This window comes from Campylobacter concisus, assembly GCF_003048875.2.
In the GTDB taxonomy this organism is placed as follows: domain Bacteria; phylum Campylobacterota; class Campylobacteria; order Campylobacterales; family Campylobacteraceae; genus Campylobacter_A; species Campylobacter_A concisus_AU.
This window is the reverse complement of the sequence record NZ_CP049264.1, coordinates 285,582-343,252: the sequence shown is the minus strand read 5'-3', so window position 1 is coordinate 343,252 and position 57,671 is coordinate 285,582. Positions and strand designations below refer to the sequence as shown.

Genomic DNA, 57,671 nt, shown 5'->3' with positions numbered 1-57,671 from the left:
CGATGGCGAAATAAAGATGCCAAAAGATGGTGTGATGTTTGTGCCTCAAAAAAGTTATTTAACAAAATCAAGCCTCAAAGAGCTTATCTCGTACCCAAATGAAAACGCTTTAGCTGATAGTGAAATTTACAAAATTTTAGACAGAGTTGGACTAGGCAAATTTAAAAATTTAGACGAAGTGTTAGACTACGCAAAGATAATGAGTGGTGGTGAAAAAGAGAGACTAAATTTTGCTAGAGTTTATCTTTTAAAGCCAAAATTTTTATTTTTAGACGAAGCAACATCGGCGCTTGACATTGCTTCAGCGACTGAAATTTTGACAAATTTAAGAAGTGATTTTAAAGAGCTTAGCGTGATGATGATCACACACCAAAGTGAGCTTTTTGACCTTTTTGATGAGGTGATAAAAATCAAGAATGAGTAAATTTGACTGCAAAAGCAGCCAAATTTAGTTAAGCTTTTTTAGTGAAAAATCCAACGTAGATGGTGTAAATATTTGCAGTGTCTTTGCTATTTTTTGGGCGTGAGATCATCTTAAAATACGGCAAATTTGTAGGTATAACTCACGAAAAGATAGGTAAATTTAAGACATCTTTTAATAAACAAGGCGAAATTTCAACCCTCAGCTCGCGCCTAATCCCAGAAATTCGTAGTATATCAGCCTGCCAGCTGGACTTGCCAGGATGAATATTTTTAGATTTTGCCTACATACCCCGCTTAGTGCTGGGGTTTGACGTGCTGTTTTGCTTGGAGTTGGCTACTTTCTAGACTCAAATCCTGACAAACAGACGCTTCTAATAATAACGATCACCATTTTAGCGGTGGTTGAGGTAATAAGCGCGGTCTATATAATGGAGCAGTTTCGGTTTCAGGTAAAAGGTAGCCATTTTTCTTAAAAACTTGTCCTACAAAGACACCAGCGATGGCGTTTAAATTTAACTATTTAATAACAAATGAGATTAGTAAAAATTTTCTATCAGGTCTTTAAAAACTTCATAAAGTTTATTTATTTCATCAATGCTAACTCGTTCGTTTTTGGCGTGTATGCGGTCGTTTATGACGCCAAATTCTATCGCATCTACGCCAAATTCAGCAAAGTGCCTAGCATCGCTCGTGCCACCTTTTGTGTTTAAAAGTGGCGTAACGCCGGTGATCTTTGTAACAGATGCCATTAAATTTCTTACGATCTTGCTATCTTTGTTCGTTAAAAATCTCTTCGAGCTTTGCTTTATACTAAGCTCGTAACTAAGCCCATCTAAAACGCTTCTAAGATAGCTCTCAACGTCATTTACATCGGTTAAATTTGAGTTTCTAACGTTAAACATTATGCTAAGCTCGCTTGGCGTGACGTTGCAAACCTGCATGCCACCACGAATGTCCGTCACCACGATCTTGCTTGGGCTAAAAAACTCGCTCCCTCCGTCCATATCGTGATCAGCTATCTTGCTTAAAAGTGGAGCTATTAAATTTACTGGATTTATGCATTTTTCTGGGTATGCCACGTGTCCTTGAACGCCCTTTATCACGATCTTACCATTTATCGAGCCACGTCTGCCGACCTTTATGCTATCACCAAATTTCTTATCACAAGTTGGCTCAGCCACGACGCAAAATTTTGGCAAATCCCCTATCTCACGCAGATACTCAAGTGCCAAAGGCGTGCCAAAAGTGCCATCGCCCTCTTCGTCACTTGTTAAGATAAGGCTTAGCTTGCCATCAAATTTAGCCTCTTTGCACGCACAAACAAAGGCAGCCACGCCACTTTTCATATCCTGCGCGCCCCTTGCGTAGATGTAGCCATCTTTTTCTAGCGGGGTAAATGGCTCGCTCTCCCAGCCATCGCCTGGTGGCACGACATCAACGTGTCCTGCAAAAGCTAGATGCTCGCCATCTCCATAAATTTTAGAAAGTATGAGATTTTTTGTGCCATTTTTTTCTATAAATTTAGCCTCAAAATCAGGCAAAAATTTAGCGATAAACTCTAAGCTGCCTGCATCATCTGGCGTGATAGAACGAAATTTTAAAAGCTCTTTTAAAAAGCTAACTACCACTAAAACGCCTTTTTAGAAGGAATTCCCAAGTAAAATCCCTGGAATTCGTCGATGCCTATCTCCTTACAGACGTTAAAGATTTCTTTAGAATGAACATACTCTGCGATCGTTTTTATGCCAAGATCCTTTGCAAATGCCACGATCGCGCTTGCGATAGCGTATGAGTCTTTATTGATATCGATGTCTTTGATGATAGAGCCATCGATCTTCACGTAGTCTGGCTTGATCTTTATGATGTAAGAAAAGTTCGAGTAACCAGAGCCAAAGTCGTCTATCGCGATCATAGCGCCCATGCTCTTTGCACGCTCAACAAAGACTGAGACGCGCTCAGCACTCTTTAGCTCCTCGTCTTCGACTATCTCAAAAACTATCCTGCCAGCGACATTGTGCTTGTTTAGCAAATTTAAAACAAGTGCGCTAACGTCGCCATCTATCATATCTCGGCTGCTTAAATTTATAGAAAGAACCAAATTTGGATCTTCAGTGAGGTGCTCAAAGCACTTTTTAATGAGCTGTTTTTCAAGGTCTGCATAACGCTTGATACGCTTTGAGATATCCAAAAATACGCTTGGCGAGATGACGTCGTCGCGGTCTAAAATTCTTATCAAGCATTCATATTTTATAGGGATCTTTTTCTCGTCAAATATCGGTTGAAAATACGGCACGATGTTGTCGTTTATCGTAGCGTTTTGGATAAGCTTTGAGCGCTCGATCTGATTTGCGTACTCATCTTTTTGACTTAGCCCTTTAAAGTAGCAAACATAGTCTTTATCGAGTGATTTGGCTGATTTTAACGCGATGGTTGCCTTTCTTAAAGTCTGATCGCTATCAAGCGCAAAGCCTATGGTGTTGTGAATTTCTATATCATCGACCTCTACGCCATTTTCATCTTTTATGCTAAGCATCCTGCCTTTAAAGATATCTAGTAAATTTTCAGCTAGCTCCTCGTATCTGTCGATAAAGTCGTTATTATCTTCAACCAAAGCAAATCTGTCCGCCTCGATACAATAAGCCTTCATATTCTCATTTTTGGCAAATTCTTTGATGAGATTTGCCATTTGTTTTAAGATCTGATCGCACACGTATTTGCCGTAGTAGTCGTTCATCTTGCCAAAATCATCGATATCCATAAGTATCACTTTTGGATATTTATACTCGCTCACATCTTTTATGAGCGCTGCCTTGTTAAAAAGCCCGGTCATCGGATCGATATATAGCTTCTCTTGTAGCTGGGCGATCTTAGTAGTGCTCTCTTCTTTTACTTTTAGATAGTCAAATTTGATGTTTAGATACTTAAATACAAACCAAAGACAGACCGCAAGCCCTAAAAATAGACCAATCGAGCTTAAGATCAAAGTGACAGCCATGTTTTTCATCAGCCACTGAAAATAAAATGGGTCGCTAGTGCCAGTTATCCTTTGATCGATATGCGCTTTAAAGCCTAAAATATAGTCGTTCACGGCGACAAACATACATACTTTGGCGCTGTTTTCTGGCAAAATTTCAGCCCAGAAATAATCCTTTTGAAAATCATGCGAGTAGATATCGCCACAGCTCTTGTCTTCGTAGTCTTTATTTACGAGGCTTTTGTTTGAAGAGGCCTCTATCTTAAAGCCGTTTTTGCCATTTTCTTTTAGCAAAAAGATATCGCCAACAGCGTTATCGGTTATATAATTTTGAAAATCTATAATATTAAATTTACTTATATTTTTAAGATAATTTACATATTGATGTGTTAGATACTGGGTCTTTTTTTTGAGATCAAAGTTGTTTGTAGAAAGTGCGTTGTTGTATTTATACGAGTAGATCGTTAAATTTTCAGTTACAAAGAAAGCAAGAAGCAAAACCACGACCAAAGTGACGGTTTTAACCATACTAAAGTGCTTTTTTTGCGATTCGTCGCCTGGCATAAAGTTTAAACTTCCTTTCTTAAATTTAAATTTTTCTACTGGATTATATCCAAGCTAAATAAAAATTTTCTTTCATTTTTTAATTAAAAATTTAGCTCAAAGCTTAACGATCTTTGCACCGTATCCGCCTTGATTTGCCGGTGCATCGTGAAATTCTTTCACGCTTGGATGCTCTTTTAAGAAATTTTTAACAGCAAAGGCGAGCTTGCCAGTGCCGATGCCGTGAAATACGCTAACCTCATCAAATCCCATAACAAGACTATCTGAGATAAATTTATCAAGCTTTGCTATCGCCTCGTCAGCTCTCATGCCGTGCAGATCAAGCGATAACGACGCCGTTTTTGGCTTATCGACATTTAGGCTAACGCTACTTTTTTTAGGCGTGACCACTTCGTTGCCATTTTTTCTTAAAAGCTCGAGTGGCACGCGTAAATTTATGCCATTTGACTCGATCATCGCGTCATTTTTAGAGATACTTAAAACCGTGCCTTTTATATTTTCATATTTCACTCTATCGCCTACTTTTAGGCTCTCACGCTCAGTTTTTTTAGGCTTAACGATGGCAGCTTTTTTCTCATTTGCCACGTTTAGCGCCCTTTGCTTGTCTTTAATATCCTTGAAATTTATAACAGCTTTTGCCGCATTTATCGCTTCAAAATACTCTTTTTCAAGGCGCGAAATAGTCGCATTTAGCTTGATCTCATTTCTCTCTTTTAGCTCTTTTTGCTCCTCAAGCAAGTGTTCCAGCCGCTCCTCTTTTGCCGTGACCTCTTTTATCCCCTCATCAAGCTTGGTTTGTAAATTTAGCGTCTTTGTTATGATCTCGTTTAAATTCTCTTTATCTTCGCCATAAATTTTCTTTGCCTGAGCCACTAAATTTTGAGATATGCCGTATCTTGCCGCCGTTTCAAAGGCGTAAGACTTGCCGATCGTGCCTTTTAAAAACTCAAATTTAGGCCTTTGGGCCGCCTCGTCGTAAAGTGCCGCCACCAGCTCAACCTCGGGGTTTTTAGCTAGCAACATCGCAAGGCGCTTGTGGTGGGTCGTGATGATCATTTTGATATCTTGAGTGATGAGGCGCTCTATCATGACGCCATACAAGCTCGCAGCCTCCTCAAAATCGGTGCCAAGCTCGATCTCGTCGATACCGATGATGATCGATTTTTTAGTAAAAAGCTTTGCAAAATGCACCATCCTACCAGCAAAGGTCGAGATGTCGTTTTTCACACTTTGCGGATCTTCTATGATCGCGTCAAATTCTTTAAAAGAGCCGATGCTTGAGCGGTTTGCGTCGATACGCATAGGCAGCAGATACTTGGCAAGTAGCGTGGCTGAGATGATCGATTTTAAAAGCATCGACTTACCGCCAGCATTTACGCCAGTAATGAGAAGCACCTTTTTGCTAAAATCCACACTCACGCTTTTTGGGTTTTTTAGCGCTGGGTGGGCAAACTTTTCAAGCTTGATAACATGCGAGCTATTTGGCAAAACAAACTCATAGTCACGTGATCTAGCTAAATTTACACGAGCTTGATATGCGTCAAACTGATCAAAAGCGTTATTTATAAATTTCAAAAAGAGCAGGCTCTTGCCCATCTGCAGGCTAAATTTCTTGCAGTGCTCAAAAATGATCTCCTCTTTTCTATCAAGCAGCTCGCTTTGCTCCTTTTTTAGGCGCTCGGTGCTTGCAGGTGCGACGTAGAAGTAGCCGCCTGAGCTTCTAGCGATCACGGTGCCTTTTAGGGCGTGATTAAAGCCGCCACGCACCAAAAGTGCCTCTTGCGAGTTGATGTAGTGCGTCTGGGTATCGACTAGATAGGGCGTGATGTGCTTTGAGTAGATGAGCTTTTTAAGCTCAGCGTCGATCTGGCGCTTTTTCTCGCTAAAAGCTTGCTTTATCGCAGCAAATCTCTCATCCACGCTGTCGCTAAACTCGCCGTTTTCATCAAAGCTGTTTGCCATCTGGCTCATCGCTTCAGGGATTTCGACTTTAGCGATCCACTCGCCAAGCCTGCCTTCAAATTTTTGCTTTTTTAGATATGAAAAATACTTAATGATCTTTGCAAACTCGTAAATTTCGCTGATGTGAAGCACTGCTTGCTTACTAAGTCTCATAAGTGCGTCATCAAGCTCTTTTATCTCGTCAGGCGCCTTAAAATCATACTTTGAAAGCTCGCTAATGTTTTCAAAGTGGATTTTGCTATCGCCTTGTAAAAATAGCGGTTTTTGCCTTGCTAAAAATGAGTTAAATTTATCCAGATACTCGCCTAGATCGAGCTTTGCAAATATATCGTTCATTGCTCGCAGCTCGTTATAGGCACGATGACGCCTGAGAGATCACTAAATTCTCGCTTTGGTAAAAATGACGCCGTGCCAAATTCATAGTTAAATTTTTCAGCGCTCACGTTGTATTCGCCACATTTTAGTGTTTTGCCTTGTTTAAAATCGCTAACTAGCTTTGAGATGGCGTCCTCATTTTTCGATAAATTCTCTTCGTAAAAATAGACGCAAATAAGGATCGATACAAGCACTGCGCTAACAAGCGCTTTAACGCCTTTGCTGATCTTTTCATCTTTTATCGCCCAGATCGCTCCAAAAAGCAGCATCACGCCGGCGATTATTATCAAATTTCTTACCATTTTACGCCCTTATACTTTGCGATGAGCTCCTTGTAAAGCTCAGGATGAGGCTTGATCTTTTCTAAAATTTCAGCCCTAACCTCGCTGATATCTTGCTTTTCAACCAGCAGGCAAACGGCTAGATATGGGGCATTTGGCAGCATATCTTTTATCTGGGCGCTATTTAGTTTTTGCGACCTTGCAAGGGCTATCAAGATATCTTTTTTGCCTAAATTTATAAGGCTAGAAATTTCATCCTCGCTTAGCTCTTTTTCTTTTATCTCTTTTAAAATTTCATTTTCATCTTGGGGCTTAAAAGTGCTTAGATCCATTAATATCCGCCTCTTAGCTGCACGCTGATATCGCCCGCTCCAAAGCCAACTACGATGCCATCACTTAGGCGATTTTTCACGCCAAATTCATCTGTAAATTCTATCCCCTCTTCAACCCTCTCGACCTTGTCGGTAAAGATCGGGTTATACTCGCTAAATTCGCTCTTCATATCAACTTCGATAGGATTTTCTCCAGCTGCATAAACTGGCAAGATGACAAGCTCATCAACGCCCTTAAAGCACTCTTTAAAGCCAGGTAAATTTGTGCTAAGTCTTGTGTAGCGGTGTGGCTGAAATATCGCTGTGACGCTGTTTATACCTAAAATTTTGGCGTATTCAAAGACTGATTTTAGTGTCGCTTTTATCTCGGTTGGATGGTGCGCGTAGTCGTCTATTAGGACGAAATTTTTGTTTGCGCTAAGGATGTCAAAACGCTTTTTGATGCCTTTAAAATTTAGTAAATTTTCTCTTATATCTTTAAGCGGCGTCTCGTGCATAGCAGCAAGGATAGCCAAAGATGCGTCTATGGCGATGTGCTCGCCCATGCCAAAGGCTTCAAATTTGCCTAAATTTTTAAGGTTGAAGCTAGTGTATGGCTGATAGTCTCTTACCACCATCGTAAGCTCAGTGATATCGGTGCTTGGATAAAGTCTGATCGCATCAAGCTTAAGCGTGCTTAAAAACTCGTCCTCAGCGTTTATCACCCTAACCTTTGCACGCTCCAAAAAGCCCTTGTAGGCTGCGTAAAATTTAGCTAGATCGTAGTCGTAGTGCTCCATGTGCTCTGGCTCTGCGTTTGTGACGATGGCTAGATATGGGTTTGAGTTTAGAAAGCTAGAATCGCTCTCGTCTGCCTCAAATACGACGTTGTCGCTTTTGGCGTAGCGCATATTTGAGCCAAACTGCTTTGAGATGGCGCCGATGATGACTGAGCCTTCAATGAGGCTTGCTAACATCGCAGAGGTCGTACTTTTGCCGTGTGCGCCAGCAACTGCAAAAACGCACTTATCTTCAAGCACATAAGGCAAAATTTCTTTTCTTGAAAAGCACTTTATGCCCTTTCTTCTAGCCTCGACTAGCTCGATGTTGTCCTCTTTTATCGCGGCCGAGTAGACCACGAAGTCTTGGTCTTTTATCGCCTCTTTGCAGTGCGGTGTGATGACCTCGATGCCTTCATCTTTTAGCTCTAGCGTCGTTTTGCTCTCTTTGATGTCGCTGCCGCTTATCTTGTGGCCTTTTTCGTGTAAAAATCTAGCGATGGCTGAGATGCCGATGCCGCCGATGCCTATGAAATGGACTTTTTTGATCTCGTTGTTTAGCTCTTGCAAATTTTATCCTTAAGTTTTTCGTGATTTTAACAAAAACTACTAAATTTAAGGCTGAAAATGGCTTTTATTTGCTTAAGTTAAAGCTTTCATCTATCAGGTCAAAAACGGTTTTTTGTGAGATTTTGGAGTTTAAATTTACGCTTATCCAGTGCTTTTTATTCATGTGATATGCTTTAAAAATTTGCCGCTCATCAACTAGCACCATGGCTAGATCTGGACTGCATTTTAGATTTAAAACCTCGATCATCTCGTCACTTTCAAGACCAAGCTTGCTAGCGCTTATCTGCATAATCAGCGCAAACCACTTCTTGTTATTCTTGTGACGAAAGACGCTAAATTTTGGATATTTTGGGAAAATTTGCTCACCCAAAATGTCAAATTTCTCTTTTATATATTTTTCAATCTCACTTCGTTTCAAATTTCTCTCCGAAATAAAATTATCATTTTTTTTAAATCCCCCGTCTGCTTGCAGTTGCGAGGCGAAGCACGAGTAAAAACCCTCGCACGTTAGATGTTGCTGTGCTTCGCGCAGGTTTAGTGATTTGTAAATTTTAAAATTTCATGAGCGAGCAATTTCGGCTCTAAATTTTGAGCTAAGCTGTAAGCGAAGCCAAAATTTAGTAGTCAATTCTTGTGAGCGAATGAAAGTTTTTAAATTTACTAATAAAAACAAAATTTTAATCTCTGCACCGATAAATTTGGAGGCTAGCATTGTCTGCCTAAGCCAAGAGCAAGACAAACTACCTCCAAATTTAGCGCGAGTAAATTTAGATGTTCTCCCCAGCTATCATGCCAAATGTCAAGCAGTCAAGTATCGCGCAGCTACCAAGTCTGCTAGCTCCGTGTGTGCCGCCAGTGACCTCGCCAGCAGCGTAAAGTCCCTTGATCGGCTCATCGTCTATGTTTAGCACCTGAGTCTTGTTGTTTATCTTCACGCCGCCCATTGTGTGGTGAAGCTTTGGAGCGCCGCGCATAGCGTAAAATGGGGCTTGCGAGATGGTGATGCCATCAGTTAGTTTAATCGGCTTATCAAAATCCTCATCCTTGCCTTTTTTAACAAATTCGTTATATCTCTCAACTGTTTTTTCTAGCTCGCCAGCTGGCATTTTATAGTGTTTAGCAAGGTCCGCTAGCGTGTCAAATTTCATTATGACGCCGTTTTTCATAGGGTTTGCAAGGTCGCTCTCGACTAGCTTTGCAGCAGCTACAGAGTCGCATAAATTTATAGGATAGCTGTCGTTTTTAGCGTCAATTATCCTAAACATAGCATCAGCCCTTATCTTGCGATCAGCAAGCTCGTTCATATAGCGTTTGCCAGTCTTTGGATCGACTGAGATGCCGTATCTAAAGGCAGCTTGTGAGGCAAATTTACTTGTGATGCCGTTGCCTTTTTCGTCAGGGCATTTATATGGGATATATTGTATCCAGCCGATTTGTACAGGTAAAGCGCCTATTTTTAGGGCTGAGATCAAAGCACTTGCAGTTGCGCCTGGGTGGTTTGTGGTGTCAAATTCAGGCACAGCGCGTGGGTCTTGAAGCTTTCTAAAAAATTTATCACTGCAAAAGCCGCCACTTGCTAGCACGACGCCCTTTTTAGCCTTTATAAATTTACGCTCGCCGCTTTTGTTCTCTTTGTCATCGCTAAATAGATTTTTATCAAATTTATAGTCATTTCGCACCGCAACGCCTACTATTGCGCCATTTTCATCAGTCACAAACTCATCAAATTTGCACCTTGTTCTAAGCTCGCATCCTTGTAAATTTTTAAATGTCTCAGCTAGAGGCTGAACTATGCCAGAGCCGCTTGTGTTTTCGGTGTAGTAAGTCCTTGGCACGCTGTGTCCGCCCTCAAGAAGTAGCTTATCTAGGTATTTTGCGCCGTGTTTTACGGTGAAGTTAAAAGTATCGACCGCTCTATCAGCAAGGATGCCAAGAAGCTCCACGTGGTTTAGCCCAAGGCCAGCTTTGACGCAGTCTGAGATGAAAAGCTCTTTTGAGTCTTTGACTCCGTTTTTCTTTTGAAGCTCGCTGTTTGGCACGGCAAAAATTCCGCCATTTATTACAGAGTTGCCGCCAACTCGCCCCATTTTCTCTAAGATAAGGACCTTGTTGCCTCGCTCATTTGCCTTGATACCAGCTGCAAGACCAGCAAAACCGCTACCGATGATAACGACATCCCACTCTTCGTCAAATTTGACATCTTTATCTCTAAAGACTGGCATATCGCTCGCATAAACTCCGCTTGCAGCAAGAGCCGAAACAGCACCAAATTTTATGAAATCACGTCTAGAAACTTTACTCATAGCGTCTCCTTTTTAGTATTACGCCAAAGCCTGTAAATTTTAAATTTACACCTTAGTTTAAACCCTTTGTGATTACTAAAATTATAGGATTATTTATGGTAAAGATTACTTAAAATTATTTATTTTACATTAAGATTACAGTAGTTGCGAGCTTAAATTTTACCCTTGCAAAAGCACTCATTTTCGTGATCATCGATGACGCCAACGCCTTGTAAAAACGAGTAGATGATCACAGCACCTACAAATTTAAAGCCACGCTTTTTCATATCTTTTGAGATGCGCTTAGAGAGCTCACTGCTTGCTGGCATGTCCTTGGCGCTTTTTATGTCGTTTATCACGCGCTTGCCATTTGTAAATTTATAGATGTAGTTATAAAACGAGCCAAACTCGGCGCAAAGCTCTAAAAAAGCCTTGGCATTTTTTGGCAGAGAGTAAATTTTAAGGCGGTTTTTGATCGCTCGATCGTCGCTTAAGAGGCTTTGAAGCTTTGCCTCGTCATAGCTAGCGATCTTTTTTGCATCAAAGCCATCTAAAATTTGAGCAAGCCCAGCTCTTTTTTGTAGCACGTAGTCCCAGCTAAGGCCTGCTTGAAAGCCCTCTAAAATGAGCATTTCAAAAAATTTCTTATCATCCTTGACCGCCCTGCCCCATTCACAGTCGTGATAGCTCTTGCTAAATTCGCTCTTCTCCGCCCAGACGCAGCGCTTCATCTTTTAAATTTAGCCTCTATCTGCATAAAGCCCCAAGTGCTTCTAGCCTCGCTAAGTTCCTTTTTGCTAAGCTCATCGATCATCATCTCTTCATTTTTGCCAAGCCTGTTCTTAACCTCGCCAAATGGGCTAATAAGCATCGAGTCGCCGTAAAAACTCCACTGCTCATCCTCACTTTTGTGGCTTCCCACGCGATTTACGCGAAGCACATAGATGTTGTTTGTAAAGGCTCTAACCTTTAAAAGCTCCTCCCAGCGTGCCTGCGAGAAGAATGTGCAAGCCGTTGGCACAAGCACGATATCGACCTTTTTAGCGCTCATATATGCCCAGCACACGTCAAAGTGCGCCTCGAAGCCAAACATGACGCCAACCTTAAATTTATCGTAGGTAAAGATAGGTAAATTTAGCTCCTCGCTTGCATTGCTAAAAAACTTCGCCTCGTTCCAGTGCGCGTAAGGCATGAGAATTTGCTGGTCGTATAGCTTTACTTGCGTTTGGCTAAATTTAGCTAGGCTCTTAAAGATCTCCTTGCTTTTTAAATTTATGATAGGTGCGATGATGTTTAGATCATACTTTTTTGCCATCGCAAATAGCGCCTCTTTTTTGCGCTCGCTCTGCTCTTTTATGAGGCTTTTTGGCATGGTGGCAAGCTCTTTAAAGAAGCTATTTAGCACGTATTCGCCAAGCACAACCAGCCTTGCGTTTTCATCCGCGCAAATTTTAAGGTAATAATCAAGCCTTGCCTCGCTCAAAGGCTGCGTTGGTAGCTGAAGGGCACAAATTTTACTCATCATCCACCTGCTTTATGCTAAGTTTTGCGTTTTCTAAAATTTCTCTTGCCTCGTTTAAGAGCTTTTTGCCCTGCTCGTGTAGCTTTATGCTGTTTTCTAAGCTCACATCATCTTTGTTTAGATCGTTTAAAATTTTATCAGCTAGGGCTAATTTCTCTTCAAAACTTTGCTCTTTTTGCTCCATTTTCTATCCTTTTAATATATTTTTTATATATCCATCAAATTTTTCTATCTCGACCAAAAAGGCGTCGTGGCCGTAGTTGCTATCTATCTCTACAAAATTTGTCTTTGCGCCTCTGCCCATCTCGCAAAGTGCGTCATAAATTTCTCTCATGCAGCTTGGCGGAAAGAGTAGATCGCCTTTAAATGCGACTAGATGCAGATTTGCTTTGATCGGCGCAAGGGCGTCTTTTAGGCTATCATAGTGCCTTGTGCAGTCAAAGATATTCATCATCTTTACGATGTATAGGTAGCTTAGCGGGTCAAACCTCTTTGGGAAGTTGTAGCCGTTATACTCCATGTAGCGATCGACCTGAAAATGTCCAAAAAGATCGTAAAGGCCGTCGGTTTCGACGTAGCTTCGTCCAAATTTCTTATCCATGCTATCAGGGCTTAAGAAGCTGATGTGCCCTGCCATCCTGCCGTAAGCCATGCCTTTTAGCCCGTTTTTTCTTATAAATTCCACGTCGTATTCGCCGTTTTTAAAATTTTCATCATTTAAAATGGCTTCGATGGCGATTTTATTAAACGCTATCGCCCAGGGCTTCGTCTGATAGGTGCTTGCTAGCATTATGATATCTTGCGCAAACTCTGGAAACTCGATAGCGTAGCAAAGTGCCTGCATACCGCCAAGACTGCCGCCTATCACGGCTCTTGCCCTCGTGATGCCAAGCTCGCTAAATAGCCTCATCTGCGCCTTTACCACGTCGCTTATGGCAAGGACTGGGAAATTTAGCCTATACTCTTTGCCGCTACTTCTATCCACGCTTAGCGGCGAGGTCGAGCCAAAGCACGAGCCTAAGATATTTACGCAAATAACGTAAAATTTATCCGTATCGACCGCCTTTTTACTGCCTATTAGCCCGTCCCACCAGCCAGCTTTCTCATCGCCTGCGTATGTGCCAGCAGCGTGGTGCGAGCCAGTTAAGGCGTGACAGATCACGATAACGTTGCTTTTATCAGCATTTAGCGTGCCGTAAGTCTCATAAATAAGCTTGAAATTTGATAGCATACGGCCACTCTCAAGGTAGAGTGGCTCGTTAAATTTAATAGTTCTAGTTTGCAGGTCTAACACTAATTAACTTTGTAGTTTGGTGCCTCGTGAGTGATAACTACGTCGTGGACGTGGCTCTCTTTTAGTCCTGCGCTTGTTATCTCGACAAACTCAGCTCTTTCTTGAAGAGTTGGGATATCTTTTGCGCCAACATAGCCCATAGCGCTTCTTAGGCCGCCTATTAGCTGATGTATCACATCTTTTATGCTACCAGCAAATGGCACACGGCCTTCGATGCCTTCAGGCACAAGCTTGTCTTGAGCGGTGCCCTCTTGAAAGTAGCGGTCCGAGCTACCCTTTGTCATAGCGCCTATTGAGCCCATGCCGCGATATACTTTGTACTGGCGACCTTGGAATGTTATAAGCTCGCCCGGGCTCTCCTCGCAACCTGCAAGCAAGCTACCAGCCATAACGCAAGCTGCCCCTGCTGCAAGGGCTTTTGCCACATCGCCTGAGTATTTTAAACCGCCGTCTGCGATAACTGGGATGCCATATTTCGCTGCTTCGCTTGCGCAGTCGTCAATGGCTGAAATTTGAGGCACACCAACGCCAGCAACGATCCTTGTGGTACAAATAGAACCTGGTCCAATGCCAACTTTTATGCCGTCAGCTCCTGCTTCTGCTAGGTCTTTTACGGCTGCTGGATTTGCGATATTGCCAGCTACGACATCGACATTAAAATTCGCTTTTACCTCTTTTAAAGTATCGATGATGCCCTTTGAGTGGCCGTGAGCTGAGTCGATGACGATGACATCTACGCCAGCATCAACTAGCGCTTTGGCGCGGTCTATCTGACCCACGCCAATAGCCGCAGCCACGCGAAGTCTGCCGTAGCTATCTTTATTTGCATTTGGATACTCTTTGCGTTTTTTTAGATCTTTTATGGTGATAAGTCCGTCAAGTCTGCCGTCTTTATCGACGATAGGTAGCTTCTCAACCCTGTTTTGAGAGAAAATTTTCTCCGCATCATCAAGCGTGCAGCCCTTTGGTGCAGTGATAAGCGGTGCTTTTGTCATGCGGTCTTTTACCAAAGTGCTCATATTTGTCTCAAATCTCAAATCGCGGTTTGTTAAAATTCCTATTAGTTTGCGGTCTTTGTCGATGACTGGAACGCCTGAAATATGAAGATCTGACATAAGGCTTAGAGCTTCAGCCACAGTCGCCTCTGGATTTATAAAGATAGGATCGATGATGACGCCACTTTCGCTTTTTTTGACGCGTTTGACCTCTTTTGCTTGGCTTTCGACGTCCATATTTTTATGGATGACGCCGATACCGCCGAGCCTTGCCATCATGATAGCAGTTCTATGCTCAGTCACCGTATCCATCGCAGCAGAGACGATCGGGATATTTAGCGTGACATTTTTGCTGATCCTGGTTTTTACATCAACTTGCTTTGGCAAAATTTCAGAGTATTGCGGCACAAGAAGCACATCCTCAAATGTTAAAGCTCTCTTTACTATCTTCATATTTTTATCCTTTTATTAAATTTTCTAGGCTCTTAGCACCATTTATCAAGGTCTGTTCGTCCCACGCTTTTGCGATGAGCTGGGCGCTCACGTTTAAATTTTGATCATCTTTGCCAACTGGCACAGAGATAGCTGGCAGACCTGCTAAATTTACGCTGATCGTGTAGATGTCGCTTAGGTAGGCTTGAAGCGGATCGCTGTGTGCTCCAAATTTATAAGCTGTGCTTGGGGCAACTGGCATGAATATGAGATCATTTTCTTCTAAAATTTTCTCGTACTGAGCTTTTATATGCGCTCTTGCTTTTTGCGCTTTGATGTAGTAAGCATCGTAGTATCCGCTACTTAGCACAAATGTACCAAGCAAAATTCTTCTTTTTACTTCTTCGCCAAAGCCCTCAGATCGTGAGTTGATATATAGCTCTTTTAAATTTTTAGCATCTGCGCGTCTGCCATATCTCACGCCATCGTAGCGGCTTAAATTTGCGCTTGCCTCTGCGGTTGCTATGATGTAGTAGGCAGCGACGTCATATTTTGAGTCTTCAAAATTTGTGTAAGTTACGCTGTGGCCGTGTAATTTTAGCTTTTCGATAGCTAAATTTAAAGCAGCTTTTGTCTGCTCGCTTGCGTTTTCTACGTAGTTTTTGATGACGCAAATTTTTAGCTTTTTGTTGCCATCTATCTTGTCGCTAACGCTCACAAACGGCACATCTGCGCTCGTGCTATCTTTTGGATCGTGTCCAGCGATCGCGTCATATAAAATGGCTGCATCTTCTACGTTTTGAGCGATCGGACCTATTTGATCAAGGCTGCTTGAGTAGGCGCCAAGGCCATATCTGCTCACTCTGCCATAAGTTGGCTTAAGTCCCACACATCCGCAAAATGCCGCTGGCTGGCGGATCGAGCCACCAGTGTCGCTACCAAGTGCGGCTACTGCAAGGCCGGCTGCGACTGCTGCTGCTGAGCCACCGCTACTGCCGCCTGGGACGTGAGCGTGATTTAGTGGGTTTAGTGTTTTGCCGTAAAATGAGCTCTCAGTCGTGCTTCCCATCGCAAATTCGTCCATATTCGTGCGGCCAAATGGAGCTAAATTTTTACCAAGTAGCTTTTCGATGACAGTTGCGTTATAAGGTGCTACGTAGCCTTGTAAAATTTTTGAGGCACTTGTTACGTTCCAGCCTTTTACTTGGATGTTGTCTTTTATAGCGATAGGCACGCCCTCGCCTAGTTTTGCGATCTCTAAATTTGCTAGCTGCTCGACATAAGCGCCAAGCTCTTTTTCTTTTATGATCTTCGCCTCAAGCTCGGCTCTTAAATTTTTTATCTCTTCAGCTGAAAATTTCAAAGCTTCTTTTAAAGTTACCACTATTTTTATCCTTTAAATTTATTAACCAAAAATATGCCAAACAAGCTAACAATGACCACCGCAGCGATCGTTGCAACTATGATAGTTGCGCTTACTGGCTCACTTAGCACTTATAACCTCTTCACATCTTGGGCATAGCGCATCTTCTTTGCTAGCGTTAAATTTCCAGCATCTTGGGCATTTGTGAAGGTTGCTTGCTATGATCTTAAATTTATCACCCTCTAGCTCAAATTCAGCTAGTGGCTCGCTATCATCATAAGCTTTAACGGAGCTTACCATATAAAGATCAGCCACCTCGCGCTCGTCGTAGCTTGTGATGTTGTGGTTTGTGGTCTCTAGGCTTAGCTCTAGGGTTGATTTTATCTTTTTGTCCTTCTTAAGAACATCCACGATCTCGTTAAATTTCTCCCTGCTGGCAAAAAGCAGCTCATCTTCAAAACTAAGATCAAATTTGATTGGCTCATAAACTAAGTCAAACGCGTCTTTAGCGTCGCCTTTGATGATCTTTGGAGCATAATCCATCACCTCATCAACGGTGTAAGTAAGCGTTGGAGCGATGAGTGGCAAAAGTACCTTTGTGATGATCGCCATTGCGCTTTGAGCTGATCTTCTTCTTGGGGCGTCTTTTGCGTCGCAGTAAAGTCTATCTTTACAAACGTCAAGATATACGCCGCTAAGATCGGCTGATAAGAAATTTAAAAGGATGTTAAAGCCCTTTGAAAAGTCATAATTTCTAAAGCAAGCGCTCGCCTCGTCAAAGACCTTTTTAGCGCGTGCTAATATCCACTTATCAAGGATGTTAAATTCTGTATTTAAGCTCTCAAGATCATTTACGTTTGCTAGTAAAAAGCGGATAGTGTTGCGGATTTTGCGGTACTGCTCGCTTATTTGCTTTAATATATCTTCGCTTATTTTTAGGTCACTTGAATAATCACTCATGCCAACCCAAAGGCGTAAAATTTCCACGCCGTGAGTCTTAGCCACGTCTTGTGGAGCGATGACGTTGCCCTTACTTTTGCTCATCTTCTCGCCCTTGGCATCGACAGTAAAGCCGTGAGTTAGGATACTCTCATAAGGTGCATGAGAATTTATAGCTGTGCTTACTAGAAGCGAGCTTTGAAACCAGCCGCGGTGCTGATCTGAGCCCTCAAGATACATGCTTGCAGGGTATTTGCCAGCGTCGTAGTTGTCGCTTTGTAAGACCGCATGCCACGTCGAGCCGCTATCAAACCAAACATCAAGGATGTCCATCACTTTTTCTAAATTTTCAGCCTTGTATTTTGTGCCTTTTGGTAAAAGCTCGTCTATGCTTAGCGCCCACCACGCATCAGCGCCTTTTTCTTTAAATATACCTGCGATGTGGTCTAAAATTTCACTATCAAATATAACTTCTTTTGTCGCTTTATCTCTGAAAAACGCGATCGGCACGCCCCAGTCACGCTGACGAGAGATGCACCAGTCTGGACGATTTTCTATCATAGAGCCTATTCTTTTTATGCCTACGCTTGGATAAAATTTAACCTTTTCAAGCTCTTTTAGCGCTGTTTGTCTAAGTGTTTTGCCGCCTAGTTTAGCCTCATCCATAGCTATAAACCACTGCTTTGTGGCTCTATAAATAACTGGCTTGTGCGTTCTCCAGCAAAATGGATAAGAGTGCCTAAATTTAGAGACGCTAAGCAAACTTTTGCCAAGTAGCTCTAAAATTTTCTCATTTGCTTTAAAGATGTGCATACCGACAAACTCATCTACCACGTCACTTCTAAATAGTCCGTGATGTTTTATGCTCTCATCGTAGCAGCCACCATCATCAACTGGCATCAAAATTTCGCTAAAGCCATATTTCAAACAGACGTAGTAGTCGTCCTCGCCGTGTCCTGGAGCTGTATGAACAAGTCCAGTACCCCCATCCATCATAACGTGATCGCCTAGTAAAAATTTAGACTTTCTGCCGTTTAGTGGATTTATCGCGTGAGTGTTTTCAAGTAGGCTTGATTTAAACTCTTTTTTGATTTCGCCTTTGCTTAGGCCGCTTTGCACAACGCTTTCAAGTAGTGGCTTTGCAAAGATCAAATTTTCAGCCGTTAGCACATAAATTTCATCTGGATTTAGGCTTATGGCTTGATTTGCTGGAAGTGTCCAAGGCGTAGTTGTCCAGATGACAGCGCTTGCCTCTTTTACGCCAAGCTTTTCTAGCGCGTCACTATCAAGCTCAAACGCTACGTATATCGAGTAGTCCTCTTTCTCCTCGTACTCGACCTCGGCTTCAGCTAGCGCCGATCTAGCCGCCCAGCTCCAATAAACTGGCTTGCTTCTTTCAACCAAAAGCCCCTTTTTAGCGATCTCGCAAAGTGCTTTGTAGATGTCAGCCTCAAACTCAAATTTCATCGTCATGTATGGATTTTCAAAGTCGCCGATGATGCCAAGGCTTTTAAATTCATTTCGCTGAATGTCTATAAATTCTCTCGCGTGCTGCCTGCAAAGCTCCCTGATCTCGACCTTACTAAGCTCTTTTTTCTTATCACCAAGCTTTACTTCGACTTGCTGCTCGATCGGCAAGCCGTGGCAGTCCCAGCCTGGCACGTAGCGGACATTTTCGCCGTAAAAATAGTGCGTTTTTGTGATGATATCTTTTAAAATTTTATTTAACGCGTGGCCGATATGAAGGTGGCCGTTTGCATACGGAGGGCCGTCGTGGATATTGAAGTTTTTAACCGCATTTTGGCGATTTTTCTTCATTTTTTCATAAACCTTGCGCTCTTCGTACCATGATTTTAGTCTTTGTGGTTCATTTTGTGGGAGATTTCCGCGCATCGGGAAATTTGTCTCTGGGAGTAAAAGTGTCTCTTTGTAGTCCATTTTTTACCTTGATTTTAAAATTTGCTAATTTTACACCTGTGCTGGTTAAATCACACTGAAAAATAGTATAATGAGGCAAAAAAAGGAGCTTAAAAATGAGACAAAGTATCTTGATAATAGGCGAAGATCTTGAGATAAATAGAGAATTTCTAAACTACATTTTTCAAAGTTACGAGGATCATTTTGGCGAGCTTGGAGTGGTTAGTTTTGCTCCAAAAAATAGCAAAGAGCTACCTTTTATCATCGAAAATTTATCAAAAGATTACGACTTTGTAAGCATTTTTGGCTCAGATGAAAATTTTGCCATCGCCGCAAAAATCGTAGCGACGCTAACTGGGGGCTCACTCGAGCTAAAAGATAGCACGACACTTGCGCTTAAAGATAGCTTAGACTACTCTAAAAATAGCTTTTTAACAAGCCTAAATAACGCTCAGATAAATCTCATAAAAGCTAATCCAAATGAAGAGCTAGGCGAGTTTCTCACCGAGTATGAGCCTGATTTTAGCTACTTTCATCTAATAGACATCGACGCAGATAGCGCTAAGATCCTTATGCTGCCACTTGCTAAAACTTACGAGGTTGATATCACCCTTGCGCAGATCCTGCCAAATTTGATACTAGTAAGGGCAAAAAGCAATAAATTTGGCCAGATCGAAAGCTTTTTGCAAGGGGTAAAAACGCTATTTTCACAAAAATTTATCCCGCAAAAAGATGTGATCAAATTTGTAGCAAAAAGGCTCATGCAAAAGGGGCTTAAAATTTCATTCGCTGAGTCTTGCACAGCTGGGCTTGCGGCGGCGAAATTTGCAAGATATGGAGGCGTCTCAGCTAGCTTTGATGGCTCCTTGGTAACCTACGCAAATCATATAAAGCACGAATGGCTGGGCGTTGAGGATGAAATTTTAGAGACTTACGGAGCTGTGAGCGAGCCATGCGTAAAAGCGATGGTAAAAGGTACTCTAAGCACTACAAATGCGGACTTTGCGCTTGCCATTAGCGGTATCGCTGGACCAGGTGGCGGCACAGCCAGCAAGCCAGTTGGCACAGTATATGTCGCAGCTGGCGATAGAAACGGCAATATCGAGGTTGAGAGGCTTCTTTTAAAAGGAGAACGCAACTACGTAAGAGAGCAAAGCGTGCTAAGTGCCTATCTATGCTTGCTTCGACTAAAGAGTGAGATATTTTTCGTATAAAATTTGTTTTTTAGACCCTTTTGCCAAACTTAATAATCTAAAAACAAAAAGCCGAATTTAGGAGGCAATAAGTGCTTAAAAAGATACTTCTGCTCGCCATTGGTGCGTTATTTGCATATGGGGCTGAGACGCAGATGATCGAGATAAAAGCAAGCGACCAGCCTTTTGGTTACGCTAGCATTGGTGCAACGCCAAATTTTGGCGGATATGCCGGCAAACAGAGTAAAAAAGTCACTGTAAAAAATAGACAAAGCTTGATAAAATACGCTCAAATGGGTGGTTACGTCATCTATGTGGATGGGCTCATAGACCTTAGCGAAGGCAAGATCCCACAAAATGGCAATAGCGATGGGCTGGATAAATTTATAAGTGAGATTAGTGGTGGTGAGTTTAGCTCTTATACCCAGTTTATGCAGGCTTACGGTGCTTCATGTCGTGCAAATTTAGACGGTTCGCAAGATCCAAAGCTAGCAGCGCTTCGCAAAAATTTAGCCAACGAATACAAAAAGCTCATCGTAGTGCCGGTAGCTAGCAATACCACGATAATCGGCCTAGGCGAAAACTCAGGTATAAAAGGTGGCTCACTTTTGCTAAAAAATGTCCAAAATATCGCGATCCGCAACATGCTGATCGAAGATGCTTTTGATCCATTTCCAGATATACAAAAAAATGACGGCTTTAACGCGCAATATGACGGCGTTAGCATAGAGTCAAGCAAAAACATCTGGGTAGATCACTGCCATTTTAAGGATACTGTGGATCTTAACCATGTGCATTTAGCAGGCGGAGAGCTTACTAAATGGCAAACTTACGACGGACTATGCGACATCAAGGGGGATAGTGCGGCTATCACGATCTCGCATAACATCTTTGAAAACCACGACAAAACGATGCTAATAGGCTCAAGAGACTCGGACGGCAGCAGCGAAACAAGGACGATAACGGTCGCTCATAACATTTTTGACAACTGCGCACAACGCCTACCTATGGCACGCAATGCAAAGGTGCACGTCTATAACAACTTTTACGACTCAAAAGATGGCTTTTATGACCAAAAATACGCCATTGGAGTGCGCTTTGGCTCGCTAGTATACGCTCAAAACAACTACTTTACAAATGGCGTCAAGATAAGCTACAAATGTAACAAAGGCACCATTTTTGAAAGCGGTAACATAGACCTTTCTAAAAAAGGCAGCGTTTGCGAAAAGCTAACCAAGCCGCCATTTGAGCCTCCATATAAATTTGAGCTCCTAGAAGCTTCAAACGTCCAAAACGAGGTAAATAAAAACGCTGGCACAGGCAAACTAGCTGTTATAAAGTAAAAACCAAAGCCCCGAGCTAGCCAAAACGCTTGGGGCATAAAAACAAAGCTAAATTTTTATATTTTTACAAGCCAAAACGCTAGCGCATAGCCCATATATCAGCACGCAAAGGCTAACGCTTAACCCAAAGACGCTAAGAGCGGCGGTCTGGCTAAAAGAGAGTGTGAAAAACGAGATAAAACTCGTGATAAATGCGCAAAATATCCCATAAATTCGCTCTTTTTCGCTAAGGCTCTCATTTAGCGCAAATATCATGTAATCAATCCCCACAGCGCTTGCAAGTATGAGCCCAAAGACGCCAAAGATGCTTAAATTTACGCCAAAAACAGCAAAGATAAAGAGCGTAAGAAGCACGCCAAAGATGATGACACCCATCACAAGTGCCGAGATAAGCGCACTAAAATAAAACCAAAGCAGTAAAAACGCGACCACAAGCGCTGCTATTTTTAGCTTTAGTGCAAGCTCTTTTGCCTGAGTTAGGCTCTCATTTAGTGAGCTAGCGAAATTTAGACTAAAAGCGTTGTGGCGCTCTAGCACCTCATCACTTGCCGCCCCTTTTACAAAGCCACTCGCGTAAGCCACGCTTGCATTTTCATCAAGGACAAATTTCTTAAAATCCTTCATCGATTTTAAAGCTAAAATTTCACTCACGCTAAGCTCTTTTTCGTCTAAAACCTTTAAAATTTCACTTCGCACTTCATCCTTGCTAAAGCCAAATTTCTCATAAATCGCGTAAATTTGCTCATCATCAAGCGCCTTTTTAAAGGCCTCTTTTAGCTCGCTCTGCTCGCTTTTACTTAAAAACATATCGCTTAGCGAGCTCTCATCTTTTATCAAATTTCTCTTTTTTAGCTCATCTAAAAGGCTCTTTTCATCACCCAAAATGTCACCTCTTGATCTTGTCACTATCATCGTATTTTGGTTGTTGCCAGTTAGGCTTAAGATATAAGAAGAGTCCGCTAGCAGGCTCTTTGGCATATTTGAGTAGTCTTTTACGTTTTCGCTTTTTGATAAATTTTTAAGATCAAAAACAAGAAAAATAGCTAGCAAAATAAGCGAGATAGCTAGAAATTTAACCCCCAAATGCCTTGCAACCGTGCCTGAGAGATCACAAAATTTAGTTAAAAACGCGTCAAAAACCTTTGATCTATAAAATTTCACCCCTTCAAAGACTAAAGGCATGAAAAAGTAGCTAGCTAGAAACGCAGCAACTAGCGCAAATGCCGAAAATAGCGCCACCTCTTTAAGCAGCCTAAGATCAGAAAAAGTAAAAGCCAGATAGCCACTAAGCGTGATAAGTAGGCCTAGCAAGAAAATTTTTAGCATATTTTTTATGCTGCTAGCCCTGATCGCTTCGCCCTCGTTTTTGCTAAGCCAGTGCAAGATGTAGTCAAACATAAGGCCAATGAGGCTAGTGCTTATTAAAATAGTAAGGATATTTAGCTCATTTAGGCAGAGCAAAGTGCCTACAAATGCCACGCTAAAGCCAAATGCAGCGATAAATATCACATAAAAAATTCGCAAATTTCTAAAAGCAAGCATCAAAAATATAGCGGTTAGGCTTAGCGAGACCACGCTCATATAAAGGCTCTCGCTCTCGTTTTTTTGCTTTGAAAATGCCTGATAAAGCGCACTTGAATGCACAAAAAGCTCGTTTTGCCCAACTTTTAGCGCTTCTATCTCGTTATAAAAATTTATTAGCCCCTCGCTCGAGGCTCCCTTTTTTAGCTCGCCCTTTAGTAAGAAAAAGCTCTTTGCACAGTCTTTTACCTCAAGCATGAGATCTGCTAAATTTAAGCTTACGTTGCCATTTTTTGCGCTAAAACCACTACTTAGCGAGAAAAAATCATCATTTACATTTAAAAGCCTAAAGCTAAAGCTGTTAAAAATTTCCTCTGCGCGTTTTTTGAAAAATGCGTTTTTGTCACTCTTTAAAAGCTCTAAATCACCCCTACTTAAAAGCGCGATCTTTGAGCGGTTGATGTCATTTTTTATATCATTTAAATTTACGTCTATGTTCGCCTCAAAGCTCTTAAAAAGCGAGCTTTTAAGCGCCAAGCTTTGCACGTTTTTGGCTAGCTCTTTGGAATTTACCAGTACTAAAAAATTTGACGCCATCTCATCTTGCACCTCTTTTAGCACCTTTGCCTCTTTGGCGTCTTTGAAATTTATAAGCGAAAATATATCAGTTTGGACGTTTTTTAGGCTCGCAAGCGAATACCCAAGCGAGGCTAAAAAAACAAAGATAAAAGCCAAAATCGTGGCTATTTTTTTCATTTTATACTAAACTCATTTAGCGTTTTATCGCCGCTTACCTCATCAAGCTCGATCTTTTTTACCGCCTTGTCGCCACTTATCTTTATAGTTTTAAAAATTTGTTTAAAGAGTAAATTTTTAGGACTTAGCTCTATGCTCCACTCTTTTAGGCTGCCGCCTGTCTTTATGTCAAATTCTTTCCTAAGCTCGCTCTCATCAAGGCTAATAATGGCCAAAAAGAGCTTTTCATCAAAATTTGCGCTCGTCTTTTCAAGCTTGCCATTTTCGTTTTTAAAAATACCATCTTTATTTATAAAAACCTTTGAGACGACTGGCTCTAGCGTGTCCCAGTAAAGACCGCCCTTTTCTAGCCTAAACTCGCCCGAGCTTTTTATGCTTTTGTTAAAGCCAGCCAGGCTCTTTGTCTGCGTGAAATTTCCGCTTACTCCATCTGTTTTTACTATATTTTTAAGCTCACCTAGCTCATAGCCAAAGCAAGATATAAAAATGGCTAAAAAAAGAGCTATTTTTCTCATCTTTTCTCCTTTTCATTGTAGGCTTTAAGCGCCTTTTTTAGGGCTTCTGGCATCTCAAAGCAAGTTTGTAAATTCTTCATCTCGATGACGGCTTGGGCGGTATTTGCCTCGCTTAGTTTTTCGCCCTTTTCATTTTCTATAAGGTAGTGAAATTTCAAAAACGTTTCGCACTCGCTAAGCGTCGTCGTGACCTTTATGACATCGTTAAAAAAGGCTGGACGCACGTACTTTACGTCAAGTTTTACGATAGGAAAGGCGTAACCATCTTTTTTCATAGCGATGTAGTTGTATCCTAGCTTGTCAAGCAGCTCGCAACGCGCCATTTCTAGGTATTTGACGTAGTTGCCATGCCACATCACCTCCATGCTATCAACGTCAAAAAACGCCACTTTAAACATACTAACGTGTGAAATTTTCACTCTCATCTCCAAAAATCAAAAAAGTTAAACCACTGCGATGGGTTCTTGCACGCTCTTGCTTCAAGCTGTCTTACATAGCTTTGCACGTATGGCAGGACGCTTGCCTTGCGGTCTCTACTAAGCTTTATCTCATCAGCGATATCACTTAGCTCTATGTCAAATTTATCGCCCTTTTTTATGCACCAAAGTGCGCTCATTTTTACTCCCAAAATGCCAGCTAGCAAGTATGGGCCGTAGTTAAATTTAGCCTCCTTGCCAAGAAAGCTAAGCCTTATAAATTTATCTCCATTAAGCGGCGTCCTATCGCCCATTATGCCGATATTTACGCCATCTTCAACCGCCTCTTTTAGCTGCATCATCGCAGCCGCATCAAGCTTTTCAACGCTTATTAGTTTGATCTGCCCCTTGCTGATCTGCTCTAAAATTTTATAAAAATTCTCACTACCCTTGCTATAAACCAAGATGATCATGCGAAAATTTGGCGATCTAAGTGAAAGCGCCTTGCAAATTTCTACATTACCAAGATGGCTTGTAAGCACGATCCTACCACGCTTTGAAGCTTCAAACTCATCTTTGATGCTGTTAAATTTACTAAGCTCTAGCTCGCTTTCAAGCACGCCATTTTGCCAGATGCGAAATTTATCACATATTGCTATGCCAAAGTCATAAAAGTTGCTAAAAACGCCAGTTGCCGGCTTTTTACCGCTAACTTTCTCTACATTTAAAAGAAATTCTCTTATATTTTCTCTCTCAACTTTTGAAAAGAGATAGTAAAAGCAAACGACGATGATAACGATAGGTTTTATGAGAAATATAGGCAAATTTCTAGTTAAAAATAAACTAACTCTAAGAAAAAATTCATTCGATCTCTCGCCCTTTTGCCACCATGCGTATTTTTGTCCTTTAAAGGCTTTACCAAGCAAAAATGGCACTAAAGTAAAAAAATATCTTGCGTGCATGAGGCTTATTAGCGCGTTATCTTTTAGCATTTTAAAGTGCGAAACGCCGCCAGCTTCGTAGCGTACTTTTAGCGCTATCCACTTGATCTCTACGCCAGATCTTATGGCATTTACCAAGATCTCCATGTCAAATTCCATTCTATTTGAGCTACTTTGGAGGGTCGCACTCTCAAGCTCTTTTAGAGGATAAATTCTAAAGCCACACATCGCGTCTTTGATGTCAAAATTTAAAGTGTTGATCTTGACCCAAAAATTTGTAATCTTTCGCCCATAAAACCTCGATTTTGGCGCGTCTTCGCCGTAAATTGGATCAGCCATTATTAGATCGCTTGGATATCTTTTGCTAAGCTCCAAAAACTCCGCTACCTCGCTTATGTCGTGCTGAAAGTCAGCGTCGATCTGAAATGCATGCGTGTAGCCGTTTTGCAAAGCGTGTCTAAAGCCATCTTTTAGTGCAGCTCCCTTGCCGCCATTTTGCGCTCTAGTTAAAATTTCTACGTCAAATTCGCTCAAATTTAGCAAAGCTTTTTTTGAAGCTTCATCTGAGCCATCATCGACTATTAAAATGTGTAGATCATATCTCGCAAGCGCCTCACAAAGGGCTTTGATCTTTTCTGGATGATTGTAAAATGGTATGAGAAAGAGCGTCTTCATAAGCCCAACTTTATCCTACCGCAAGCACTTCTAGCGCCGTTACAAAATATCTCAAAATAGACCTTCTCATCTTTTTGAGAAATTTCTATGCAAAGCTCGTCATTTGGCCTTACAAATTTTAAAAATTTCAAATTCTCCACCACGCATTGATCGCCTATTTCTGCGCCAAGCTCTCTTACAAATTTAAATACAAAATCAAGCTGCACAAAGCCAGGCAAAAGTGGTAAATTTGGAAAATGCTCCATAAAAATGCCAAGTGCTGGGCTTAGCTTTGTCTTAAATTTATAAACGCCATCCTCGCTACTTTTCTCCCAAGAAAGCTCCTCGTTTTTTTCTAAAAGCAGCTTAAAATTTGCCTTTAAAAACTTGCCCTGAGCGTTTTTGCAAAGCGAGCTAACGATCTTAAAATATCTAACGCTATTTTTAAACTCAGGTCTTAAAAGCTCATTTAGCCTTGCTACAACGCCCTTTTTACCGCTATCTCTAAAGAGCTTCACACCCTCTTCGTTAAGCTCCAAAAGCGCAGCTAGACGCTTAAATTTAGGATGCGTGTCGCAGTAGCAGTCTTTTAAAAGGCCGCTTTCAAACATCTTATTTTCGATACTTATTAGATTGACCCTTTTGTCGTTTAGCTTAACGATCCTATCGATCCTGCCTTTTAGCGTGAGCCTGCCGCCATCTATCTGCGCCCAGTCGCTAGTTTGGAAAAACTCGCACCAAGGCGAGCTCACATTTAGCGCCTCGTCCTCGCTAAGACCAGCCTTTACCTTGCTAAAAAGCAAGAGCTCGTCGCCTAAATTTCTAGCAACTATGCCAGTTTCGGTGCTACCATAAATTTCAATTATCCTAGCGCTACTTAAGCTTTCTATCTTTGCTCTTAGCTCGCTCTTTAGTGCTGAACCTGCGCAGATGATGTTTTTTAGCCCTGAAATTTCAGCTGCTCTTGGGCTAGAAACTAGCGTTTGAAGCAAGACTGGGCTTGTTACGAAGGTTAAATTTGTAAGGTCTAGTTCAAAGATCGCTTCTGGGTAGTTTAGCTCCTTGCTAACAGCCTTTGCTCCAGAGATGAGCGGCAAAAAGATCTTAAATGTAAGGCCAAACATGTGCTGGTGCGAGACGCTAGCAAAAAATTTATCACCCTCGCCAAATCCCAGCTCATCTTTTAAAAATAGCCCCTCATCTATCATCGCGCCAAGGCTTTTTTGGATATTTTTACTAGCTCCACTTGAGCCTGAGGTCTGGAGAAAAAATGTAGAATTTTGATCAAATTTTAGCTCCATGCTCTTGCTAAAGTCTAAAAAATCACCAAAATTTTCATCATTAATGACAAATTTATCCCCGCTATATATCGGCTTTGCAAGCAAGATAGGTTTTACGCCAACCCCAAGTGCTCCAAAAAAAGCGGCGCAAAACTCAAAGCTCTGGCTTAGATAAATTTCTATCTCGCTTAAATTTTTCTCTTTTAAATTTGCCCCAAAAGTAGCCGCGTACTCGTAAAGATCCTTGTTGATATCCACAAATTTAAATGCCTTTAGGCTCTTTTTAAAATCCATTTTCCCTCTTTAAAATAAAAATTTTACGATATAAAATTTCGCCAAAAAACAAAACTCCCATCAAGATATAAGATACAAATGAGCAGTAAATGCTCCAGTAAATTTTATCTTCAAACTGCGCCAAAATAAAGGCAAAAGCAGCGTTAAAAACGAAAAAGCAGCACCAAATTTTAGTTAGCCCTCTTGTGTAGCTAACGACTTTTTCATCTATGTTTTTCTCTTTTAACCTAGCAAGCCTTGTTATGACTGCCTCGCCTTTTAAGCTGTAAAAAAATACCGCCAAAAAGCCAAGACTTACGATACTTGGGTATAAAAGCGCTAAATTTACACTTCTAAAAATAGCGCAAACTGCAAAAAATAGCCCAGCCGCTAAGCAAACCTGCCTTGTTTTACCGCTTTCAAAATAAGCCCTAGCCAGCCAAAGAGCGCAAAGAGCGCAAAAGATAAGAGTTGTACTCTTTTGGCAAAAAAAAAGCACCAAAGGATAGGCGATACTTGCTAAAACTAGCGCTACTTTTACTATTTTATGCTTCAAATTTCTTTGCAACGGCTTTTACGATATCATCAAGTGTTTTCACGTTTTTAAAGTCCTCTGGCATCAGTCTATAGCCAGTTTGGCGCTTGATGTAATCAATCATATCAATAGCATCTATGCTATCTATCTGCAAGTCCTCATATATCCTAGTTTCAGGCTTTATCTTGCTCTCGTCTATCTCAAAAAGCTCGATCAAAGCCTTCTTTAAAATTTCAAAAATTTCTACTTCGCTCATCGTTATTTCCTATTTTCGTAAATGTATTTTGCAAGAGAAGATACGCTAAAAAATATCTCTTTTAAATTTGCTGTCTTTGAGTCAAGCACGAGCCCATATTTTTTCTGCACAGCTAGCCCAAGCTCTAGTGCATCGACGCTGTCAAGCCCAAGACCCTCGCTAAAAAGCGGTGCGTTCTCGTCGATATCGCTTGGCTTCATATCCTCTAAATTTAAGCTTGTAATGATCAGCTCTTTTATCTCATTAACTAGTTCTTTCACTAAATTCCTCCTTATAAATTTTACTTATCTCTTCGTGTAGTGCCCTCGCCCTTACGGGGCTTGGCCTATCTTTTAAAAACTCACTAACCTCAAATTTTTTTAGCTCTTTAAAGACGTACTTTATCTTTTCATCTGGCGTTTTGTACCATGGCTCATTTTTTCTAAGGCTTCTTGGAGCCATATTTATACCCACACAAACCACGTTAGACGCGCCTTTTATGCCCATATACGCAGCCGCTTTATGAAAGATGATCTCCTCTTTCGTGCGCGTGCCCTCTGGAAAAATGAGCAAATTTTCGCCGCTTTTTAAAACATCTACGCTTTTTTGTAAAAATTCCTCGTTATTTGTGTTTGGTATGTAGTTGCACGCCCTAATAGCCGCAAATAAAAATATATTTTTGCCAAGCTCGCCCTTTACGATGCAGTTTATCCTTTTAAATTTTGAGACCAAAAAGACCACATCAAGTAGCGAAGGGTGGTTTGCAATGACTAAATTTGAGCCGCCATTTAGCTTTATAAGCTCAAATTTATAGTCAAGATATCCACAAATTTTAGTAACTTTTATAAAAAATCCCCAAGAAACTCTAACTAGATCTCGGCATAAATTTTGCATAAATTTAAATTTATTTAGCCCCAAAAGCACGACTGGCACTAGCAACATATCGCCACTTATGCAAATTAGCGCAAAAAAAGAAAATAAAAATCCAGCTCTTACGATTTTAAGGCTCATAGCTAAAATTCCAAGACGCGAAATGACTGCTACTTTGCCACGTTTTTGCCAAATTTGGGTCAAAATTTACGATGAATCTTTGCAGTAAATTTTCTGAAATTTCTTCTTCTTTTTCCACTCTTTTTAGAGTTAAAACTCTCTTATCTTTTGCCTTTGAGACAACAAGCGCTAGCATAAATGATGGCTTTTGCTCATCAAAATAGCTCTGCGATATCGACTCATGATAGGCAAGGATGAGCACCTTTTCATATCCGTCATTTAGCCTTAAAAACGCAGCTTGCAGCGCATCTTCTACTGGGCTAAAAGAAGAAATGGCTAGAATTTCATTGTGATTTTTAGCTTCGATGCTAAGAAGCGACGAGATAGCGTTATGCACAGAGAGTGAAAACGACGTTGGCGATACTGGCTCAGCCTTTGCAAGCGCAGTTTCTAGCTCAAAACAGCGATTTATCTCGCCCTCATAAGAGCTAAAAATAACTGGCATGTCGATGCTCTCAAAACTACTAAGCAGGCTAAAAGCGCACTTTGCGGCACTACTTAGCCTCCTTCTTTGCAGGGGCGGGATATTTGCTAGATCAAATTCTTTTTTGTATCTAGCTAAATCCTCGCTGATCTCACCATAGGCTATAGCGTCATAAAAATCAACTTGAAATTTCATTATTTCGCGATGTCGCCTCTTAGTGTGACGCCAGACATCAAAGAACCGCTGCCGCACTGAAACTGAGTTTTAGAGTTAAATGGCTGTTTTTTGTAATATCCAGTCAAATTTACAACCTTCGTGCCGCCCTCTTTCAACGCTCTTTCTTGAAATGACTTTAGAGCAGAGAGAAGCGCGATCTGGCAAGCCTCTTCGTCGCTTTTATTAAAGCCATTTGTCTTTTTGTTTGACGTTAGATCTTTTACGATCACCTTGCCAGTGTATCCTGTGCCAAAGCTGATGCTAACGTTTGGTAGCAAAAATTCTTTAGCCTTTGGACCATTTAAGAAGTCTAGTGAGTGGTACTTCACGTCATCTCTAGCGCTAAGGCTTGAAGCAAATGCCAAAACGGCAACTAATGAAACTAATCTTTTCATTTTCTATCCTTTTTAAAATTTGTTATCTACTCTTTTAAATATCAAAGATGTATTTACACCGCCAAATGCAAAGTTGTTACTCATCACAAAGTCCGTCTTTATCGGCGTTGGCTCCTTTAAGTAGTTTAGCTTTGCGCACTCAGGATCAGTTACTTTTAAATTTATAGTTGGAAAAAATAGCTCTTCTCTCATCATCATTATGCTTGCTATCGCCTCTAGCCCGCCACAAGCGCCAAGCGTGTGACCAAGATAGCTTTTAAGCGAGCTAATGGCGATGTCCTCTCCAAAAAGCTCGTTTGTAGCGATGCTTTCAGCTATATCGCCATGTTTTGTCGCGGTGGCGTGGGCATTTACGTAGCCTATTCTTTTTGGCTCTAGTTTTGCCGCGCGGAGTGCTAGGCTCATCGCCGCTTTCATCGTAGCACTTTGTGGTCTAGTGATATGCGTGCCATCACACGTAGAGCCAAAGCCAACGACCTCAGCGTAAATTTTAGCTCCTCTTTTTAAGGCACTCTCTTCGCTTTCAAGCACTAAAAAACCAGCTCCCTCGCCAAGCACCAAGCCATCTCTATCTTTCTCAAATGGCGTTGGTGTCAAATTTGGCGCGTGGTTTTTGACACTAGTCGCGTAGAGCTTGTCAAAGACGTACGCCTCGCTCACACAAAGCTCCTCAGCCCCACCAGCTAGCATCATATCTATGCTGCCATTTTTTATGCTCTCGTACGCGTAGCCAATGGCGTGCGAGCCGCTCGTACATGCCGAAGATGTAGGGATGATGCGCCCTTTTAGCGAGTAAAATAGCGCGATATTTGCCGCTGTGGTATGAGGCATCATTTTTATGTAGGTATTTGCGTTAAAGCCACTATCCATATCTAAAACTAGCTTTGCCATGTCAAGGATAGAGTCCGTACTACCAGTGCTTGAGCCACTTGCCACGCCCATCCTGCCATCTTGCACGCTTGGGTCTAAATTTGCAGCCTGCAAGCCTTCGCCATTTAGCAAGCCAGCATCTTTTAAAGCAAGTCCAGCCGCATGCACACTGTAACATGAAACCTTGCCAAGGCTTCTTAGCTGCTTTCTATCCCATTCCTGCGGGTGCTTGTAGTCTATGATAGGTGCTGCTAGGCGCGTGTTTAGCTCTTTATAACCCTCCCACTCGCTCATATATCTCACGGCATTTTTACCCTCAAGAAATTTAGCCCTCATCTCCTCCCAGCTGTTGCCAAAAGCACTGACTGCGCCGATACCTGTGACAAATACACGCATTAGCAAAGTCCTCCATTTACGCCGATGACCTGCCTTGTGATGTAGCTAGCCTCGTCACTTAGTAGAAATTTAACAAGTCCAGCCACCTCATCTGCCTCGCCAGCTCTTTTTGCAGGTATGGCCTTTAGCACTTCGTCTAAGAAGTCGCTATTTAAAATTTCTTCGCTCATATCTGTCTTTATAAGTCCGGGTGCCACGCAGTTTACTGTTATGCCCCTGCTGGCAAGCTCGACTGCAAGGGCTTTGCTAGCTCCTATGATGCCTGCCTTGCTAGCTGAGTAATTCACCTGACCCCTGTTGCCAATGACCCCAGAAACAGAGCTTAGTGTCACTATCCTAGCTGGCTTTCTAGCCCTTATCATAGGCATTAGCGCTGGCCTTAGGACGTTGTAAAAGCCATTTAAATTTACATCTATCACGTCAAACCACTCTTCGTCGCTTAGCCCTACAAAGGTGTTGTCTCTTGTTATGCCAGCGTTTAAAATAACGCCGTAATAGACGCCATTTGCCTCCATATCAGCCTCTATAGCTTCTTTAGCCGCAGCAGTGTTAGCCACGTCAAATGTCATAAATTTAGCCCCAAGCTCGCTAGCCATCTTTAAAAGCTCATCGCTCTTACTTCTTGCGTGAAGCACCACTTCGTATTCATTAGCAAGGCGCCTAGCGATGCTAGCTCCTATGCCTCTACTTGATCCAGTTATCAATACTCTCTTACTCACTAAGTGCCTTTTTTACAAATTCTTCATCAGGGCTCATCACGTTTAAAACCGCCCTTGCGCCAAGCTCGCCATTTACATAAAGCTCGCTGTCATAAACGCCAAATCCACTCTCATCTTGAATGGAGCACTTTGAAATGATCACTATCTCATCGCTCACATTAAAATATGGCCTAAAAATTTCAAATTTTCTACTACCAAGCAAAAAGCCAAATATCGCCTTCTCGCCCCTTAGCTCACGCATCTTTGAGTCGTAGATCCCAAGACTTTGAGCCATCATCTCTATCGCCTTTTGCGTCATAAATTTACCATCTTCTAAAAATGGGTTTTGCTCATTTATCACACTTCTTACTTTTATGCTCTCGCAAGGGATAAATTCTAAAATTTCATCGATCAAGGTTATGGCGCTGCTATGTGGCAAATAATCACTTATCATCATCTCACTCTTTTAAATATTATCACGGCATTATCTCCGCCAAAGGCAAAAGATAGCGACATCGCTGTTTTTACGTCAAATTTCGTGCCACTTTTTACTAAATTTACAGCCTCCAAGCTCTCATCATACTCGCCGTCATAAACGTGTGGTGGCAAGAGGCTATTTTGCTCCATGCAAAGCATGGCGCAAATGGCGCTCTCAATAGCTCCAGCAGCCCCAAGCGTGTGGCCGATCTGTGGTTTTAGCGTGCTTGCAAAGGTGGCACCAAGCGTTAAATTTACAGCTTTTGCCTCCATTTTGTCGTTTGCCTGCGTGCCGGTGCCATGCAAATTTACATAATCCACGCAGCTCACACTAGCTCTTTTTAGCGCGCCCTCTATACAATTTACTGCCATTTTAGCGCTAAAATCAGGCTGCGTCATGTGAAAAGCGTCGCAGTTTGAGGCAGAGCTGGCGACCACAACATTTGAAATTTCATCACGGCTTAGCAAAAATAACCCAGCTCCCTCACCGATATTTATCCCCTCTCTATTTTTAGAAAAGGCCTGACTTGGGGCGCTGCTTAGTATGCTAAGCGAGTTAAAGCCATTTATCGTAAGCGTATTTAGGCTATCGACGCCACCACAAATGACTGCGTCACAAAGCTCGCTTTCAATGAGCCTTTTTGCCTCAATAACCGCCTTAACACCCGAGGTACACGCAGTCGATACGCAGTAGCTTGGACCGCTAAGCTCGTAAAAGTCACTTACAAACTCAGCCACGTTTGCAAGGCAGTTTCTATTTATGCCAAACCTGCTTTTATCAAAAAATCCAGTCGCGATATAGCCTTTAAATGGCTCGAAATTCTCCTCAACGCCGCTTGTTGTAGTGCCAAGAACTACTCCCACTCGGCTTTTGCCATATTTTTTGATCGCTCTTTTTATCTCATCACCCACCTCTAACATCGTGCTTAAAAGCAAGGCGTTGGTGCGAGTTTTGAAGTGTTCTTTGGTTTTACTTGAAAAGCTAGGCAAAGCGCCATTAAATTTACCCACCAAAAACTCATTTTGCGGGTGAAATTCAGAGCTTTTGCTTAAAAATCTCTTACCACTTAAAAGCGAACTTAAATTTTCATCGCTACTGCTACCTGCGGCGCTGATAATGGCTGGTTTGCTAACGTAGATCAACGCTTTTTACCTCATAAATTTGATCATCTATCATAAATTTTTGCTCATTTTTTTCATCTTTTATCATCTCAAGCACCTTGATAAAAAGCTCGTTGTAGGCGCTATTTGGTGGCAAGAAGCCCAAATTTGCAAACGTGCCGTCCTTTAAAACTCGCCTAGCTTCTGGCACGCCAAGTGCGTTTATAAGGCTAAATTTATACTTGTTTTCACTATTTTGCACATAGAGCATTAGCGGCCCTTTTGATGAACTAACCTTAAACGCTTTTAAGCTAAAATCCGCCAGCTTTGGCGCATCAAATTTCTTCGCACAGCCAAGAGCTAGAAGCGTTACCGCAAGGATCATAGCTATCTTTTTTACAAGCACTTTTTGCCTTTTTAGTGTTCTAAAATCATAAAAATTTAACAATTATATCTTTGAAATGCTTAAATGCAAGGCAAATGATAAATAGATTATTAATAATCAAGTATCTTCTCTCCATCTCGTCAAATTTAACGCTAGCAAGATCACTAAAGGCTAAATTTTTGGCTTTTATCACAGCCTCTTTTGCGGTGTAAATTTCATAAAATTTTTGCATTTTATCTTTTGCGTTTGCGTAAATTTCGCTCTCTTTTTTGCTAAAGCAAAATTTGATCACTCCGTCAAAATTTCGCTCTTTTAGCTCCTCCACATCGACGCCAACTTTTTCTTTTGAGATAGCCAAAACAGCGATATTTTCTTTGTGAGAAAGGCAAATTTTGCCCCGTTTTTTTGCTTTAAATTTTAAATAGCGAGAAAGTTTAAATGAGTTTGAATTTACTAAATTTGGATATTTTTTTAGTTTTCTACGCTCTTTTTTATCTAGCATTTTGGGGCTAAATTTCTCAGCCTCAAAGCCGATAAAAAGATAAATTTCATCCCTTTTTATAGGCATTTTCAACTCTTTTTTTATACTCTTTTGCACTTTCAAGTGCCCCTATAAACTCGCCACTAACCGCCCTTAAAGCGTCATTTTGAAGCTCACTCTCATCTTTAAACGACCTAATCCTTGACGTAAAAGCAACCTCATCATCTCTATAATCAGCCTCTTTTAGATCAAAATTTAAATTACTTATTTTGCTATTTAAGATATGCAAGGCACATTTTCTTGGTCCAAAGATGAAATTTCGCTCTTTTAATGGTTTCAAGCTCCTTACCAAGATGCCACCATAAAGCGCTGGCTCGCTCTTAAAAGAGATGTCAAAACCAAAGTTGTGAAAGTAAATTTCGCCCGCTTCGCACGATCTTTTGTAGGTGTTTGCATCAAAGCAGGTGTAAATTTCAAGCTCACTAAATTTATACTCCACACCGCTTATAACGAAGATCTTGCTTTGCATCAGCTCACGCAAAAAGCCCTGAAATTTCGCGTCAAGATACGCCTTAAAACCTGCTATTTTAAGAAGCTCCTCTCTTTGGCTCTTGTCTAAGCTTTTAAAACCATCTCGCTTAAGTGCTTGAAATTTTTCTTTATCAAAACAACATTGCTTTAAAAACTCACTAAGCATCGCCACTAGATCAAATTTAGCAAAATGGCTTTTAAGTAGCTCGCCTGATAGCATTTTTTGCTCCTAATTTTTTGGCATATTTTAAGAAATTTAGCTTTTATATGCAAATGCTGGGTCTAAAATATATGAAATAACTTCTTAGTTTATAAATTTTTTATCCAAAAAGGGAGACAAGGGGACTTGAATTACGAAGCCGTCCCCTTATCCCCCTTTTTAATCCTCCAAACCCCTCGCACGTTAGAGGGGCATGCAATTGTGCTAAAGCACTGCATGCGCTTTATCATCAGGCAAGTTTTCTCAAATTTTTAAAATTTCATGAACGAGTAATTTCGGCTCTAAAATTTGAGCTAAGCTGAAAGCGAAGCCAAATTTTAGTAGTCAATTCTTGCGAGTGAATAGAATTTTGAAATTCGCAAAGCAATCTAATCAAATTTAAATGTTTGTTTTCTTTGTTAAGGGGGAAGAGGCTTGAATTACGGTCTGCTTGCAGTTACGAGATGAAGTAGAAGTAAAGCTCGACAACGTTAGAGGGGCATGCGATAGCGCTTTGCGCCGCATGCGGTTTGTGTGAGAGAATTTATAGCAAATTTTAAAATTTATGAGCGAGCATATCACGCTTCTAAATTTAGTGGCGAATAGTTATGAGCCCTAAATTTAGTAAGTTGCTAAGGCGAGTGAGTAAGATTTTAAAATTTGCAGAATAACTTAGTTAAATTAGATAGGCGTCAAGTAAATTTAAAAGTAATTTCGGCTCTAAAATTTGAGCTAAGCGTTTAGCGAAGCCAAATTTTAGTAGTCAATTCTTGCGAGTGAATGGAATTTTAAAATTTGCAAAATAGATTTTTATAAATTTAATGTTTGTTTCTTTGTTAAGGGGGAAGAGGCTTGAATTACGAAGTCGCTCCCTTACCCCTTAACGATCCCCTAACTCCGACAACGTTAGAGGTGGCATGCGAAAGCGCTTTGCGCCGCATGCAGTCTAAAACTCTAGCAAATTTTAAAATTTGCAAAATAATAAATTTACTTCTAAGGCAGGCAAATTTTACCAGCTGCCGCTAGCTCCACCTCCACCAAAACCACCGCCGCCGCCACTAAAGCCGCCTCCTCTGTTACTTGAGCGACCGCCATTATTTGAGTCTGAACCACCTCGTCTAAAGCCCATTGGCAAAGAGCCACCTTGGCTATTTCTCTTAAAAACGTCTTTTAAAATAAAGAAAAATACCGCAAATATAAAGGCAAAAGCGCCAAAAATGATAAGGTAGTTTCGCACGCCAAATCCCTGTTCAAGTGCGGTTGATACAAGTCCAGCAAAGCACGTGCTAAAGCCGGTTCGCATAAAAAATTTGCCAAAGATCACAGAGGCAAAACAAGAGAGCATGCCAGCAAAAAAGGCAAACACGCCAAATGGCAAGTCGCTAAGGCTAGTTTTGCTACTAAATTCCTCGCCGCTAGCCACTTTTATGATCGCTAAAACGCCATCTTTCACGCCTTCGCTCATCTTGCCATTTTTAAACTCAGGTATCATCACGCTATTTATGATCTCGCTTGCCACAGCGTCAGTTAGCACGCCTTCAAGCCCGTATCCAACCTCGATGCGGACCTTTTTCTCATTTGGAGCGACCACCAAAAGCACGCCGTTGTTATCTTCTTTTTGACCTAGTTTGTAGCCTCTAGCTATCTCAAGAGACAGCTCTTCGATGCTTTTATTTTCAAGCGAATTTAAAGTCACTATGGCGATTTGCGTGGTGCTGTTTTGCTCGAAATTTTGCACTAAATTTAGAAGCTCATCTCTTTCGTTTTGTGAAAAGATATGAGCCTCATCGTTGATCTGCTCATTGAAATTTAGAGCAAAACAAAAGCAAAATGCAAAGAGCAAAAGGCTAATGATTTTTTTCATTATTTCTCAAACGAAACTTTTGGGTTTTTCATATCTTCGCTGCTAACCTCGATGCCTTGTTTTGGCTTCATCTCTGGATGAAAGATGCTGGCTATAAATTTACCAGGAAAGCTTCTAAGAGCTACGTTGTACTCTTTTACAGCCTCGATGTAGTCGCGTCTTGCTATGCTTATGCGGTTTTCTGTGCCTTCAAGCTGGCTTTGGAGTGAGAGGAAATTTTGGTTTGCTTTTAGCTCTGGGTAGCTCTCGCTAACTGCCATTAGCCTGCTTAGAGCTGAGCCTAGCTGACCTTGAGCTGCCATAAATTCTTTAACCTTTGCCTCGTCGCTAAGGCTGCTTGCGTCGATGCTTACTTGCATGCTCTTGCTTCTTGCATTTGCCACGTCTTCAAAGACCTTTTGCTCGTGGGCTGCGTAGCCTTTTACGGTTTCAACTAAATTTGGCACGAGATCGGCTCTTCTTTTGTATTGGTTTAGCACCTGAGACCACTTCTCGTTGGTGTTTTCATCAAGCACGACAAATGAATTTGCGTATTTGAAAGCGCCAAAAACAAGTGCGGCGATGACTACAACTATGGCTATTAAATTTTTCATATTTTCTCCTTTAAAAGGGGTGATATTAGTAAAATAAGGCTTAAAAAATGATGTAAATTTGAAGTTAGGTAAGTGAAGTGAGTGCTTAAAGGGCACTCACTTTTTGGGGATTATAGGTCAGTTTGGACTTTATCGTCTATTTGTATATGGATAGTGTGTCCGCTTACTTGATCGACACTTGAGTAGCCCTTAAAGCCACCAGCATCGTAGTTAGAGTCAGCAGTCCATTTGTGATCTAGATCAACTTTTGTAGTTGAGTTGCCATGCTCATCAACAGCACCTTTTATCTTAAGAACAGTATCTAGATTATCAGTGATATCAAAGATTGCTTTTGCATTAAATTTGATCTCAGTGTTGCCTTGAAGTTGGATATTTTCAAAGCTTTCAACTTTAGCATCAAGACCAGCCACATGACTAAAATCAATCGTTTGTCCATGTCCATCAACTATTAAAGTGTCATTATTGTTATCACCACCTTTCATAGTTGCGTTTGCATCGTATTCAGCTGTAACTGCTTTAGGCAATATAGAAAGTGTCTCAGCTGGAAGTTTGGTCTCTAAGCCATCATGAGTTTTATAGGTAGCATCAACTTTTAGATCATATTTTGATATTGGATTGATGTCAAGCACCTGTTCAAATGCACCATTTGTTATATCTTCATCTGATATAGTATACGTTTGTGTCTTAACTTGCGCATGGTTATCTGGATCAGTATATTTGATCTCAACTGTATCGCCAGCTCTTGCATCTTCGTTCAGATAAACTTTAATAGGCGTTGTGTCCTGATCTTTAGAATTTTCATAAGTTTGCAAAGCGCCATCTCTACTTGTATCTTCTGTAAATTGAATACCTCTTACAACATCTATCTCAGCATGTGCTTTATCTTCTTTACTTACGCTATTATTAAATGCATCAGTTAGAGTTACTTTTGCCACTGTATCTTGACCAACTGCGATAGCTGCATCAAGCTCAAGAGGGTGATTTGCAGAGACATAAATAGGTGTAGTAGAGCCTGCCTCTTTTAATGTTATGTTGCCATTGGCATCTTTACTATCAACTTCATAATGTTTAGTTACTTGAGAGTTATCAGGATTTGTTATCTCAACATCTATCTTATCGCCTTTTATCACGCTTCCTGGAAGAGAAACTTTTACTTTTGAAGTATTACTATCTGACTCATCTCTTGAGATCACACCATTGTCATTTGCATCAGCAGCTATGCTTATGTTTAGTCCTGCTTCGCTTAGTGGAGCAAGTTGTGCTTTAGCCTCAGGAGAAGTTGCGGACATATCGCCAGCAGCGTTTGTTATGGTTGCAGTTGCACTAGTCTCTTTGCCTGGAAGCATTTTGACATCACCAATTTCGATAGTATTGTTACGTAAAGGATGAGTGCCAGCCGCATCTACTAGTGATATATCACCATTAGGAGCTTTTGAAACTGTATAAGGTAGAGTTCTAGACGCCATAGTACCATCAGCTTGTGGCTCATTGATAGTTACTGATACTTTATCTCCGCTTATAACATTATATGGCACTTGAACACTTATAGTTGTTACTTTTACGCCATCAACCGATACAGCTTCATCTCTATCTATCTTACCATCTCTACTTGCATCATCTTCTTTAAATTCAACCTTTAAATTTGTAGCGTCAAATGTTTCTAGCTTAGCTTCAGCTGTTTTTGTTTCTCCATTTATAGTAGCTTCTACTTTAGCTGGATGATCTTTGTCTATATGAACATTAGGAATTTTTAGCTTATTGCCTGCCTCAAGCGTGACAAGAGTATTAGTTGCTGTGTCTTTTATAGTAACGTTTGTACCATCATTTGAAACAACTTCATAAGATTTAGGAGTTCCTCCCTCTACATTGACTGTTATAATATTACCTGCGGTTACAGTAGTTGGGATCTGAAGTGTAGCAGAAGTTGTATTTAGATGTCCATCTTTCATAGCTTCTTCTCTATCTAGCATACCATTTCTATCTTTATCTTCATCGATAAGTAGTCTAAACCTTGTTCCAGTTCCAGCTCCAGTGTCGAGGATGATGTCACTCTTTGTTTCTACCTTATCAGCACCAGTACTATCAGTTACTTTAGCGGTGATGATAGTCTCTTCACCATTTTGTAAATTTGTTAGAGGATATTTAACTGCATTGCCATTTACTATTAGAGGAGCGCCTCCTTTATCATTTGTAACAGTAACAACGCCATTGCTATCTTTGTGTATCGTATAAATTTCCTCAGGGAAGCTATTATTGCCTGTTTTACTGTTTATTATAAGCTTATCGCCATCAACAAAATTTGAAGGTAGCTTAATGGTTGTCTTAGTAGTGGTTCCAGTTGCTTCTGCATTACCCAAGATACCATCACCATCATCTGCATCAAAAGTTATCTTCATATCATTGTGAAGCTTTTCGAGAGTGTTATGATTTTGTGCTTCAGCTTTTTTACCACCGCTTGCATCAGTAGTCTCTGCAGATACATTTATAGGCTCGCCTGCAATGATCTTCACATTTGGAATTTCTATCTCGTTTTTATCACTTGCGGTTATAGAAGTGTGAGTAGAAGTATCTTCTAGTGTGATCTTACCATCATCATCTCTACCTGTAACCTTATAAATTTTAGGTGAAGCACCATCTATTGTTACAGTTACTATATCACCTTTTATAACATTATTTGGCACTTTTACTGCGATTGTAGTTTCGTCTAGCTTATTATCTCCATCTTTACTCTCAGCTCTTGTTAGAGATACATTGCCATCACCATCTTCTACAAATCTTATAGCCATATCATTTATACCAGCTATCGTAACGCTACTTGAGCCTTTAGCATGTTGGATACTACCGTCACTATCTACTATCTCAGCTGTTACTTTAGTTTCTTCACCAGTTGCTGTTTTGATACCAGAAATTTTGAAACTTCTGCCATCTGTTTCTGTATTTATTTCATTACCAGCACTATCTTTTACAAAAAACTTACCATTCGCGTCTCTTCCAACAGTATATTCTTTTGTTTTAGGAGTCTCATTTGGCTCATTTATGGTTACAGTTAGTTTATCTCCACTTACTGCATTTTTAGGAAGTTTGATAGTAACTTTTGTACTGTTAAGATCACCGTCGCTGATAGCTTGCTCTCTAGTCATAGTTTTAGCTCCATGAGCTTCTTCAAAGATAACTTCAGGCGCTTTTACATACTCTAAGCTAGCTGAAGCCTCTACAGGAGCTATAGGAGAGTTCCTGTTTGGATTTATGTGGGTGATACTAGCATTTATGGTTGTATCGCCTTCGTGTCTTACATTAAATCCTTCAACATTAATAGACCATAGATTAAGATCCTCTTTTAAAGGAGTGTAATCAACATCACCAGAAGAGGTATGCTCTACTACGCTTGTTATAACACCTTTATCATTTACATGTATGGTAAAGTCTCTTGTAGTGTTTTCATATAATGGTGTCTTGCCACTAGGATCAGCAGGATCCATCAACACTGTTCTACCCGTCCTATCATTAGGATCTAGCTTAGGAGTTTTTATCGAAAGTGTAAGCTTATCACCATCATCAACCCTATTTGGCAATGTGATCTTTGCTGTTGTATGATTTACTTTTTCATCACCCAAATCTTCATTTACACCATTAAAATTCTTATCAATCTTAGTAACACTCTCATGTCTTGAAATTTCATGAAGAGTTTTTTGCTCAGATAGTGTTATGGCTAATCCAGTATCAAGTGGATATACATTGTCTGTATCTGACTCCGCACTTTTTTGAGTACCATCAGCAGCTACTACGTGAACGCTTGCATATGTTCTTACACCAGGGAATATATCAAGTGGTACGCCAGTCACTTTATGATCTCTAACCATTTCTGGAGTTAGTTCTAGTGTGATTGTTTTTTCATGAGGAGCTGATGGGTTGTTATAATTTAACGGATCAGTATAGGTTATGACGATCTTATCGCCAGCTACTACATCTTTTGGAAGTGTTATATCCACTGGAGTGCTTCTGTAATTACCATCTCGTCCATTTTCAAGATCACTTAATCCAGTATCATTGTCGCGATCTTCAGTAAATGTTAAAGTTGGTCTTACATCTGGAGTAACACTATCAGACGCTTCATTACTTTTTATTGTATTTGGATCTGCGCTATCGGTAATATACGCTTCTACTTTTGAAATTTTACCCTCAGCAACTGGCATATTAGGTATCTCATAGCCGTTATTGATTATATTTTGATCGATAGTAACTACTCTATTGTCAGTCGTACCATCTGGTTTTGTTAGAGTAATGTGAAGGATATCGCCAGGGATAACATTTGCTACAGTTATTTTTACTGGACTTGTATTTAAATCATGAGAAGAGGCATTATTGTCAAAATTTTCTGTATAAGTTAAAAAACCATCGTTATTCTTATCCTCTGTAAATTCAACACTTACACTTGGTTTTGGAGGGATCAAGTCGCCACCATTAGCATTTCCATCACTATAGCCACCTATTGGACTATCGTATGAAGCAAAAGCTCTATTTGTATCAGTTAAATTTCTATAAGTTTCATTGATGTTTGAGTAGTGACCGCCCTCAGCAAATCTAGCCTCACCAAGGCTCACGCCATCTCCACCACCAGCAGCAGCATTACCACCAGCAGCAGTCTCTTCAAGTTTTGTTAGATCACCGCCATTTAAAATAGCATTTTGCAAAGCGCTTATATCAGCTAAGCCCTCAGCACCTATCGTATTTGGATTTAAAGAAAGCGTGTCACTACCTAGTACAGTTAGCTCTTTGCCGTTATTTGCAACAATAGTTACTTTGTCGGCTGCATCGCTAGTTTTGACACTCTCACCCATATAAACGATATCGCCAACTTTTAGCTCTCTCTCGTTTCCGTTTTGATCAACTGCGACCGCCTTGCCACTTAGCGATTTTACTACACCCGCTTCTTTAGCCATAAAACTCTCCTTAATAATTTTTTCGGCGATTATATAATAAGAGTGAGGCTGGGGATATTAAGTAAAATTTGGGTAAATTTAAGTTTATTTTTAGTTATTTAATACTCTTTTATCACACTTTAATATTTTTAAAATTACCCCTAAAAAAGGCATTTTGTGTAACTTTTGTGTAAAAAATTTTAAAAAAAATTTTTATATGGTACATGTACCTTTCGTTTCATAAAAGCGTTATTCTGAACGCCTTAAGAAAGAGCATCTTTTAAGCTAACACGAAAATATTATGCGATTTTTAGCTACTTTTGCCAAAAAATTTTCTTGCCAAAACCTAGAGTGTTGCTTGTAAATTTAACCTTTTCAAGGCTTATAGACCAAATTTTTGGATCCATCGCCTTTGCGTAAAAAAATCTTTTAAAGTAAATTTCTCGCTCACTTTCGCTAGCCTCTCTCATCGCTCCTTGAAACTGCACACCCTCTATCTTGCCAACGATCTTCGTATCAAGAGCGATGGTGCCAGCCACAAGCTTTGAGTTTTTTAAAAATTTGATATGTGAGCTCTCGTGCGAGCTAGCCAGCAAAAGGCTAAAGCTTATCTCATCAAAGGCGTAAAATGCGCTAAAAGCGTAAGGCTGCCCCTCATCATCAATGGTGCAGACACTTGCAAGATGCATCTTTTTTAGAAATTTAACTATCCTCTCATCCATCTAAATTCCCCTAAAAATGTCAAGAATAGCTTGAAATTTAAAGATAACAACAAGCAAGATAACAACCCAGATCAAAAAGATGATAAGCTCGGTGAGATTAAATTTATCCTTTGCCACTTTTTTAAAAACTATCATCGTTAAAAATGCTCCCAAAAAGCCACCAATTAGCGAAAAATAGTGGATCGCGTTTACCTTTACAAAGCTTGGCAAAAGCCCTTTAAAAAATAGTGTAAACATCAAAATGGCAAGAAAATTTGCAAGTATAAAGTAGTAGCCAACGACTGGCAAAACAGGCCAAAGTCTAGCAAAAACAAAGCTTAAAACAGTGATAAGCATCAGCAAAAAGATCCTAGTCCCAAAACAACACATCGCCCGTCCTTTTTTGACGCATTTTACAAAATTTTGCTTTATGAAATTAAAATTTTGCCGATTTAGCCTCAAAAGGATTTAAAAATGCAAACAAATTTTTACTCTCAAGGAAGCTACAACAACATGAGCTTTTCGATGAAGACTAGCTCAGGCGACGAGATAAGCTTTTCTATGTATGACAACAAAAACTTAGAGTTTTCAAGCCAAAAAAATGGCACTTCAAGCCAAAGAAGTCTAACTCTCACGCACGAATACGGCTATGAGTTTGCCTATAAAGGCAACGGTATAGACGAGCAAGATATGAAAGAGATCGAAGAGGCGATGAAGCAAATTCGCCCACAGGTTGATGAGTTTATGAAAAACGTCAAGGAAGGCGACAAGATCGCAGGTAGCAGCCAAAGCATAAGTGAGCTTTCAAACAAGATCAAGCAGATGTTGCCTGACGCAAAAGACCTGGATCATAAAAATTTCATAAATGATAATATGCTAAAGATGTTTGACGAACTTTTAGCTAAAAATGATGCCAATAAAAACCTACTAAGTGCGACAAAAAGGCTATTTGACACATTGCTTGATGAGAGCAAAAAAGTATCTTACTACGCATAAATTTAGAGCTTTTGGCTCTAAATTTTAACTAGCGCCTCTCTTTGATAAAAGAGGTGCGACAAGACTATCACGAAATAAAGCTGAAAAAATAATCCAACAAGCGGCACAAGCGAGATGAGATAAAACAAAAGTGTAAAAACTATAAATTTAACCCCGCCACCTTCAAGCAGTGCTAGCTCAAATTTATCGCTATCAAGCGTGTTTGAGCCAACGTCTATTAGCAAAAGTTTATAGTAGATGTAAAAAAACGGCACGTTGATGATGAAAAAATTTACAAATGGCACAAACAAAAGTGGCAAGCAAACGAGCAAGATCCCAAGAAATTTCACGATCTCAACCATCATCACCTTTAGCACTCTAGCCGTGCTAGCCTCATTTTTAAGCACGTAGTTGTAGTGCCTTTTGTTTATCTCCTTAGCCACAACTGGCGTTAAAAAGCCAGCTACGATTAGAGCGATCACGATGCTAATAATGATCGTTAAAAAGGTGCTTAAAACGTAAAAAAGTATGCTAACTATCCACTTTGTGGCGCTAAAGCTTAAAATTTTAATAACTATAAAAGATAGCGTCGAGTTTGTCTCTAAAAAGGCGAAATTTTCGTTTTTAGCGCCGTCACTTAAAAAGTCAAATATCTCGCCACCTCCCCAGACGCTAAGCCAAGCTAGGCAAAGTATGCTAAGAAAAAGTGGCAAGATAGATAGCGTTATAAATTTGGCTGTAAAAAAGTCTTTAAAGCCAAGACGGAGAAGATTTATCATTTTACCTTTTTGTACTCGCGCTCAAGTGCGGCGTAAATTTCATCTATCGTGCTAACGCCATTTGATAAAATTTCGCTCATCACTTCGTTATCTTCGCGTCCGTTCCAAATTTTATTATAGCTGCCCTCTTTATAACCGTTGTTTTGACGGAAGCGATTTAGCACATTTTTAGCGATGTAGCACTCATAAAGCGAGTATAAATTTACGCCACATTTTAAAGACATTGAGAAATAAATTTTAAAGATATCAAAGATGTCATAGTCAAAGCCGCTGCACTCATGTATGAGCATCTCAACGTCGTTCATGATCTCATAAATGCTCTCGTCTTCGACACTTAGTGGCTCTTTGCAAAAGTCACTAAAACCGCTTGCTTGGCAGATATCCTCAGCCAAAGTTTCAACATCGCCAAGCTGTTTTGCCTTATAAATTTGTAGTGCTAGGCTCATTATAAAGTGCCAGATATCGACAACCTCGATACGTAAATTTTGCTCATCAGTCTTAGCATCTATGCTCTTCCAGTGCTTCCAAGCAAAGCTGTCAATGAGCTCAGCGCACTCCATATATATGCAACGCCTCCAGCTTATGAGTTTATTTTTATTTGTATAGCCATTTTCCCAACCAAGCCCGTTTGTCTCGTCATTTAGGCTTTGTTGCATCTTTAACATCTCTAAAACAATAGTTCTTTCATCCATTTTTAAACCTTTTAAATTTTAAATGATTATAACAAAAAACAATTAATGCTCAAGCGACAAGCTTGACCTAAATCATCTTAATGCAAGCTTACAAGATGTAAAATCACCCAAAATTTCAAAGGAGAAAAGATGAGAGAGAAAGATCTAGTAGTTTGCAACGTTTGCGGACTAAAAAGCAGCGATGATAAAAATGCAGTTTTCATCCACGCTCACAAAAACGGCGAAGAGGTCGATATCTGCACAAGCTGTATCCCAAGTGTGATACATGGCTCAGGCATGGTCGTAAAATCAAACGAAGAGATAAAGGCTGAAATTTAAATATCAGCCACCATGTGAGAATTCTGCCTTAAAGAATTCTCAAACTCCTCCGCACTCATCGGACGAGATAAGAAATATCCTTGCATTTCATTACAATTAAGCTCTTTTAAAAGCTCTTTTATCTCGTGGCTTTCCACGCCTTTTGCTGTCACTTTTAGCTTCATTGATTTTGCTATATTTATGATAGCAGCGACTACTTGCATATCTTTTTTGTTGATCACTGACTGAGCAACAAAGTCATTTGCTATCTTTATGCGATCGATCTTATACTTTCTGATATAGACAAACGACGTATATCCAGATCCAAAGTCATCTATACAAACATCTATGCTATTTTTCTCCAAAAGTGAGAAAATTTTATCAAGCGTCTCTTGGTCGTTTTTCCATATATCTTCGCTAAATTCAAGCTCAAACTGCTTTGGATTTAGGTGGTGCGAGTTTAAAGTTAGCATAAATTCATTTACAAATTTTTCAGATGTGCTTTGAATTTGCGCTACGTTTATGCTTATTTTTGGCACTTTTAGCTTTTTGTTTTGCCATCTTACGGCTTGTTCTACTGTTTTTGAGACAGAAAGCGTGCAGATGTCGTTTAAGATGTCGCTATTTAAGCTAGCTATATCCATAAACTCGCCAGCTTCTTTTTGTCCATACTCTTTTGACTGCCATCTAAGTAGCGCTTCTACGCAGATGATCTTTAAATTTTTAATGTCATAAATCGGCTGAAAATATACCTCAAAGTCCTCTTGTAAATTTGCTTTTTTAAGAGCTATCTCTATGTTTGAGCTTTGTTGTATTTCGCTATCTATCTCATTATTATAAACCATCGGGTTTTTGGCTGGATTTTGCTTAGCGTAGTACATCGCCATATCAGCTTTTTTGATGATATTTCTAGGATCGCTGATGTTATCTCTTGTGACAACGTGGATACCAACGACACTCTTGATCGCAAAGTGATACTTATCTATTTGCAAAGGTTTTTCTATCGTATCTCTTAGCTCCATACCAAGTTTCATGCGTTTAGTGTGGCTATTTTCTTCCATTTTTGAAAGCACGATGAACTCATCAGCGCCGATCCTTGCGGTAACCTCTTGTCTGTTGCACGCTTCACGTATGCGCTTTGCTATCGCTTTTAAAATTTTATCGCCAACCTCATGTCCGTAAGAGGTATTTATATTTTTAAAGCGACTTATATTTATATAATAAACTGCGATCTCTTGCTTCTCGCCCAAAACGCTACACATACCTTTAAGTTCATTTAGCAATGAGTCTCTGTTGCCAAGAGAGGTTAGATAGTCTTTTTCAGATACGCCCTCTAAACTTAAATTTATCATCTCAAGTTCGTTTGTCTTTAGGTGCTTCTCTTTGTTTTTAGCATCATGTAAATTTTGCTCTGCGTTATATATCTCTTCGCTTTGATCAAGCACCTTCATAAAATAGCTAATGACCGCTCCAGCTACAATAACAAAAATTATAAGTAGATCGACATAAGATGAGAGGTTGGCTTTTATAAGTATTAGTGCAGCTGAGATGATAGGTACGAGCTTAGATGTTGTTTTTATGCCAACATCTGCTGCGCTTATACGCTTGTTGTCGCCCCTTAAGTAAAAAGCTCCAAGCATCAAGAGGAAAAATGGCACAAGGTAGATAGAGTGCAGAGTAAAGTCATGCCCTTTGTTTATAAGCTCATTATAAAAAACATATAAATTTAACAGCGTAAAAATCGCACTTGCTATTATCAAAAAAAAGCCGCTATGTCTAATGTAAAGATGGTTGCTATTAAAAATTTCACTAAGAGCGATGAATAAAATAGATAAATTTACAAAAATAGCAATGCTAGCAGCAAGCTCACTAGGGCTTTTAGGATGGATCAATATATCAAAATCGCCCATATCACCAACAATACAATAAGCAAGCGTGAAAACTAGCAAAAGAACGTTAAAGCTATCGGCTAGAACTAGGATCTTTTTATCGCTAGCTATAAATTTGACCACAAAAAATATACCAACAGCGGCCAATAGTAAAAACATAGGGAGCAGATCAAAAAAATCAAGATAAGAAATTTGCTCTTTGCTTCTTAAAAGAAAGTCTTCATTGACGCTTCTAATGGCATCAATAATCGTCCAAAGAAAGACCCCAAAGCATGCAGCAAGCCAGTGCATAGCTTTAAGCTTTGATCTGTTCATAGAGATGTAGATACCAAGAACTACAAGACCAAAGCCAAAAAATATCAACAAATTTTCAAAAATTTTATAGTTTAAGATGCCGGCAAACTGAGAAAATATAAAAAGAGCTATAACGGCATAGAAAATTTGTTTTTGTCTTACGATAAGTGACGAATTTGACGTAAAAAAAATGTTTCTCTCCATTGTTTATTCTGTTTAAAACCTTATTTTTAGTTATAATTTTGCAAATTTTTCTTTAAGGTTTATTATGAAATGTAATATCGTCTTATCTGGAGAAAATTTAATAGACTACCAAGCATTTAATCTATTTTTCTCAAAAAAGGCTAGAAAACAGTATTTTATAAATGTTTTTATGATTTTTACGGAGGCTATTATAGCTGGATTTGTCGCTGATATGCTTTTAAAAACCAAAATTTTTACTATTATCGGCGTCATTTTTGCTATTTTTTGGATCATTTTTTATCCAATTTTTTTAAAAAATAGACGAAAATCGGTGCTAAAAAGCTTAGAAATTTCAGACTTTAAAAAAGAGATGATCTTTGAAATAGATGAGAAAAATTTAGCATTTTACGAAAATGAGCCAAAAGAAAATGAAATCTTTGACATAAAAGATGTAAGTGAAATTTACGAGCTTAAAAATATCTTTATCATCTTTATAAATGAAAAAATCCATCTAGTCTTGCCAAAAAATAAAGAGACCTCAGAACTAGTAAAAGCGCTTATAAAAGAGAGCAAAAAAGAGCTACTACTTTTTGAAAATTTAGATTACAAAAGCGTTATGGGCTAAGCTTGTAAATTTACAAGCTTAGATGTGATCAAGTGTGCTTCTTATAAGCTCTTCAAAGTCTTTAGCGTTCATCGGCTTGCCCCAGAAATAACCTTGTATCTCATCGCAGCCTAGCTCTCTTAAAATTTCAAGCTGAGTTTCATCCTCAACACCCTCAGCGATCGTCTTTAGCTCGATATTTTTAGCTAGAGTTATAACGCTTTTTACAACGTCTCTATCGATCTCGTTTATAGCGATGTTATCGACTAGCTCTTTTGCGATCTTTAACCTATCTAGCGGATACTTTTTGATGTAGTTCATCGATGAAAAGCCAGTGCCAAAGTCATCGATCGAGATGCTCATGCCTTTATCTGAAAATTTCTTTAAGACTGTTTGCATGATCTCTTCGGCATTGACGAGGCTTGCCTCTGTAAGCTCGATATCAACGCACTTTGGATCCATGCCAAATTCTTCAACATAGCCAAAGATGTCCGATGCAAAATTTACATTATCAACCTGTTTTGGCGAGATGTTGATGCCAACTTTTAGGCTGATGCCATACTTTTTGTTCCAGTAGCTCATCTGCCTTATGGCCTCTTTTGCCACCCATATTCCTATTGTATTTATGATAGAGCTTTGCTCTGCTACTGGGATAAATTTAGCCGGACTTACAAAGCCTTTTACTGGAGAGTTCCACCTTATAAGAGCTTCAGCGCCTATTATCTTTTTGCCGTTTAGTAGATACTGCGGCTGGAAATTTAGGCTAAATTCCTCATCAAAATTCATAGAATTTAGCAAAATTTCTATGTAGTTTTTCTCCTGAATGATCTCTTTTATATCATCATAAAAGACATATTTTGTATTGACATCTCTTTTGGCTGCATCAAGTGCGGCTCCAGCTTGCATGATGAGATCATCAGCTAAAATTTCGCTTGTTTGCGTTGAGCTAACGCCAACCTTTGCTCCAAGAGCTATCTTATAGTCGCCAACTGAGATTTGCTCGGCTATGATGTTTAGCAGATAGTATAAAAATTCTCTATAATGCCCCTCATTTTTTTGCTTTAAAACTATCATAAAGTCATCACCGCCAAACCTTGAGATGATAGCACCCTCTGGCAAGATAGCTTTGATATTTTTAGAAAGTTTTAAAAGCACCTCATCGCCTACGTAGTGGCCGTATGAGTCATTTATAGCCTTAAAGTGGTTGATATCGATGCTGTAAATATCTATCTTTTCACCAAGCGCTTTAGTCTTTATCATCTCTGATAATTTGCTTAAAAATGACTGTCTATTTAAAAGTCCAGTGAGTGAGTCAAATTCGCTAAGCTGCCTTAAGCGCTCGTTTTTCTCTTCAAGCTCTCTTAAACTATCTTGGATCTCTTCATCTAGTTTAGCGATGATATGCCTTTCAGATCTAGCTAGATCCCTCATAGCAACTGTGCTTGAGATACTGTAAATTAGCGCTGCATAGGCTAGCAAAACCATAAGTAGAAAAACTATCCATACAGAGTAAATTTTATCGGTATTAGCAGCTCCCAAAAAAAGTAAAGAGATGAAAAGCAAGGTGACAAATTTATATATAAGCGCTCTTGTATAGTCTTTTCTGTAGCTTCTTATCTTGATATTTGCCTCGTTTTCTTTTAGGTGCAAGCAAGCTACAAATATAATAAAAAACGCAACTTTAAAGAAAAACTTGTAATGAACATTTGTGCCACCGTATGCCAAAAAGGCCTTTGATGAGTAGTATGCGTCGCAAATGCAAATGATAAGCAAGGCTGATAGATATAAAAGTAGGCTAACTCTTTTATAGCTAAAAATTGGTTTTTTTGATACAAAATTTAGTGAAAATGCGACAACAAAGACAAAGCAAAAGATAAAAATATCCATTATGATGTATGAAAGGTTAATCACGAATTCTTTATTAAGCACTACTGCTAGACTTCTATCAAAAATTACAAACCAAAAAAAACTAACCGTAATAAGCATCAAAGCAAGCGCATCTACCACGACTTGCTGCCATATCACTCTTTTTAAAATTCTTGCAAAAAAAGCAATAGCAGATACAAGAAACATAAAAAATGGGATCAAATATAAAATTTGCATAAGATCCGTGCGGGAGATGTTTCCTTGCATAAGAAGCGATCTATCATAAAGCAATAAAAGGATATCAGCCAGCGCCCAGCTTGCGATAGCCAAAAATATATAGGTCCAGTATGAGTTTAAATTTCTACTACTTTTTAAGAAAAAGAACAAAAACAAGGCGATCACTACATCAGTGCCTACTGATATAGCTGTCAGATAAAACTGATCACCCAGATAAATAGCAAAAAAATAAGCAATAATCAGGGCAAATATAAATAAAAACGAGCCGTTATGAAAATTTGTTATCCTATCAAGCACGGCCACTCTCCGCTTCTTGGGCTAGCTTTTGCCACCTTTGCCACTCGCCGCTATCATCGACGTCGTTGCCGATAGCCTCATACCTGGCGTAGAAATGCTCCACAAATTTCTTGCACTCTTCATCTTTTGGCAGATAGCTCTGCTCATCTTTTTGGCAAAATTTCTCCAAAAACGTGCTCGCATCATCTTTTTTAGCGTATGTTTGTGCTAGCTCGTAATAGTTCTCTAAGCAAATTTCTTTAAATTTAGCGTAAGCTTGCTCGCTCATATCAACACTTAGTTTGCCATCAAATTTAAGCACTCCAGCCCTAAAAAGTAGGCTAAGATGTATGAGCCCCTCGCAGTAATAAGCCCTCACCTCATCGACCTTTCGCCACGCTATAAGCCCAACAGCGCGGGCTATTAGCTCGTGAAAGACGGCCATTTTATACTCCGCTTCTTCGTGCAAGAAGAAATTTACTAACCCGCCAGTCGTTGCTTTGTACTCTTCTATAAATTTAAAGACACCACTTTTATTCATGCTCATCTCAGTATCAAGTCCGATAAAGAGGATATGCCCAAACTCATGACCGATCGTTGAAATTTCATATACTTTTTTCCAAATTTTTGGCTTTAAAAATAAAATCTCTCTACCAAAATCCAAAAATTCCTTGCTAAAAATTTCAGCCCCAAGCTTCATAAAAGGCTTTGCCTTCGCGCCCTCATAGACGTGATTTACAAAGGCAAAAATTTTCTTGCCACATTTTGCACTCACACTCTCGTCATTTGGCACGACTTGAGCGCTAAAAAGCCCGTTTAACTCCGCGCCGTAATAGATCATCGGCACGCTTATATAAAGCTGCGTTCTAGCGATATTTTCACTAACTGCCTTGTTTGTCACGGCGTTATCAAATTTGATCTTTTCGCAGACGCTTTTGTAAGTTTTTGTCACTTTTTCTTTAAATTTAAGCTCGTCAATGCCCTCGCTATCCACCAGCCTGATGTCCCACTCAAGCGCAACCGCGTGCGTGTAGGCGTCCTCGTAGTACTCTAGCGGATGGCCTGGCTGAAGCGCTCCTTTTACATCCATCCACGCTATCTCAGCCTCTTGCCAAGCATTTATCACCTTTGCATTGTCCTCTTCGCAAAAGGCATTTTGCAGCTTTTCAAGGTATTTTACGTAGGATTTTTGCTCGTCATTTTGAGCTAAATTTCTTAAAATTTCAAGGTTTTTAGTAAAGACTTTTTTAAGTTCTCCAACCTCATCTTTAAAAGCAAGCGCGTAAGACAAAAAGCTAAATTTCTCGCCCTCTTTGCAAACTGCGCCATACGTTCTATCAGCCCTTGCGCCATTACTATCACACTGAAATAAGCCGTTTTTAGTGATGAACTCATTTGCTAGGCTTAGATCTTTAAATTTAGCTTCAAACTCTTTATTTGTAGTGTCTATTATCTTATCTTGCCACGAAATTTGCCATGCATTTAGACTAAGTCCAAGCTCGTGCATAGCCTCTACAAAAGCTTGAAAAAATGGGTCTAAAATTTGCTCATCACGTGCCTTTTTTATAAGCTCGGAGTGTAAATTTTCATATAAATTTCTAACATAGCCATAGATCAAATTTAGCACATGCTTTTGCTCGTCCTCGCCTAAATTTAGCTTTTTTAGCTCATTTTGAAGTGGGTCTACTTTAAGATCAACTATCCTTCTTGCAATGGCTAGTTTTTGGCTTGGCGTGCCATCAAGGGCACAAATCTTCAGAGCATCAGTTATGATCTTGTCATCTAAATTTTTATAAATAGCATTTAGCTTGGATTTTTGCTCTTTTGTAAGTTCATTTAGTCTTTTAAAATCATTCATCTTTTCATCCCTTAAAGTTGCAGGATTTTAGCATAAAGCCATTAAAATTTGCTACAATTTACCAAAAATTTAAAATCTAAAAGGCAAAAAATGGACATTTTAAAGGACTTTGGCGAGCCACGCATCAAGCAAGTGATGCTACCAAAAGATACAAACTCAGCTGGCAATATCTTTGGCGGCTGGATAATGAGTCAGATAGACCTTGCAGGTGCTCAGGCTGCTAGAGAAATTTCGCCTGAGCGAGTTGTGACAATTTCTATGAAAGAGATCATCTTTAAACAACCAGTATTTGTTGGCGACGTACTAAGCTGCTATGCAAAGATCATCGCAGTTGGTAAAACATCGATAACAACGCAGATAGAAGTGACTGCACTTAGGCTAAATGATGGCGGTTTTAGAGAGACTATACACGTCACAAGCGCCACCGCGACCTATGTTAGTGTGACAAAAGACGGGCACAAAAAACCGATAGATGAGAAGCTAAAAGAGCTTCACGGATTTTAAATTTGGTTGCAATTTATGCAGCCAAAACCCCCGAATTTATCACTATTTTTAAAAAAATTTGAAAAAAAGTAACATCAAAAAAGAGAAATTTCAACTTATTTAAATGCTTTATAAAGTAAAATCTGCCCTTACACTTTTTTGGGAGAAAGATGAAAAAATCACGCTTAGGGCTTTTACAAACGCATATTTTAGATATCTTAACACAAGATGAGCTGGAGAAATTTGAGTTTAAAGAGCTGCCAAAAACAAGCACAATCTACACCGAAGATATCGAGATAATTATCCTAAAAAGCGGCTCAGCAAAGCTCTCATTTTTTGAAGATGGCGAGGAATTTATCCTTTATCATTTAGAAAAAAACAACATCGCCATACTTGATGACAACTGCGCATTTGAAGTGCTTGAAGACGCCCAAATTTACGTTATTAGACTAGATAATATCGGCGAAATTTTGCACAATCAAAAAGCTGCAAGCGAGATCCTAACAACCACGCTAAACACCATCATCGTGCAGCGCCAGATCACAAAGTCGATACTTTTTGAGGACGCAAAGGGCAGGATAGCAAATTTCTTAATCGAGCTTGCAAATGAGCAAGATCTAAAACAAAATGGCTACCGATATGTATTTTTGCCGTTTTCTCTAAAGGTGCTATCAAGCTTTGTTGGCCTCAAGCGCCAAAGCGCCTCAACAGCCTTTAATGAGCTTATCAAAGACGACATCATCAGAAAGATCACACCGCACGAATTTCTCATCATCGACCACGAAAAACTTGAAAGTTATACGAATTAAAAAGCTTTTACGCCCTATCTTTAAATTTAGCTAGCCTATCTCGAAGCTCTTTTGAAAGTGTGAATTGCGAAAGCTCATATCTGTCAAAAATGACGATCATATCATCGCCAAGTGCCTGCACTAAGCCAAAACACGCATCTCTATCCAGGCGATTTTTTCTAAATTTAACACTTAACGCATCGACCTTTTTCTTATCGCCAAAGCTCTTAATGGCGATCTCATCGATATCTTTGAAGAAAAATTTGATATTTTTTGAGCCTTTTTTTATGACAAATCCATCATCATCTATCTCAAAAAAGTTGTTTTGCAAGATCTTTCTCACGCAAAAAAAGGTTGAAATGGCGCCAACGATGACACCAAAAAGAGACGGCGTGCCAAGATCAAGATAAAAATAGCCAACGATGCTAAAGACAAAGAGTCCAAGCCCAAAGGCTAACGCCCAAAAAACATCTTTTTTACTCTCTTTGGTTATCATTTTTGCCCTTTTTATGCCAAAAGTCCAGCGCCATTTATCGCTTGGCTACGCTCTTTGGCGTAAATTCTCTCGCCATTTATCACGTCGTATTTCCAGATCGGCGCATTTGCTTTAAAGTCCTCGACAAACTCGTTTATAAGCCTTAGCGCGACCTTTCTTTGAGGGCTAACAACTCCAGCTACATAAGAGCTCGTATGCACCGCCACGTCGCCTTTTGAGTGAGCAAAGAGCACGTAGGCATTTTCTTTTTTGGCTCGCTCCTGCCAAGCATCTAGCCATTTTTTAAGGATCGGCTCATAGATATCAAAGCTAAGCGCCGAAATACCGCCCTCTTCTCTTACTATGCCTACAAAAGTGATGAGCGCACCGCAGTTTTTATCTTTAAATTTATCATACCACTCGTTTGTGATGCTTTGAACGTCCAAGCTTCCATTATAAATTTGCATCTTAGCCTCCACAAACTGGCGGTAAGATAGAAATTTTATCGCCTGATTTAAGAGCGAAATTTATATCGCTTACGATCTCGTCATTTACAGCCACAGCGCAGATATTTAGCCACTTTTTAAGCTCTTCTTTCTCACTTATTGCCGCTTTTACCTCGCCTAAATTTTTTGCCTCTACTTTTATACTCTCAAGCCCGATAGGCCCAAGAAATTCGATCTCTACCACATTTTATCCTTTGAAATTTTTGCTGATTTTACTTAAAAATAAATTTAGATATACTTATTTGAAAATTTACAAAAGAGAAAGAAAATGAACGAAATTTTAAAAAGCATAAAAACCCCAGCCTACGTCTGCGAAGAGGCCAAAGTACGTAAAAATTTAGAGCTTTTAAAGTATGTAAAAGAGCAAAGTGGAGCTAAAATTTTAGTAGCACTTAAGGGTTTTGCATTTAGCGGCGTAATGGATATGGTGGGCTCATATCTTGATGGAGCGACTTGCAGTGGGCTTCATGAGGCAAAATTTGCGAGCGAATACGTAAAAGGCGAGATCCACACGTATAGTCCAGCCTTTAAAGATGAGGATTTTAATGAAATTTTAAAAATTTCAAAGCACATCACATTTAACTCTTTTGCTCAGTGGCAAAAATTTAAAGGCATTGCCCTGCAAAATGGCATCATATGCGGCCTAAGGGTCAATCCAGAGGTCTCACTAGCGCCAACTGATAGCTACAACCCATGCGCTAAATTTAGCAGGCTTGGCATCACAAGGGCAAATTTTAAGCCAGAGCTTCTTGATGGCATCACTGGGCTTCATTTTCACGCGCTTTGCGAGGAGAGTGCGAGCAGCTTGCAGGTCGTGCTGGAGGCGTTTGAAGAGAAATTTGGTGAGTTTATCCCAAAGATGAAGTGGATAAATATGGGCGGCGGCCACCACATCACAAGAGCTGATTACGACGTGGAGCTGCTTATAAAGATCATTAGGCGCTTCCGCGAAAAATACGGCGTAGAGGTCTATCTGGAGCCTGGCGAGGCTGTGGGCTGGCAGACTGGCTTTTTGATAAGCAGCGTGCTTGACATCGTGCACAACGAGAAAGATATCGCCATCCTTGACACCTCAGCCGAGGCGCACATGCCAGATACTGTGCTCATGCCTTACCGCCCAGCCGTTAGAGGCGAGAGTAAAAACGGCAAATTTGCTTATAGATTTGGTGGCAATACCTGCCTAGCTGGCGATATAGTGGGTCTTGAAGCGGGCGATGCGGAGTATAAATTTGATAGCGAGCTTAAAATCGGCGACCGCGTCATCTTTGAAGATCAAATTCACTACACCATCGTGAAAAATACAACATTTAACGGCATAAAACTGCCTGATCTGCTGCTTTTAAAAGAAAATGGTGAGATAAAGATGGTTAGAGAGCTAGACTACGAAGAGTATAGGCGCAGAAACTAGGCTGAGTTTTTGAAGGTAAATTTGGCTTTTAAATTTAGGTCAAATTTATCTGGCTTGCAAATTTCGAAAAACAGCTTAAACTACTTAAATTTAAAAATTTATCTTGAAGCTATTTT

Annotated in this window: 56 protein-coding genes (1 of these 56 only partly in view); 10 read left to right on the top strand and 46 right to left on the bottom strand. The window is 40.1% G+C overall.

Going from position 1 to position 57,671, the window contains the following annotated elements; translation table 11 throughout:
• Both CVT07_RS01715 and CVT07_RS10080 read left to right on the top strand, forming a co-directional pair.
• Nucleotides 1-424, top strand: the 3' end of a protein-coding gene (locus tag CVT07_RS01715; protein WP_107935664.1) for an ABC transporter ATP-binding protein/permease. The gene continues 1,232 nt to the left of window position 1, outside the view; the window shows 424 of its 1,656 coding nt (coding positions 1,233-1,656); its start codon lies beyond the left edge, outside the window; the stop codon is at nucleotides 422-424.
• A gap of 77 nt (nucleotides 425-501) precedes the next feature.
• Nucleotides 502-687, top strand: coding sequence for a hypothetical protein (locus CVT07_RS10080; RefSeq protein WP_230855724.1), 186 nt, complete (start codon nucleotides 502-504; stop codon nucleotides 685-687).
• A gap of 272 nt (nucleotides 688-959) precedes the next feature.
• Here CVT07_RS10080 and dapE read toward each other — a convergent pair whose 3' ends face one another.
• The 15 genes from dapE to ileS all read right to left on the bottom strand — a co-directional run bounded on the left by dapE (nucleotide 960) and on the right by ileS (nucleotide 19,004).
• Complete coding sequence (gene dapE / locus CVT07_RS01705; protein WP_107935662.1) at nucleotides 960-2,051, bottom strand: succinyl-diaminopimelate desuccinylase; 1,092 nt, start codon at nucleotides 2,049-2,051, stop codon at nucleotides 960-962.
• Nucleotides 2,051-3,961: an EAL domain-containing protein gene (locus CVT07_RS01700; protein WP_107935660.1), complete on the bottom strand. Its 1,911-nt coding sequence runs from the start codon at nucleotides 3,959-3,961 to the stop codon at nucleotides 2,051-2,053. Before CVT07_RS01700 ends, dapE begins: the two co-directional genes overlap by 1 nt.
• Nucleotides 3,962-4,057: 96 nt before the next feature.
• On the bottom strand, nucleotides 4,058-6,259 hold the full coding sequence (locus tag CVT07_RS01695; protein ID WP_196375747.1) for an endonuclease MutS2: 2,202 nt from the start codon (nucleotides 6,257-6,259) through the stop codon (nucleotides 4,058-4,060).
• Nucleotides 6,256-6,600 (bottom strand): hypothetical protein, encoded by a 345-nt coding sequence (locus tag CVT07_RS01690; RefSeq protein ID WP_107935656.1) that lies wholly within the window; start codon nucleotides 6,598-6,600, stop codon nucleotides 6,256-6,258. The genes CVT07_RS01695 and CVT07_RS01690 overlap by 4 nt, the downstream gene beginning before the upstream one ends.
• Nucleotides 6,594-6,911, bottom strand: coding sequence for a hypothetical protein (locus CVT07_RS01685; protein ID WP_107935654.1), 318 nt, complete (start codon nucleotides 6,909-6,911; stop codon nucleotides 6,594-6,596). Before CVT07_RS01685 ends, CVT07_RS01690 begins: the two co-directional genes overlap by 7 nt.
• Entirely contained in the window at nucleotides 6,911-8,218 is a 1,308-nt protein-coding gene (gene murC / locus CVT07_RS01680; protein ID WP_103621072.1) for a UDP-N-acetylmuramate--L-alanine ligase, read from the bottom strand. Before murC ends, CVT07_RS01685 begins: the two co-directional genes overlap by 1 nt.
• 85 nt (nucleotides 8,219-8,303) lie before the next feature.
• Nucleotides 8,304-8,657, bottom strand: a complete 354-nt coding sequence (locus tag CVT07_RS01675; protein WP_107935652.1) for an MmcQ/YjbR family DNA-binding protein — start codon at nucleotides 8,655-8,657, stop codon at nucleotides 8,304-8,306.
• A gap of 349 nt (nucleotides 8,658-9,006) precedes the next feature.
• Nucleotides 9,007-10,542, bottom strand: coding sequence for a flavocytochrome c (locus CVT07_RS01670; protein WP_107935651.1), 1,536 nt, complete (start codon nucleotides 10,540-10,542; stop codon nucleotides 9,007-9,009).
• Between the two features lie 152 nt (nucleotides 10,543-10,694).
• Nucleotides 10,695-11,252, bottom strand: a complete 558-nt coding sequence (locus tag CVT07_RS01665) for a DNA-3-methyladenine glycosylase I (RefSeq protein WP_107935649.1) — start codon at nucleotides 11,250-11,252, stop codon at nucleotides 10,695-10,697.
• The gene (locus CVT07_RS01660; RefSeq protein WP_107935951.1) at nucleotides 11,249-12,043 is read right to left on the bottom strand and encodes a carbon-nitrogen hydrolase family protein; all 795 of its coding nucleotides are present in this window, start codon (nucleotides 12,041-12,043) and stop codon (nucleotides 11,249-11,251) included. Before CVT07_RS01660 ends, CVT07_RS01665 begins: the two co-directional genes overlap by 4 nt.
• Nucleotides 12,036-12,227 (bottom strand): exodeoxyribonuclease VII small subunit, encoded by a 192-nt coding sequence (xseB, locus tag CVT07_RS01655; protein ID WP_004317712.1) that lies wholly within the window; start codon nucleotides 12,225-12,227, stop codon nucleotides 12,036-12,038. The genes CVT07_RS01660 and xseB overlap by 8 nt, the downstream gene beginning before the upstream one ends.
• 3 nt (nucleotides 12,228-12,230) lie before the next feature.
• Entirely contained in the window at nucleotides 12,231-13,337 is a 1,107-nt protein-coding gene (gene metX / locus CVT07_RS01650; protein ID WP_107935647.1) for a homoserine O-acetyltransferase MetX, read from the bottom strand.
• Nucleotides 13,337-14,785 carry an IMP dehydrogenase gene (gene guaB / locus CVT07_RS01645; protein WP_021085271.1) on the bottom strand — a complete coding sequence of 483 codons (1,449 nt, stop codon included), beginning with the start codon at nucleotides 14,783-14,785 and terminating at the stop codon, nucleotides 13,337-13,339. The genes metX and guaB overlap by 1 nt, the downstream gene beginning before the upstream one ends.
• Nucleotides 14,786-14,789: 4 nt before the next feature.
• Nucleotides 14,790-16,148 carry an Asp-tRNA(Asn)/Glu-tRNA(Gln) amidotransferase subunit GatA gene (gatA, locus tag CVT07_RS01640; RefSeq protein WP_107935645.1) on the bottom strand — a complete coding sequence of 453 codons (1,359 nt, stop codon included), beginning with the start codon at nucleotides 16,146-16,148 and terminating at the stop codon, nucleotides 14,790-14,792.
• Nucleotides 16,149-16,247: 99 nt separating this feature from the next.
• Complete coding sequence (ileS, locus tag CVT07_RS01635; protein ID WP_107935643.1) at nucleotides 16,248-19,004, bottom strand: isoleucine--tRNA ligase; 2,757 nt, start codon at nucleotides 19,002-19,004, stop codon at nucleotides 16,248-16,250.
• Nucleotides 19,005-19,099: 95 nt separating this feature from the next.
• Between ileS and CVT07_RS01630 the strand changes: the two genes are divergently transcribed.
• Entirely contained in the window at nucleotides 19,100-20,197 is a 1,098-nt protein-coding gene (locus CVT07_RS01630) for a CinA family protein (RefSeq protein WP_107935641.1), read from the top strand.
• 71 nt (nucleotides 20,198-20,268) lie between these two features.
• Nucleotides 20,269-21,519, top strand: coding sequence for a pectate lyase family protein (locus CVT07_RS01625; protein WP_107935639.1), 1,251 nt, complete (start codon nucleotides 20,269-20,271; stop codon nucleotides 21,517-21,519).
• A 48-nt stretch (nucleotides 21,520-21,567) separates the two neighbouring features.
• Here CVT07_RS01625 and CVT07_RS01620 read toward each other — a convergent pair whose 3' ends face one another.
• The 23 genes from CVT07_RS01620 to CVT07_RS01510 all read right to left on the bottom strand — a co-directional run bounded on the left by CVT07_RS01620 (nucleotide 21,568) and on the right by CVT07_RS01510 (nucleotide 44,335).
• Entirely contained in the window at nucleotides 21,568-23,796 is a 2,229-nt protein-coding gene (locus CVT07_RS01620; RefSeq protein ID WP_107935637.1) for a hypothetical protein, read from the bottom strand.
• Nucleotides 23,793-24,311, bottom strand: a complete 519-nt coding sequence (locus CVT07_RS01615) for a LolA family protein (RefSeq protein WP_087582915.1) — start codon at nucleotides 24,309-24,311, stop codon at nucleotides 23,793-23,795. Before CVT07_RS01615 ends, CVT07_RS01620 begins: the two co-directional genes overlap by 4 nt.
• The gene (locus CVT07_RS01610) at nucleotides 24,308-24,736 is read right to left on the bottom strand and encodes an acyl-CoA thioesterase (RefSeq protein WP_107935635.1); all 429 of its coding nucleotides are present in this window, start codon (nucleotides 24,734-24,736) and stop codon (nucleotides 24,308-24,310) included. Before CVT07_RS01610 ends, CVT07_RS01615 begins: the two co-directional genes overlap by 4 nt.
• Entirely contained in the window at nucleotides 24,733-26,343 is a 1,611-nt protein-coding gene (locus CVT07_RS01605) for a glycosyltransferase family 2 protein (RefSeq protein ID WP_107935633.1), read from the bottom strand. Before CVT07_RS01605 ends, CVT07_RS01610 begins: the two co-directional genes overlap by 4 nt.
• Entirely contained in the window at nucleotides 26,340-27,896 is a 1,557-nt protein-coding gene (locus CVT07_RS01600) for an AMP-binding protein (RefSeq protein WP_107935631.1), read from the bottom strand. The genes CVT07_RS01605 and CVT07_RS01600 overlap by 4 nt, the downstream gene beginning before the upstream one ends.
• Complete coding sequence (locus CVT07_RS01595; protein ID WP_107892185.1) at nucleotides 27,886-28,431, bottom strand: hypothetical protein; 546 nt, start codon at nucleotides 28,429-28,431, stop codon at nucleotides 27,886-27,888. Before CVT07_RS01595 ends, CVT07_RS01600 begins: the two co-directional genes overlap by 11 nt.
• Entirely contained in the window at nucleotides 28,421-28,666 is a 246-nt protein-coding gene (locus CVT07_RS01590) for an acyl carrier protein (RefSeq protein WP_012140380.1), read from the bottom strand. Before CVT07_RS01590 ends, CVT07_RS01595 begins: the two co-directional genes overlap by 11 nt.
• Nucleotides 28,667-28,668: 2 nt before the next feature.
• Nucleotides 28,669-28,926 (bottom strand): phosphopantetheine-binding protein, encoded by a 258-nt coding sequence (locus CVT07_RS01585; protein ID WP_012140381.1) that lies wholly within the window; start codon nucleotides 28,924-28,926, stop codon nucleotides 28,669-28,671.
• Nucleotides 28,910-29,719, bottom strand: coding sequence for a lysophospholipid acyltransferase family protein (locus tag CVT07_RS01580; protein ID WP_230855723.1), 810 nt, complete (start codon nucleotides 29,717-29,719; stop codon nucleotides 28,910-28,912). The genes CVT07_RS01585 and CVT07_RS01580 overlap by 17 nt, the downstream gene beginning before the upstream one ends.
• Nucleotides 29,646-30,314 (bottom strand): beta-ketoacyl synthase chain length factor, encoded by a 669-nt coding sequence (locus CVT07_RS01575; protein WP_107935627.1) that lies wholly within the window; start codon nucleotides 30,312-30,314, stop codon nucleotides 29,646-29,648. Before CVT07_RS01575 ends, CVT07_RS01580 begins: the two co-directional genes overlap by 74 nt.
• Nucleotides 30,314-30,730 carry an excinuclease ABC subunit A gene (locus CVT07_RS01570; RefSeq protein WP_107935625.1) on the bottom strand — a complete coding sequence of 139 codons (417 nt, stop codon included), beginning with the start codon at nucleotides 30,728-30,730 and terminating at the stop codon, nucleotides 30,314-30,316. Before CVT07_RS01570 ends, CVT07_RS01575 begins: the two co-directional genes overlap by 1 nt.
• 12 nt (nucleotides 30,731-30,742) lie before the next feature.
• Nucleotides 30,743-31,996, bottom strand: a complete 1,254-nt coding sequence (locus tag CVT07_RS01565) for a beta-ketoacyl-ACP synthase (protein WP_107935949.1) — start codon at nucleotides 31,994-31,996, stop codon at nucleotides 30,743-30,745.
• On the bottom strand, nucleotides 31,996-32,715 hold the full coding sequence (gene fabG / locus CVT07_RS01560) for a 3-oxoacyl-ACP reductase FabG (RefSeq protein ID WP_107935623.1): 720 nt from the start codon (nucleotides 32,713-32,715) through the stop codon (nucleotides 31,996-31,998). Before fabG ends, CVT07_RS01565 begins: the two co-directional genes overlap by 1 nt.
• A complete protein-coding gene (locus tag CVT07_RS01555; RefSeq protein ID WP_230855722.1) occupies nucleotides 32,708-33,148 on the bottom strand; it encodes a thioester dehydrase in 441 nt (146 codons plus the stop codon). The genes fabG and CVT07_RS01555 overlap by 8 nt, the downstream gene beginning before the upstream one ends.
• The gene (locus CVT07_RS01550) at nucleotides 33,148-34,314 is read right to left on the bottom strand and encodes a beta-ketoacyl synthase N-terminal-like domain-containing protein (RefSeq protein ID WP_107935619.1); all 1,167 of its coding nucleotides are present in this window, start codon (nucleotides 34,312-34,314) and stop codon (nucleotides 33,148-33,150) included. Before CVT07_RS01550 ends, CVT07_RS01555 begins: the two co-directional genes overlap by 1 nt.
• Complete coding sequence (locus CVT07_RS01545) at nucleotides 34,301-34,678, bottom strand: hypothetical protein (protein ID WP_230855721.1); 378 nt, start codon at nucleotides 34,676-34,678, stop codon at nucleotides 34,301-34,303. The genes CVT07_RS01550 and CVT07_RS01545 overlap by 14 nt, the downstream gene beginning before the upstream one ends.
• A gap of 25 nt (nucleotides 34,679-34,703) precedes the next feature.
• Entirely contained in the window at nucleotides 34,704-35,225 is a 522-nt protein-coding gene (locus CVT07_RS01540; RefSeq protein ID WP_107935617.1) for a 4'-phosphopantetheinyl transferase family protein, read from the bottom strand.
• The gene (locus tag CVT07_RS01535; protein WP_107935615.1) at nucleotides 35,206-35,889 is read right to left on the bottom strand and encodes an ABC transporter substrate-binding protein; all 684 of its coding nucleotides are present in this window, start codon (nucleotides 35,887-35,889) and stop codon (nucleotides 35,206-35,208) included. Before CVT07_RS01535 ends, CVT07_RS01540 begins: the two co-directional genes overlap by 20 nt.
• A gap of 988 nt (nucleotides 35,890-36,877) precedes the next feature.
• Nucleotides 36,878-37,732, bottom strand: a complete 855-nt coding sequence (locus CVT07_RS01530; RefSeq protein ID WP_107935613.1) for a TPM domain-containing protein — start codon at nucleotides 37,730-37,732, stop codon at nucleotides 36,878-36,880.
• The gene (locus CVT07_RS01525; RefSeq protein WP_107935611.1) at nucleotides 37,732-38,325 is read right to left on the bottom strand and encodes a LemA family protein; all 594 of its coding nucleotides are present in this window, start codon (nucleotides 38,323-38,325) and stop codon (nucleotides 37,732-37,734) included. The genes CVT07_RS01530 and CVT07_RS01525 overlap by 1 nt, the downstream gene beginning before the upstream one ends.
• A gap of 110 nt (nucleotides 38,326-38,435) precedes the next feature.
• Nucleotides 38,436-43,265 carry a retention module-containing protein gene (locus CVT07_RS01520; RefSeq protein ID WP_107935609.1) on the bottom strand — a complete coding sequence of 1,610 codons (4,830 nt, stop codon included), beginning with the start codon at nucleotides 43,263-43,265 and terminating at the stop codon, nucleotides 38,436-38,438.
• A 293-nt stretch (nucleotides 43,266-43,558) separates the two neighbouring features.
• Complete coding sequence (locus tag CVT07_RS01515) at nucleotides 43,559-43,966, bottom strand: pyridoxamine 5'-phosphate oxidase family protein (protein WP_107935607.1); 408 nt, start codon at nucleotides 43,964-43,966, stop codon at nucleotides 43,559-43,561.
• Nucleotides 43,967-44,335, bottom strand: coding sequence for an L-arabinose ABC transporter (locus CVT07_RS01510; RefSeq protein WP_230855720.1), 369 nt, complete (start codon nucleotides 44,333-44,335; stop codon nucleotides 43,967-43,969). It abuts the gene before it with no gap.
• A gap of 84 nt (nucleotides 44,336-44,419) precedes the next feature.
• On the opposite strand from CVT07_RS01510, the gene CVT07_RS01505 reads away from it, so the two are divergent.
• The gene (locus CVT07_RS01505) at nucleotides 44,420-44,941 is read left to right on the top strand and encodes a hypothetical protein (protein WP_021092115.1); all 522 of its coding nucleotides are present in this window, start codon (nucleotides 44,420-44,422) and stop codon (nucleotides 44,939-44,941) included.
• A 17-nt stretch (nucleotides 44,942-44,958) separates the two neighbouring features.
• On the opposite strand, the gene CVT07_RS01500 is transcribed toward CVT07_RS01505, so the two are convergent.
• On the bottom strand, nucleotides 44,959-45,699 hold the full coding sequence (locus CVT07_RS01500) for an EI24 domain-containing protein (protein ID WP_107935605.1): 741 nt from the start codon (nucleotides 45,697-45,699) through the stop codon (nucleotides 44,959-44,961).
• Nucleotides 45,696-46,391, bottom strand: a complete 696-nt coding sequence (gene dut / locus CVT07_RS01495) for a dUTPase (protein ID WP_107935603.1) — start codon at nucleotides 46,389-46,391, stop codon at nucleotides 45,696-45,698. Before dut ends, CVT07_RS01500 begins: the two co-directional genes overlap by 4 nt.
• 129 nt (nucleotides 46,392-46,520) lie before the next feature.
• On the opposite strand from dut, the gene CVT07_RS01490 reads away from it, so the two are divergent.
• Complete coding sequence (locus tag CVT07_RS01490; RefSeq protein ID WP_002940779.1) at nucleotides 46,521-46,709, top strand: hypothetical protein; 189 nt, start codon at nucleotides 46,521-46,523, stop codon at nucleotides 46,707-46,709.
• Here the strand turns inward: CVT07_RS01490 and CVT07_RS01485 are convergent.
• Complete coding sequence (locus CVT07_RS01485; RefSeq protein WP_107917098.1) at nucleotides 46,706-49,075, bottom strand: EAL domain-containing protein; 2,370 nt, start codon at nucleotides 49,073-49,075, stop codon at nucleotides 46,706-46,708. The two genes, CVT07_RS01490 and CVT07_RS01485, sit on opposite strands and share 4 nt — an antisense overlap.
• A 64-nt stretch (nucleotides 49,076-49,139) precedes the next feature.
• On the opposite strand from CVT07_RS01485, the gene CVT07_RS01480 reads away from it, so the two are divergent.
• Nucleotides 49,140-49,679, top strand: coding sequence for a hypothetical protein (locus tag CVT07_RS01480; protein WP_107917099.1), 540 nt, complete (start codon nucleotides 49,140-49,142; stop codon nucleotides 49,677-49,679).
• An 18-nt stretch (nucleotides 49,680-49,697) separates the two neighbouring features.
• On the opposite strand, the gene CVT07_RS01475 is transcribed toward CVT07_RS01480, so the two are convergent.
• Together CVT07_RS01475 and ciaB are read right to left on the bottom strand one after the other, a co-directional pair.
• On the bottom strand, nucleotides 49,698-52,058 hold the full coding sequence (locus CVT07_RS01475; RefSeq protein ID WP_107935601.1) for a putative bifunctional diguanylate cyclase/phosphodiesterase: 2,361 nt from the start codon (nucleotides 52,056-52,058) through the stop codon (nucleotides 49,698-49,700).
• The gene (gene ciaB, locus CVT07_RS01470; protein ID WP_107935599.1) at nucleotides 52,051-53,895 is read right to left on the bottom strand and encodes an invasion protein CiaB; all 1,845 of its coding nucleotides are present in this window, start codon (nucleotides 53,893-53,895) and stop codon (nucleotides 52,051-52,053) included. Before ciaB ends, CVT07_RS01475 begins: the two co-directional genes overlap by 8 nt.
• Nucleotides 53,896-53,985: 90 nt before the next feature.
• Between ciaB and CVT07_RS01465 the strand changes: the two genes are divergently transcribed.
• Both CVT07_RS01465 and CVT07_RS01460 read left to right on the top strand, forming a co-directional pair.
• On the top strand, nucleotides 53,986-54,399 hold the full coding sequence (locus tag CVT07_RS01465; protein WP_103570655.1) for an acyl-CoA thioesterase: 414 nt from the start codon (nucleotides 53,986-53,988) through the stop codon (nucleotides 54,397-54,399).
• A gap of 149 nt (nucleotides 54,400-54,548) precedes the next feature.
• The gene (locus CVT07_RS01460) at nucleotides 54,549-55,187 is read left to right on the top strand and encodes a Crp/Fnr family transcriptional regulator (protein WP_103616791.1); all 639 of its coding nucleotides are present in this window, start codon (nucleotides 54,549-54,551) and stop codon (nucleotides 55,185-55,187) included.
• 7 nt (nucleotides 55,188-55,194) lie between these two features.
• On the opposite strand, the gene CVT07_RS01455 is transcribed toward CVT07_RS01460, so the two are convergent.
• The 3 genes from CVT07_RS01455 to CVT07_RS01445 are packed head-to-tail and all read right to left on the bottom strand — an operon-like array spanning nucleotide 55,195 to nucleotide 56,331.
• A complete protein-coding gene (locus tag CVT07_RS01455) occupies nucleotides 55,195-55,662 on the bottom strand; it encodes a molybdate transport repressor (RefSeq protein WP_103572354.1) in 468 nt (155 codons plus the stop codon).
• 11 nt (nucleotides 55,663-55,673) lie between these two features.
• Nucleotides 55,674-56,108: a molybdopterin synthase catalytic subunit gene (locus CVT07_RS01450; RefSeq protein WP_021092055.1), complete on the bottom strand. Its 435-nt coding sequence runs from the start codon at nucleotides 56,106-56,108 to the stop codon at nucleotides 55,674-55,676.
• Nucleotide 56,109: 1 nt separating this feature from the next.
• Nucleotides 56,110-56,331: a MoaD/ThiS family protein gene (locus CVT07_RS01445; protein ID WP_107791321.1), complete on the bottom strand. Its 222-nt coding sequence runs from the start codon at nucleotides 56,329-56,331 to the stop codon at nucleotides 56,110-56,112.
• Between the two features lie 84 nt (nucleotides 56,332-56,415).
• Here CVT07_RS01445 and nspC point away from each other — a divergent pair, with 84 nt between their 5' ends.
• Nucleotides 56,416-57,555, top strand: coding sequence for a carboxynorspermidine decarboxylase (nspC, locus tag CVT07_RS01440; RefSeq protein ID WP_107935597.1), 1,140 nt, complete (start codon nucleotides 56,416-56,418; stop codon nucleotides 57,553-57,555).
• Nucleotides 57,556-57,671 lie beyond the last annotated feature (116 nt).

What these genes read in the sequence shown, in the direction of transcription:
- CVT07_RS01480 (WP_107917099.1), top strand. Translation starts at nt 49,140, where the DNA reads ATGAAATGTAATATCGTCTTATCTGGAGAAAATTTAATAGACTACCAA.
- CVT07_RS01565 (WP_107935949.1), bottom strand. Translation starts at nt 31,996, where the DNA reads ATGCGTGTATTTGTCACAGGTATCGGCGCAGTCAGTGCTTTTGGCAAC.
- CVT07_RS01615 (WP_087582915.1), bottom strand. Translation starts at nt 24,311, where the DNA reads ATGAGAAAAATAGCTCTTTTTTTAGCCATTTTTATATCTTGCTTTGGC.
- CVT07_RS01450 (WP_021092055.1), bottom strand. Translation starts at nt 56,108, where the DNA reads ATGCAAATTTATAATGGAAGCTTGGACGTTCAAAGCATCACAAACGAG.
- CVT07_RS01630 (WP_107935641.1), top strand. Translation starts at nt 19,100, where the DNA reads ATGAGACAAAGTATCTTGATAATAGGCGAAGATCTTGAGATAAATAGA.
- CVT07_RS01530 (WP_107935613.1), bottom strand. Translation starts at nt 37,732, where the DNA reads ATGAAAAAAATCATTAGCCTTTTGCTCTTTGCATTTTGCTTTTGTTTT.
- CVT07_RS01665 (WP_107935649.1), bottom strand. Translation starts at nt 11,252, where the DNA reads ATGAAGCGCTGCGTCTGGGCGGAGAAGAGCGAATTTAGCAAGAGCTAT.
- CVT07_RS01575 (WP_107935627.1), bottom strand. Translation starts at nt 30,314, where the DNA reads ATGAAATTTCAAGTTGATTTTTATGACGCTATAGCCTATGGTGAGATC.
- CVT07_RS01490 (WP_002940779.1), top strand. Translation starts at nt 46,521, where the DNA reads ATGAGAGAGAAAGATCTAGTAGTTTGCAACGTTTGCGGACTAAAAAGC.
- guaB (WP_021085271.1), bottom strand. Translation starts at nt 14,785, where the DNA reads ATGAAGATAGTAAAGAGAGCTTTAACATTTGAGGATGTGCTTCTTGTG.
- ciaB (WP_107935599.1), bottom strand. Translation starts at nt 53,895, where the DNA reads ATGAATGATTTTAAAAGACTAAATGAACTTACAAAAGAGCAAAAATCC.
- CVT07_RS01510 (WP_230855720.1), bottom strand. Translation starts at nt 44,335, where the DNA reads ATGTGTTGTTTTGGGACTAGGATCTTTTTGCTGATGCTTATCACTGTT.
- CVT07_RS01505 (WP_021092115.1), top strand. Translation starts at nt 44,420, where the DNA reads ATGCAAACAAATTTTTACTCTCAAGGAAGCTACAACAACATGAGCTTT.
- CVT07_RS01460 (WP_103616791.1), top strand. Translation starts at nt 54,549, where the DNA reads ATGAAAAAATCACGCTTAGGGCTTTTACAAACGCATATTTTAGATATC.
- dut (WP_107935603.1), bottom strand. Translation starts at nt 46,391, where the DNA reads ATGGATGAAAGAACTATTGTTTTAGAGATGTTAAAGATGCAACAAAGC.
- CVT07_RS01525 (WP_107935611.1), bottom strand. Translation starts at nt 38,325, where the DNA reads ATGAAAAATTTAATAGCCATAGTTGTAGTCATCGCCGCACTTGTTTTT.
- CVT07_RS01690 (WP_107935656.1), bottom strand. Translation starts at nt 6,600, where the DNA reads ATGGTAAGAAATTTGATAATAATCGCCGGCGTGATGCTGCTTTTTGGA.
- CVT07_RS01670 (WP_107935651.1), bottom strand. Translation starts at nt 10,542, where the DNA reads ATGAGTAAAGTTTCTAGACGTGATTTCATAAAATTTGGTGCTGTTTCG.
- CVT07_RS01620 (WP_107935637.1), bottom strand. Translation starts at nt 23,796, where the DNA reads ATGAAAAAAATAGCCACGATTTTGGCTTTTATCTTTGTTTTTTTAGCC.
- CVT07_RS01605 (WP_107935633.1), bottom strand. Translation starts at nt 26,343, where the DNA reads ATGAAGACGCTCTTTCTCATACCATTTTACAATCATCCAGAAAAGATC.
- xseB (WP_004317712.1), bottom strand. Translation starts at nt 12,227, where the DNA reads ATGGAGCAAAAAGAGCAAAGTTTTGAAGAGAAATTAGCCCTAGCTGAT.
- CVT07_RS01555 (WP_230855722.1), bottom strand. Translation starts at nt 33,148, where the DNA reads ATGATAAGTGATTATTTGCCACATAGCAGCGCCATAACCTTGATCGAT.
- CVT07_RS01590 (WP_012140380.1), bottom strand. Translation starts at nt 28,666, where the DNA reads ATGAGCGAAGTAGAAATTTTTGAAATTTTAAAGAAGGCTTTGATCGAG.
- CVT07_RS01465 (WP_103570655.1), top strand. Translation starts at nt 53,986, where the DNA reads ATGGACATTTTAAAGGACTTTGGCGAGCCACGCATCAAGCAAGTGATG.
- CVT07_RS01685 (WP_107935654.1), bottom strand. Translation starts at nt 6,911, where the DNA reads ATGGATCTAAGCACTTTTAAGCCCCAAGATGAAAATGAAATTTTAAAA.
- CVT07_RS01455 (WP_103572354.1), bottom strand. Translation starts at nt 55,662, where the DNA reads ATGATAACCAAAGAGAGTAAAAAAGATGTTTTTTGGGCGTTAGCCTTT.
- ileS (WP_107935643.1), bottom strand. Translation starts at nt 19,004, where the DNA reads ATGGACTACAAAGAGACACTTTTACTCCCAGAGACAAATTTCCCGATG.
- CVT07_RS01660 (WP_107935951.1), bottom strand. Translation starts at nt 12,043, where the DNA reads ATGAGTAAAATTTGTGCCCTTCAGCTACCAACGCAGCCTTTGAGCGAG.
- CVT07_RS01570 (WP_107935625.1), bottom strand. Translation starts at nt 30,730, where the DNA reads ATGAAAAGATTAGTTTCATTAGTTGCCGTTTTGGCATTTGCTTCAAGC.
- CVT07_RS01520 (WP_107935609.1), bottom strand. Translation starts at nt 43,265, where the DNA reads ATGGCTAAAGAAGCGGGTGTAGTAAAATCGCTAAGTGGCAAGGCGGTC.
- nspC (WP_107935597.1), top strand. Translation starts at nt 56,416, where the DNA reads ATGAACGAAATTTTAAAAAGCATAAAAACCCCAGCCTACGTCTGCGAA.
- CVT07_RS01695 (WP_196375747.1), bottom strand. Translation starts at nt 6,259, where the DNA reads ATGAACGATATATTTGCAAAGCTCGATCTAGGCGAGTATCTGGATAAA.
- CVT07_RS01610 (WP_107935635.1), bottom strand. Translation starts at nt 24,736, where the DNA reads ATGAGAGTGAAAATTTCACACGTTAGTATGTTTAAAGTGGCGTTTTTT.
- CVT07_RS01540 (WP_107935617.1), bottom strand. Translation starts at nt 35,225, where the DNA reads ATGCCTATAAAAAGGGATGAAATTTATCTTTTTATCGGCTTTGAGGCT.
- CVT07_RS01515 (WP_107935607.1), bottom strand. Translation starts at nt 43,966, where the DNA reads ATGGATGAGAGGATAGTTAAATTTCTAAAAAAGATGCATCTTGCAAGT.
- CVT07_RS01700 (WP_107935660.1), bottom strand. Translation starts at nt 3,961, where the DNA reads ATGCCAGGCGACGAATCGCAAAAAAAGCACTTTAGTATGGTTAAAACC.
- CVT07_RS01600 (WP_107935631.1), bottom strand. Translation starts at nt 27,896, where the DNA reads ATGGATTTTAAAAAGAGCCTAAAGGCATTTAAATTTGTGGATATCAAC.
- CVT07_RS01535 (WP_107935615.1), bottom strand. Translation starts at nt 35,889, where the DNA reads ATGCTATCAGGCGAGCTACTTAAAAGCCATTTTGCTAAATTTGATCTA.
- CVT07_RS01500 (WP_107935605.1), bottom strand. Translation starts at nt 45,699, where the DNA reads ATGATAAATCTTCTCCGTCTTGGCTTTAAAGACTTTTTTACAGCCAAA.
- CVT07_RS01485 (WP_107917098.1), bottom strand. Translation starts at nt 49,075, where the DNA reads ATGGAGAGAAACATTTTTTTTACGTCAAATTCGTCACTTATCGTAAGA.